Origin of the sequence: Bradyrhizobium vignae (assembly GCF_004114425.1) — a bacterium.
Lineage (GTDB): Bacteria > Pseudomonadota > Alphaproteobacteria > Rhizobiales > Xanthobacteraceae > Bradyrhizobium > Bradyrhizobium vignae.
In genome coordinates this window covers 53,191-107,805 of sequence record NZ_RDQF01000003.1, presented here as the reverse complement: position 1 = coordinate 107,805, position 54,615 = coordinate 53,191, and the positions used below count along the sequence as shown (strand labels likewise).

The 54,615-nt window shown below is 64.9% G+C and carries 57 protein-coding genes (2 of these 57 cut by a window edge); 24 read left to right on the top strand and 33 right to left on the bottom strand.

Annotation, left to right across the window (positions count from 1 at the left end):
* On the bottom strand, positions 1-173 hold the 5' end (the start) of the coding sequence (locus EAV90_RS03460; protein ID WP_164936759.1) for a protein phosphatase CheZ. 613 nt of this gene lie to the left of the window's left edge; the window shows 173 of its 786 coding nt (coding positions 1-173); the start codon lies at positions 171-173; the stop codon falls past the left edge of the window.
* Between the two features lie 315 nt (positions 174-488).
* Between EAV90_RS03460 and EAV90_RS03455 the strand changes: the two genes are divergently transcribed.
* Positions 489-1,298: a L,D-transpeptidase gene (locus EAV90_RS03455; RefSeq protein ID WP_122400939.1), complete on the top strand. Its 810-nt coding sequence runs from the start codon at positions 489-491 to the stop codon at positions 1,296-1,298.
* 640 nt (positions 1,299-1,938) lie between these two features.
* Here the strand turns inward: EAV90_RS03455 and EAV90_RS03450 are convergent.
* The 6 genes from EAV90_RS03450 to EAV90_RS03425 all read right to left on the bottom strand — a co-directional run bounded on the left by EAV90_RS03450 (position 1,939) and on the right by EAV90_RS03425 (position 7,904).
* Positions 1,939-2,766, bottom strand: a complete 828-nt coding sequence (locus tag EAV90_RS03450) for a DUF2076 domain-containing protein (protein WP_129142603.1) — start codon at positions 2,764-2,766, stop codon at positions 1,939-1,941.
* Positions 2,767-2,893: 127 nt separating this feature from the next.
* Positions 2,894-3,739, bottom strand: a complete 846-nt coding sequence (locus EAV90_RS03445) for a ChbG/HpnK family deacetylase (protein ID WP_129142602.1) — start codon at positions 3,737-3,739, stop codon at positions 2,894-2,896.
* Positions 3,736-4,797, bottom strand: coding sequence for a glycosyltransferase family 2 protein (locus EAV90_RS03440; RefSeq protein ID WP_129142601.1), 1,062 nt, complete (start codon positions 4,795-4,797; stop codon positions 3,736-3,738). Before EAV90_RS03440 ends, EAV90_RS03445 begins: the two co-directional genes overlap by 4 nt.
* Positions 4,798-4,883: 86 nt before the next feature.
* Positions 4,884-5,861 (bottom strand): ATP phosphoribosyltransferase, encoded by a 978-nt coding sequence (gene hisG / locus EAV90_RS03435; protein ID WP_129142600.1) that lies wholly within the window; start codon positions 5,859-5,861, stop codon positions 4,884-4,886.
* A gap of 3 nt (positions 5,862-5,864) precedes the next feature.
* Positions 5,865-7,016 carry an ATP phosphoribosyltransferase regulatory subunit gene (locus tag EAV90_RS03430; protein ID WP_122400943.1) on the bottom strand — a complete coding sequence of 384 codons (1,152 nt, stop codon included), beginning with the start codon at positions 7,014-7,016 and terminating at the stop codon, positions 5,865-5,867.
* A 132-nt stretch (positions 7,017-7,148) separates the two neighbouring features.
* The gene (locus EAV90_RS03425; RefSeq protein WP_122400944.1) at positions 7,149-7,904 is read right to left on the bottom strand and encodes a 16S rRNA (uracil(1498)-N(3))-methyltransferase; all 756 of its coding nucleotides are present in this window, start codon (positions 7,902-7,904) and stop codon (positions 7,149-7,151) included.
* A gap of 211 nt (positions 7,905-8,115) precedes the next feature.
* Between EAV90_RS03425 and EAV90_RS03420 the strand changes: the two genes are divergently transcribed.
* On the top strand, positions 8,116-8,778 hold the full coding sequence (locus EAV90_RS03420; RefSeq protein ID WP_129142599.1) for a hypothetical protein: 663 nt from the start codon (positions 8,116-8,118) through the stop codon (positions 8,776-8,778).
* Complete coding sequence (ubiA, locus tag EAV90_RS03415) at positions 8,775-9,707, top strand: 4-hydroxybenzoate octaprenyltransferase (protein ID WP_129142598.1); 933 nt, start codon at positions 8,775-8,777, stop codon at positions 9,705-9,707. Before EAV90_RS03420 ends, ubiA begins: the two co-directional genes overlap by 4 nt.
* A gap of 7 nt (positions 9,708-9,714) precedes the next feature.
* Here the strand turns inward: ubiA and EAV90_RS03410 are convergent, their stop codons facing one another.
* Positions 9,715-10,233, bottom strand: a complete 519-nt coding sequence (locus EAV90_RS03410) for a DUF6101 family protein (RefSeq protein ID WP_129142597.1) — start codon at positions 10,231-10,233, stop codon at positions 9,715-9,717.
* A gap of 263 nt (positions 10,234-10,496) precedes the next feature.
* Between EAV90_RS03410 and EAV90_RS03405 the strand changes: the two genes are divergently transcribed.
* From EAV90_RS03405 to lpxK, 6 genes are all read left to right on the top strand, one after another.
* A complete protein-coding gene (locus EAV90_RS03405) occupies positions 10,497-11,888 on the top strand; it encodes a TldD/PmbA family protein (RefSeq protein WP_164936758.1) in 1,392 nt (463 codons plus the stop codon).
* A 171-nt stretch (positions 11,889-12,059) separates the two neighbouring features.
* On the top strand, positions 12,060-12,866 hold the full coding sequence (locus tag EAV90_RS03400; RefSeq protein WP_129142595.1) for a 3'(2'),5'-bisphosphate nucleotidase CysQ: 807 nt from the start codon (positions 12,060-12,062) through the stop codon (positions 12,864-12,866).
* Positions 12,867-12,927: 61 nt separating this feature from the next.
* The gene (locus tag EAV90_RS03395; RefSeq protein WP_122400949.1) at positions 12,928-13,170 is read left to right on the top strand and encodes a DUF4170 domain-containing protein; all 243 of its coding nucleotides are present in this window, start codon (positions 12,928-12,930) and stop codon (positions 13,168-13,170) included.
* A complete protein-coding gene (locus EAV90_RS03390) occupies positions 13,167-13,880 on the top strand; it encodes a lysophospholipid acyltransferase family protein (protein ID WP_122400950.1) in 714 nt (237 codons plus the stop codon). Before EAV90_RS03395 ends, EAV90_RS03390 begins: the two co-directional genes overlap by 4 nt.
* Complete coding sequence (locus tag EAV90_RS03385; protein WP_122400951.1) at positions 13,843-15,177, top strand: 3-deoxy-D-manno-octulosonic acid transferase; 1,335 nt, start codon at positions 13,843-13,845, stop codon at positions 15,175-15,177. The genes EAV90_RS03390 and EAV90_RS03385 overlap by 38 nt, the downstream gene beginning before the upstream one ends.
* Positions 15,170-16,186 (top strand): tetraacyldisaccharide 4'-kinase, encoded by a 1,017-nt coding sequence (gene lpxK, locus EAV90_RS03380; protein WP_129142594.1) that lies wholly within the window; start codon positions 15,170-15,172, stop codon positions 16,184-16,186. The genes EAV90_RS03385 and lpxK overlap by 8 nt, the downstream gene beginning before the upstream one ends.
* 545 nt (positions 16,187-16,731) lie before the next feature.
* Here lpxK and EAV90_RS03375 read toward each other — a convergent pair.
* The 4 genes from EAV90_RS03375 to EAV90_RS03360 all read right to left on the bottom strand — a co-directional run bounded on the left by EAV90_RS03375 (position 16,732) and on the right by EAV90_RS03360 (position 19,469).
* Complete coding sequence (locus EAV90_RS03375) at positions 16,732-16,917, bottom strand: hypothetical protein (protein WP_244607859.1); 186 nt, start codon at positions 16,915-16,917, stop codon at positions 16,732-16,734.
* A gap of 337 nt (positions 16,918-17,254) precedes the next feature.
* Positions 17,255-17,632: a TadE/TadG family type IV pilus assembly protein gene (locus EAV90_RS03370; RefSeq protein ID WP_245509445.1), complete on the bottom strand. Its 378-nt coding sequence runs from the start codon at positions 17,630-17,632 to the stop codon at positions 17,255-17,257.
* A complete protein-coding gene (locus EAV90_RS03365; protein WP_129142593.1) occupies positions 17,629-18,069 on the bottom strand; it encodes a TadE/TadG family type IV pilus assembly protein in 441 nt (146 codons plus the stop codon). The genes EAV90_RS03370 and EAV90_RS03365 overlap by 4 nt, the downstream gene beginning before the upstream one ends.
* A 74-nt stretch (positions 18,070-18,143) precedes the next feature.
* Positions 18,144-19,469, bottom strand: a complete 1,326-nt coding sequence (locus EAV90_RS03360) for a pilus assembly protein TadG-related protein (RefSeq protein ID WP_283810424.1) — start codon at positions 19,467-19,469, stop codon at positions 18,144-18,146.
* 248 nt (positions 19,470-19,717) lie between these two features.
* On the opposite strand from EAV90_RS03360, the gene EAV90_RS03355 reads away from it, so the two are divergent.
* Positions 19,718-20,014 carry a hypothetical protein gene (locus EAV90_RS03355; protein WP_122400955.1) on the top strand — a complete coding sequence of 99 codons (297 nt, stop codon included), beginning with the start codon at positions 19,718-19,720 and terminating at the stop codon, positions 20,012-20,014.
* Between the two features lie 16 nt (positions 20,015-20,030).
* Here the strand turns inward: EAV90_RS03355 and EAV90_RS03350 are convergent, their stop codons facing one another.
* Positions 20,031-20,258: a DUF2093 domain-containing protein gene (locus tag EAV90_RS03350; RefSeq protein WP_014491939.1), complete on the bottom strand. Its 228-nt coding sequence runs from the start codon at positions 20,256-20,258 to the stop codon at positions 20,031-20,033.
* A 194-nt stretch (positions 20,259-20,452) separates the two neighbouring features.
* Between EAV90_RS03350 and EAV90_RS03345 the strand changes: the two genes are divergently transcribed.
* Entirely contained in the window at positions 20,453-21,274 is an 822-nt protein-coding gene (locus EAV90_RS03345) for a dienelactone hydrolase family protein (protein ID WP_162500117.1), read from the top strand.
* A 207-nt stretch (positions 21,275-21,481) separates the two neighbouring features.
* Positions 21,482-21,631 carry a hypothetical protein gene (locus EAV90_RS03340; protein ID WP_122400957.1) on the top strand — a complete coding sequence of 50 codons (150 nt, stop codon included), beginning with the start codon at positions 21,482-21,484 and terminating at the stop codon, positions 21,629-21,631.
* 202 nt (positions 21,632-21,833) lie between these two features.
* Here EAV90_RS03340 and xseA read toward each other — a convergent pair whose 3' ends face one another.
* Positions 21,834-23,456, bottom strand: a complete 1,623-nt coding sequence (gene xseA, locus EAV90_RS03335; protein WP_129142591.1) for an exodeoxyribonuclease VII large subunit — start codon at positions 23,454-23,456, stop codon at positions 21,834-21,836.
* Between the two features lie 137 nt (positions 23,457-23,593).
* Here xseA and EAV90_RS03330 point away from each other — a divergent pair, with 137 nt between their 5' ends.
* Genes EAV90_RS03330 through EAV90_RS03315 form a run of 4 tightly spaced genes read left to right on the top strand, consistent with a single transcriptional unit; the run spans position 23,594 to position 25,978 of the window.
* Positions 23,594-24,604 (top strand): alpha/beta hydrolase, encoded by a 1,011-nt coding sequence (locus tag EAV90_RS03330; RefSeq protein ID WP_164936757.1) that lies wholly within the window; start codon positions 23,594-23,596, stop codon positions 24,602-24,604.
* Positions 24,605-24,606: 2 nt separating this feature from the next.
* Positions 24,607-25,128: a DUF2306 domain-containing protein gene (locus EAV90_RS03325; RefSeq protein WP_129142590.1), complete on the top strand. Its 522-nt coding sequence runs from the start codon at positions 24,607-24,609 to the stop codon at positions 25,126-25,128.
* The gene (locus EAV90_RS03320) at positions 25,125-25,676 is read left to right on the top strand and encodes a hypothetical protein (protein WP_129142589.1); all 552 of its coding nucleotides are present in this window, start codon (positions 25,125-25,127) and stop codon (positions 25,674-25,676) included. Before EAV90_RS03325 ends, EAV90_RS03320 begins: the two co-directional genes overlap by 4 nt.
* 2 nt (positions 25,677-25,678) lie before the next feature.
* Complete coding sequence (locus tag EAV90_RS03315) at positions 25,679-25,978, top strand: winged helix-turn-helix domain-containing protein (RefSeq protein ID WP_129142588.1); 300 nt, start codon at positions 25,679-25,681, stop codon at positions 25,976-25,978.
* Between the two features lie 284 nt (positions 25,979-26,262).
* On the opposite strand, the gene EAV90_RS03310 is transcribed toward EAV90_RS03315, so the two are convergent.
* Complete coding sequence (locus tag EAV90_RS03310) at positions 26,263-26,838, bottom strand: GIY-YIG nuclease family protein (RefSeq protein WP_129142587.1); 576 nt, start codon at positions 26,836-26,838, stop codon at positions 26,263-26,265.
* 414 nt (positions 26,839-27,252) lie between these two features.
* On the opposite strand from EAV90_RS03310, the gene EAV90_RS03305 reads away from it, so the two are divergent.
* On the top strand, positions 27,253-27,552 hold the full coding sequence (locus EAV90_RS03305; protein WP_129142669.1) for a transcriptional regulator: 300 nt from the start codon (positions 27,253-27,255) through the stop codon (positions 27,550-27,552).
* A 323-nt stretch (positions 27,553-27,875) separates the two neighbouring features.
* Here EAV90_RS03305 and EAV90_RS03300 read toward each other — a convergent pair whose 3' ends face one another.
* A complete protein-coding gene (locus EAV90_RS03300) occupies positions 27,876-28,391 on the bottom strand; it encodes a hypothetical protein (RefSeq protein ID WP_129142586.1) in 516 nt (171 codons plus the stop codon).
* 569 nt (positions 28,392-28,960) lie between these two features.
* Between EAV90_RS03300 and purD the strand changes: the two genes are divergently transcribed.
* Together purD and EAV90_RS03290 are read left to right on the top strand one after the other, a co-directional pair.
* Positions 28,961-30,244 (top strand): phosphoribosylamine--glycine ligase, encoded by a 1,284-nt coding sequence (gene purD, locus EAV90_RS03295; protein WP_129142585.1) that lies wholly within the window; start codon positions 28,961-28,963, stop codon positions 30,242-30,244.
* A gap of 240 nt (positions 30,245-30,484) precedes the next feature.
* Positions 30,485-31,387 carry an alpha/beta fold hydrolase gene (locus EAV90_RS03290; protein WP_129142584.1) on the top strand — a complete coding sequence of 301 codons (903 nt, stop codon included), beginning with the start codon at positions 30,485-30,487 and terminating at the stop codon, positions 31,385-31,387.
* Positions 31,388-31,530: 143 nt separating this feature from the next.
* On the opposite strand, the gene EAV90_RS03285 is transcribed toward EAV90_RS03290, so the two are convergent.
* On the bottom strand, positions 31,531-31,989 hold the full coding sequence (locus EAV90_RS03285) for a nucleoside deaminase (RefSeq protein WP_129142583.1): 459 nt from the start codon (positions 31,987-31,989) through the stop codon (positions 31,531-31,533).
* A gap of 120 nt (positions 31,990-32,109) precedes the next feature.
* Here EAV90_RS03285 and EAV90_RS03280 point away from each other — a divergent pair, with 120 nt between their 5' ends.
* Positions 32,110-34,065, top strand: coding sequence for a pseudouridine synthase (locus EAV90_RS03280; RefSeq protein WP_164936756.1), 1,956 nt, complete (start codon positions 32,110-32,112; stop codon positions 34,063-34,065).
* Position 34,066: 1 nt separating this feature from the next.
* A complete protein-coding gene (gene rsmD, locus EAV90_RS03275) occupies positions 34,067-34,624 on the top strand; it encodes a 16S rRNA (guanine(966)-N(2))-methyltransferase RsmD (RefSeq protein WP_122400966.1) in 558 nt (185 codons plus the stop codon).
* Between the two features lies 1 nt (position 34,625).
* Here rsmD and mutL read toward each other — a convergent pair whose 3' ends face one another.
* Positions 34,626-36,437, bottom strand: coding sequence for a DNA mismatch repair endonuclease MutL (gene mutL / locus EAV90_RS03270; protein ID WP_129142581.1), 1,812 nt, complete (start codon positions 36,435-36,437; stop codon positions 34,626-34,628).
* A gap of 306 nt (positions 36,438-36,743) precedes the next feature.
* Between mutL and EAV90_RS03265 the strand changes: the two genes are divergently transcribed.
* The gene (locus tag EAV90_RS03265; RefSeq protein WP_129142580.1) at positions 36,744-37,061 is read left to right on the top strand and encodes a ribbon-helix-helix domain-containing protein; all 318 of its coding nucleotides are present in this window, start codon (positions 36,744-36,746) and stop codon (positions 37,059-37,061) included.
* Between the two features lie 216 nt (positions 37,062-37,277).
* On the opposite strand, the gene EAV90_RS03260 is transcribed toward EAV90_RS03265, so the two are convergent.
* Genes EAV90_RS03260 through EAV90_RS03245 form a run of 4 tightly spaced genes read right to left on the bottom strand, consistent with a single transcriptional unit; the run spans position 37,278 to position 40,249 of the window.
* Entirely contained in the window at positions 37,278-38,846 is a 1,569-nt protein-coding gene (locus EAV90_RS03260; RefSeq protein ID WP_129142579.1) for a GMC family oxidoreductase, read from the bottom strand.
* Between the two features lie 27 nt (positions 38,847-38,873).
* On the bottom strand, positions 38,874-39,422 hold the full coding sequence (locus tag EAV90_RS03255) for a gluconate 2-dehydrogenase subunit 3 family protein (RefSeq protein WP_122400970.1): 549 nt from the start codon (positions 39,420-39,422) through the stop codon (positions 38,874-38,876).
* 44 nt (positions 39,423-39,466) lie between these two features.
* Positions 39,467-39,862 carry a VOC family protein gene (locus tag EAV90_RS03250; RefSeq protein WP_122400971.1) on the bottom strand — a complete coding sequence of 132 codons (396 nt, stop codon included), beginning with the start codon at positions 39,860-39,862 and terminating at the stop codon, positions 39,467-39,469.
* Complete coding sequence (locus EAV90_RS03245) at positions 39,863-40,249, bottom strand: c-type cytochrome (RefSeq protein WP_164936755.1); 387 nt, start codon at positions 40,247-40,249, stop codon at positions 39,863-39,865.
* A 304-nt stretch (positions 40,250-40,553) separates the two neighbouring features.
* On the opposite strand from EAV90_RS03245, the gene EAV90_RS03240 reads away from it, so the two are divergent.
* Positions 40,554-40,859 carry a hypothetical protein gene (locus EAV90_RS03240; RefSeq protein WP_122400972.1) on the top strand — a complete coding sequence of 102 codons (306 nt, stop codon included), beginning with the start codon at positions 40,554-40,556 and terminating at the stop codon, positions 40,857-40,859.
* 163 nt (positions 40,860-41,022) lie between these two features.
* Here EAV90_RS03240 and arfB read toward each other — a convergent pair whose 3' ends face one another.
* The 7 genes from arfB to EAV90_RS03205 form a co-directional block, all read right to left on the bottom strand.
* Complete coding sequence (gene arfB / locus EAV90_RS03235; RefSeq protein ID WP_129142578.1) at positions 41,023-41,439, bottom strand: alternative ribosome rescue aminoacyl-tRNA hydrolase ArfB; 417 nt, start codon at positions 41,437-41,439, stop codon at positions 41,023-41,025.
* Positions 41,440-41,558: 119 nt separating this feature from the next.
* Positions 41,559-43,025 carry a M16 family metallopeptidase gene (locus tag EAV90_RS03230; RefSeq protein ID WP_129142577.1) on the bottom strand — a complete coding sequence of 489 codons (1,467 nt, stop codon included), beginning with the start codon at positions 43,023-43,025 and terminating at the stop codon, positions 41,559-41,561.
* Positions 42,944-44,338: a M16 family metallopeptidase gene (locus EAV90_RS03225; protein WP_407120270.1), complete on the bottom strand. Its 1,395-nt coding sequence runs from the start codon at positions 44,336-44,338 to the stop codon at positions 42,944-42,946. Before EAV90_RS03225 ends, EAV90_RS03230 begins: the two co-directional genes overlap by 82 nt.
* 203 nt (positions 44,339-44,541) lie before the next feature.
* Positions 44,542-45,264, bottom strand: a complete 723-nt coding sequence (locus EAV90_RS03220) for a hypothetical protein (RefSeq protein WP_162500545.1) — start codon at positions 45,262-45,264, stop codon at positions 44,542-44,544.
* Positions 45,265-45,360: 96 nt separating this feature from the next.
* Positions 45,361-45,855: a signal peptidase II gene (lspA, locus tag EAV90_RS03215; RefSeq protein ID WP_122400977.1), complete on the bottom strand. Its 495-nt coding sequence runs from the start codon at positions 45,853-45,855 to the stop codon at positions 45,361-45,363.
* Positions 45,856-45,865: 10 nt separating this feature from the next.
* Positions 45,866-48,910, bottom strand: a complete 3,045-nt coding sequence (ileS, locus tag EAV90_RS03210; RefSeq protein WP_129142575.1) for an isoleucine--tRNA ligase — start codon at positions 48,908-48,910, stop codon at positions 45,866-45,868.
* Positions 48,911-49,117: 207 nt separating this feature from the next.
* On the bottom strand, positions 49,118-50,089 hold the full coding sequence (locus EAV90_RS03205; protein WP_122400979.1) for a bifunctional riboflavin kinase/FAD synthetase: 972 nt from the start codon (positions 50,087-50,089) through the stop codon (positions 49,118-49,120).
* 229 nt (positions 50,090-50,318) lie between these two features.
* Here EAV90_RS03205 and EAV90_RS03200 point away from each other — a divergent pair, with 229 nt between their 5' ends.
* Entirely contained in the window at positions 50,319-50,714 is a 396-nt protein-coding gene (locus EAV90_RS03200; protein WP_122400980.1) for a response regulator, read from the top strand.
* Positions 50,715-50,832: 118 nt separating this feature from the next.
* Here EAV90_RS03200 and EAV90_RS03195 read toward each other — a convergent pair whose 3' ends face one another.
* From EAV90_RS03195 to EAV90_RS03180, 4 genes are all read right to left on the bottom strand, one after another.
* Complete coding sequence (locus tag EAV90_RS03195) at positions 50,833-51,687, bottom strand: TIGR01459 family HAD-type hydrolase (protein WP_122400981.1); 855 nt, start codon at positions 51,685-51,687, stop codon at positions 50,833-50,835.
* 15 nt (positions 51,688-51,702) lie between these two features.
* Positions 51,703-53,172: an EAL domain-containing protein gene (locus tag EAV90_RS03190; protein ID WP_129142574.1), complete on the bottom strand. Its 1,470-nt coding sequence runs from the start codon at positions 53,170-53,172 to the stop codon at positions 51,703-51,705.
* Positions 53,173-53,420: 248 nt separating this feature from the next.
* Positions 53,421-54,551 (bottom strand): YihY/virulence factor BrkB family protein, encoded by a 1,131-nt coding sequence (locus EAV90_RS03185; protein ID WP_122400983.1) that lies wholly within the window; start codon positions 54,549-54,551, stop codon positions 53,421-53,423.
* Positions 54,551-54,615 carry the final stretch of a phage holin family protein gene (locus EAV90_RS03180; protein ID WP_122400984.1) on the bottom strand. Its footprint extends 538 nt past the window's final position, so the window shows 65 of its 603 coding nt (coding positions 539-603); its start codon lies off the right edge, out of view; its stop codon occupies positions 54,551-54,553. Before EAV90_RS03180 ends, EAV90_RS03185 begins: the two co-directional genes overlap by 1 nt.

Genomic DNA, 54,615 nt, shown 5'->3' with positions numbered 1-54,615 from the left:
GCGCTGCCGGACAGCGGGGCCGCGACGACGCCCTTCGCCATCTGGGCGCGGATCGCGCGCAGCTCGGCCATGATCTCGCTATGCATCGGGATTGCCTCTTCGGTGTCGTCCAGAATCGGCATCTCGCCGCTGATGATATCCTCGACGCGAAAACGCTTGCGGTGAACAGCCATCAGGTTACTCCCCCACCTCACTCACGCGTCTTTGTAGGCAGAACCGATTTAACACGAAGTTCACAGGCGGAACTGCCGATCGGCCGCGCGCGACGCTGCGCAAAGAAGCGATTAACCATGGCCGCGCTGCGTTCATCGAAAATAAACGCTGATCGCGAAATTGCGCCGCCGCTCGCGACGTGGTGAATCCAAACGCCCGATACGTTTACCAAACAAAGCGGCTTTTGCTTTTTATTGACCACGTCGAGGAGCGCGGATCAGCCACCGGCTCGCCACGACGCATGTGATCTAGACGAAACAGTACAGAGTACGTCGATGTTCAAGAAAATGTCTGTTGCGCTGCTCGGCGGCGCTTGCACCTTCGTTGCCGGCGCGGACGCCGGCGCCTTCGACAATACCGTGCCGAACGATCCGCCCGCGGTGCTCTACGCGCCGCAGGTGCCGCCGGCGCCGGTGCGCGTCGCGTCGAATTCGAATCTGGGTGGCGGCTTCATCGAGTTTCTGTTCGGCGACGGTCCCGGCCGCGGTCCGGCCTATGCGCCGCAGCAGCCGATGTATCAGCAGCAGCCGGCTTACTACGAGCAGCGCCGCCTGCCGCCGATGGGCGAGCCGCAGATGCAAGGCGCAATTCAGCAAAGCGCGCTCCAGCAGGACGCGGTCGATCCGCGGCAGCGTCCATTCGATCCGAAATTCGAGAAGCAACTCGTCGACTATAGCGGCAAGGAAAGTCCGGGCACGATCGTGGTCGATACGCCGAACAAGTTCCTCTATCTCGTCGAGGGCAACGGCCGCGCGTTGCGCTACGGTATCGGTGTAGGCCGTCCCGGCTTCACCTGGTCCGGCGTGAAGTCGATCACGGCCAAACGCGAATGGCCGGACTGGACGCCGCCGGCCGAGATGCTCGCGCGCCGGCCCGATTTGCCGCGGCACATGGAAGGCGGTCCAGAAAATCCGCTCGGCGCTCGCGCGATGTATCTCGGCTCGACCCTCTACCGCATTCACGGCTCCAACGAGCCCTGGACCATCGGCACCAACGTCTCCTCCGGTTGCATCCGCATGCGCAACGAGGATGTCATCGATCTCTACGGCCGCGTCAACGTCGGCACCAAGGTCGTGGTGATGTGAAGCGTCATGCGCTCGATGGGGCGATCAACTCCGCATGCCGCGCCGGCTCGGGATGCGCGGCATCGAAGGGGGTGCGTGCCGCCGCCGAGCGCCTGCTTGGTTAGTCTATGTCTGCTGACGGTGTCCCCTCGACCCGAGACGGCGACGACAAGTTGATGAAGCCGAACGCGGTGCGCGAGCGAAGCGGCTTAGCCGCCGCACCGACAGCTCCGCCTTCCGGAGGCGTTCGTGCAGTCCCTCCAACTCGTACAATTCGGTGATGAGATGGGTTGTCACGTCGCTCAAGGTTGCAATGCGCTGCTGAAGTGGACTCATGTTCAAGACCCCCGACTATAGCCAAGAGAGGCAGCCACGACGTGTGGCGGAAGCAACGTGTTCTTCCAGTTGAACACCCATGTCCGTATTTGGAAATCCGGGAGTCTACGGCTGCACGCGTCAGAAGCGCGATTTTCAACTTCTATGGTGAAGTCATGCGCGCTGCTGACGTTCTGCTCGGTGCTATCCAGCAACGGTGTGCATTAGTCATATTATTTATATCGAACGGCTTCTCTGCGCGCGCTGGCGCAGAAGGCACTTCAACTCAGCCTCAAAAGAAACCGGCCGCCTGGAGGCGGCCGGTTTGCATCTGCAGCGCAAATGCTCACGCGTAATCGCTGCCGCCGTCATCGCCGCTGTCGAAATCGCTGTCGTCAGCCGTGTTGAAATTGTCGTCGCGATCGTCGTCGTAATTCTGGTCGTTGTTGTCGCGGTCGTTCGCCGCCTGGTCGAAGAAGCCCTGGCGGCTGTCCCGGTTGGAGCCGATGTCGTTCAGGCCCGCATCGCGTGCCAGCGAGCCGCCGGACTGATCGCTACCGCCCCAGGGGCTTCCACCTGCGCCGCCGCCACCGCGCTCCTCGATGATCGTGGTGTCGCCGAAAGCCTGCTGGTGCGGACCGCCCATCATGCCGCGGATGCTCGAGAGCAGGAGGGAGCCGCCGACGACGCCGGCCGCGGCCGCTGCGGCCGTGCCGAGGAACGAGCCGCCACCACCGACCGGCGGAGCGCCATAGCCCTGACCCGGACCCTGGCCATAGGCCTGCCCGTAGGGCGGCGCGCCGTAACCTGGCTGCGTCTGCTGCATCGCCTGTCCGCTGTTCCAGACCGGCCGCGAATCGCGCGGCGGCACGTTCGGAACCGAGCCGCGCGACGGGCTCGATCCGAACAGCGTCTCGCGCATGGTATCCAGGAAGCCGCCAGACTGCGCCTGCTCGGGCCCGTGTCCTGCCTCCAACTCCTGAATGCGGGCATTGGCGCGCTTGAGTGCTTCGTCCTGCACCAACACGGTCTGCACCAGCGCGTAGACCGCGCCGGGCGCCTTGCGCAGACCGTCGGAAATTGCCGCGGTCGCGTCGGGATCGCGCGGTGCATTCTCCAGTTTAGAAAGCCGGTCAAAAAGCTCGTCGACGAGCTGGCGTTCCTGCGGCGTCATGATCTGTCTCCTCTGCGCAGAACCAAGCGCGCAGGAGATGTAGGGTTCCATTATGGCCCCAACAGTGCCGGCCGGATTAAATTTCCGTAGGCGACAAGCTGTCGCCTGGTCCCGCTTTTCGCCCGTTTCATCCCAATGTCACGTTGCTGTCCGCCAGCAGGCGCGCGAAGGCGTCGCTCTTCAGATACGCGTGCTCGCGTTCACGCACGTCGGTCATGGGATCGAGTCCGGCGAGGACCTCATCGACGAAGCCGGGATGGCACATCACGAGGCCGCCATCGGGGAGACCTTCCAGGAATTGCCGCATCAGCGCGCCGAAATCGGCCGCGCGCGTGAAATCATAGGCGCCGGCGAAGGCGGGATTGAAGCTCAGTCCGGCACTGGCGGCACGGCGGCGGAATTGCGCGCTGAGGATATCGAGCACCATGGCTTTCGGTGAGGCGAGCCGCTGCGCCAGCGGCAGCTCGCGGCCGCCCTGGCGCACCCAGGCGTTTGGCGCAGCCTCAGCGACTGCATCGACGAAGCCGTCGCGCACCTGCGGATAGAGCTGCACATGCTGGTGGCCGTCGACAAAATCAGGAGCGCGTCCGAACGCTTCCATGAAGGCGGCCAGTTGCGCCTTCACCTCGTTGCGGATGAATTCACGGTCGAGCCGCCGCAAAAGTCCCGCGCGCAGCAGTTTTGGAAACGGCATGAACATGTCGCCGTCGAGCGGGCGGAAGTGCATGGTGAGCGGCCGGAACGGCGCCGACAGCGTCACATGCAATCCGATCGCGCAGCGCGGGCTCTGCTTTGCACAAGCCTGCAGCGCCTCGACTTCGCCGCGCGCGATCGCCGGACCCACCATCATCACCGAAGTGGCGTTGAGGCGGCCGCGTTCGATCAGGTCGCGGATGGCGCGGTTGACGCCCGGGCTGATGCCGTAATCGTCGGCGCAGAGCCAGATTCGCCGCGGGCTCGCGGCGGTGCTCATTCGGCTGCCGTCCTGCTCGCGGCGTCCTGGCTTGAATCGTCCTGGGCCTTGCCGGCCTCGAAATGCTTCGCGCTGTGCTCGGCGACGAAGTAGATCGGACGCGCCTTCAGCTCGGACAGGATTTTTCCGATATATTCGCCGACGATGCCGATCATGATGAGCTGCACGCCGCCGATCGTCATCAGGCCCACCACGAGCGAGGGATAGCCGGGGACCTGCTTGCCGGTCGTGAATACCTCCCAGAGGATCGACAGGCCGAAGAGGAAGGCACCTCCGGCGAGAATAACGCCGAGCAGGCTGGCGAAGCGCAGCGGCGCCACCGAGAACGAGGTCAGGCCCTCGATCGAGAGGCCGAGCAGGCTTACGGCGTTGAAGGAGGTGATGCCATGGGCGCGCGCCGCAGGCTCGTAGTCGACACGGATCTGGCGGAAGCCGATCCAGCTGGCGAGGCCCTTGAAGAAGCGGTTGCGCTCGGGCAGCTGCCTGAGTGCGGCGACCGCGCGCGGCGACAGCAGACGGAAGTCGCCGGCGTCCTCCGGGATCTTCTGGCGGGCGCCCCAATTGATCAGCGCGTAGAAGCCGTGCACGGCGATCCGGCGCAAGAAGGGCTCGTTGTCGCGATGCGCCTTGGCAGTGTAGACGACGTCATAGCCGTCATCGATCCAGTGCCGCACCAGCTCTTCGACGAGCGCCGGCGGATGCTGGCCGTCGCCATCCATGAACATGACGGCGCCGAGCCGGGCATGGTCGAGGCCCGCCATCAGCGCGGCCTCCTTGCCGAAATTGCGCGACAAGGACACCACCTGGACGTCGATTGCGTCGGCCGGCAGCGACCGGGCGATCGGCAGCGTCGCATCCGCGCTGCCGTCATCGACATAGACGACCTCGCAGGCCAGGCGATACCGCTGCCGCAAGGTCTTGGCGAGATCGCAGATGCGCTGATGCAGGGCGGCGAGGCCGGCCGCCTCGTTGTAGACGGGAATGACGATCGACAGCCCCTTCGCTGCGGCGCTAGCTGCGGTGGTCGTCATGCCGGAAACGTCAGAGCCCAGCGTCATCGATCAAGGTTCCAGAGGCGTTTAGGTCTTCTCAACCGCATATGGTAACTGCCGTTTGCTGTCGCTACGCTGAACGGACCCGAGGCTCACCGCCCCAGGAACGCCTCGAGCCTGGCGAATAGCGGGTTCTCCCGGTCGAACACGTAGTCGAGCGAGACCACCGAGACGGTCTCGGCGCCGTGCTCGCGCAGGTAGCTCGCCAGCGCATAGAGCTGCCCGGGCGGGCAGTGCAGCGTCAGCATGCCTGACGAAGTCGGACCGCCGAACGGGGCCTCGACTCCGTATCGGCTGTGAGCCTCGCTGAGCAGGGCGGCGTCGCATTGCCGGAAGCGGGTGCGGACCTCGCGGTACTTGTTGGCCCGGGCCCGCGCTGCGATGTGATCGAGGATGACACGCGCCGTCTCTCGCGCTTGCGGCGACCAGTCGGCCTCTTTGGATGCCACCAGATTGGCCTGGCTGCGCAGGATCACGCCGTCATCGAGCACCCGCAGGCCGTTGGCGGCGAGCGTCGCGCCGGTCGTGGTGATGTCGACGATCAGCTCGGCGCTGCCAGCGGCCGGCGCGCCTTCGGTCGCGCCCGCGCTTTCGACGATGCGATAATCGGTGATGCCCTGACTCTGGAAGAAGGCACGCGTGAGGTTGACGAACTTGGTTGCCACCCGCATCCGCATGTGATGCTGCTCGCGGAAGCCGGTGGTGACGTCGTCGAGGTCGGCCATGGTGCGGACGTCGATCCAGGCCTGCGGCACCGCGACGACGACATCGGCATAGCCGAAGCCGAGCCCTTCGATCAGCGACACGCGCTTGTCGGCATCGGCGATGGTCTCGCGCACCAGGTCTTCGCCGGTGACGCCGAGATGCGCAAAGCCGCGCGACAGCTGCGAGGCGATCTCGCTCGCCGAGAGATAGGCAATCTCGACATTGTCCAGCCCTGCGATGGTGCCGCGATAATCGCGGGCGCCGCCGGCCTTCGACAGCTTGAGCCCGGCGCGGGCGAAGAAGGCTTCAGTGTTTTCCTGCAGGCGGCCCTTGGAGGGAACGGCCAGAACGAACGGCGCGCTCATGTCTTAAGCTCCCACCTTGCGGCCGATCCGGTTCAGCGCATCCACCCAGACCGAGAAACCGACGGCGGGAATCGGCGCGGCCGAGCCGAGCTGGGTCATCAGCCTGTCATAGCGGCCACCGGCAACCAGCGGCTCGGCGCCGTTGCCCCTGTGATGCAGCTCGAATTCGAATCCGGTGTAATAATCGAGCCCGCGTCCGAATGCGGTCGAGAAGCGCGTCTGCTTCACGTCGATGCCGCGCGCGGCCATGAAGCCGACCCGGCTCTCGAATTGATCGATCGCCGAGGCGAGATCGAGCTTTGCATCAAGCGTGAGCGCGCGCAGCTCGGCGATGGCATCGTCGGGATTGCCTGATATCGACAGGAAGCGCTTGAGCACGGTGATCGCCTCGCGCGGCAGCGCGCCGCCCTTCAGCGTCGATTGCTCGAGGAAGCGGTCGGCGATCTCGGCCGTGGTGCGCCCGCCGACATGGGTGGTGCCGGCGATCGACATCAGATCAGTGACGAAGGCGAGCGCCGCCTTGCGGTCGGAGCCGGCGAGAGCGGCCAGCACGCCCTCATATTCGCTGCGCGTCGCGGTGGCTGCGGCTGCCAATCGCTCCAGATCCTTCTCCAGGCTGATCTTGCGGTTGAAATCCTTCACCAGGCGGCGGCGCCAGACCGGATAGAGGTTGAGGGCGTCCAGCAGAGCATTGAACAGCGCGACGTCGCCGGTGCGGATCTCGACATCGCGGACGCCGAAAGCGGCGGTCGCCTCCAGCGCCAGTGACAGCATCTCGGCATCGGCCGCGGCGCGGTCCTGACGGCCAAATGATTCGATGCCGGCCTGAAGGAACTCGCTGGCCTGACCGCTGCGGTAGCGGAAGACCGGACCGAGATAGCTGAATCCGGCCGGCTGGCCGGCGCGCCCCGAGGCCAGATAGTCGCGTGCCACCGGAATGGTCAGGTCCGGGCGCAGGCAGAGCTCATCGCCGGACAGGTCGGTGGTGAGGTACAGGCTCTTGCGGATGTCCTCGCCGGAGAGGTCCAGGAACGGCTCGGCCGGTTGCAGGATCGCGGGCTCGGCCCTGACATAGCCGGCCTGCGCGAACGACAAGAGCAGCGTATCCGCCCAGGCGGCGGAGCCGGCAGCATTTGAGGTGGCAGTCGCGGTCATCACAGGGGTCCATCGTCCCGGTGGAACCGGGTAGCCAAGGGAGAGACGGGAATTGGCGCAGCCCTTAGCATGGCCCGACAGCGGTTTCGACCTCCAAAGGATCAATCGCTTAATGGTCGGGCAAAGCCGGGATCAGGTGGGCTTGCCCCAATCACCCAGCACCGTCTGGACCAGCGCCAGGGCCGCCACAGCAGCCGTATCGGCCCGCATGATCCGCGGGCCGAGCGCCAGCCGCAGGGTCCTGGGCTGCCGCAGCAGCAGCGTACGCTCCTCCTCGGCGAAGCCGCCTTCGGGGCCGATCAGCACGTCGATACCTTGAGCGGCCTCGCCGCGGGCGTTTTGCAGGCTCCGAGCGGGGTCTTGGACCTCCGCCGCCTCGTCGCAGAAGATCAGCAACCGGCCCGCGACGCGCTGGCTCAAAAAGCGCTCCAGCGGCATCGGCTCGGCAACTGCGGCGATGCTGAGGATGCCGCATTGCTCGGCCGCCTCGACGACATTGGCGCGCATCCGCTCGGTGTTGACCCGCGAGGCCTGGGTGAACCGGGTCAGGACCGGCTGCAGGGCGGAGGCGCCCATTTCGATGGCCTTCTGCACCATGTAATCCAGCCGGGCATGCTTGAGCGGGGCGAACACGTAAGTGAGGTCGGGTAGTCGGTCCTGGGGCCGCGTCTGCTGGAGGATGACGAGGGCATCCGGCCGCTTGCGGCCTTCGATGGCGGCCTGCCACTCGCCATCGCGACCGTTGAAGGCCAGGACCTCGGCCCCGGCGGCCAGCCGCAGCACGTTGCCCAGATAATTGCTCTGGTCGCGGTCGAGCGGCACCCTGGCGTCCTGGGCGAGGGGGGCGTCAACGAACAGGCGAGGGGCGCGAAAATCGTGAGAGGGCATCGTTCAAGGGTCCGATTTGCCGCCGTTCTTAACCGAAACCAGTACTTTTGGGGGTAAATATCGCCGAATTGGTGCGTCTCCGCGCCGCGCTCTTGCCCTATTCGATGGGTTGTTAAGGGCCGGCGGGAATCGTAAAAACGCGAACACGCTGGTTGCGCTTCGATTGGGAAGACGCCGAACCCCGTAAGCTCCTGCCGGAGAGACTGCCTTGATGATCCGTCATCTGATGGTTCCGATCACTGCCGCCATGGTCGCCATGGGTGCCGCGGGCGCCTATGCGCAAAGCGCCTTCCCGGCACCGCTGCCGAACCAGGCCGCGAGCAGTTCGGCGTTTCCGCCCGTGAACGGCTCGGCGCCCGTCGCTTCCGTCGGCACGGCGCCGCAATCGTCCTTTCCCGTGAACGGCGCCGCGCCGATCGGCGGCGGTGGCGCTTTCAGCGCCGCTCCGCCGACGCAAGCCGGTCCCGGCGAGGACTGCATGAAGGCCTTCATTCCGCTGCGCGAAGAGGCCGAGAAGCGCGGCAAGCTGATCAAGGCGGCGAGCGACCGTCATGCACCGCCGGACGAAGCCTGTAAGCTGATCCGCAATTTCAGCCAGGCTGAGACCAAGATGATCAAGTACATCGAGACCCACGCCGCCAAATGCGGAATCCCGCCGCAGGTCGGCGCGCAAATGAAGGACGGCCACAAGAACACCGAGGCGATGGCGACGAAGGTCTGCAACGTTGCGCAGCAGATGCAGAACCAGCCGCGCGGTCCGGCAGGTCCCTCGCTGAGCGAGGTGCTGGGTTCGGGCTCGGCGCCTGAGGCCAATGCCGGCAAGAAGGGTGGCAGCACCTTCGATACGCTCAACGGCAACGTCCTGACCCGATGAGCGACTCATCCGCCCGCGTTGCCGATTCCACGGGCAACTGGGTCGATACGCTCGCGCCGCTCTGGGCGCGACCCTATTTGCGCCTGTCCCGCTTCGACCGTCCGATCGGCTCCTGGCTTCTCTTGATGCCATGTTGGTGGTCGGCGGCGCTCGCCGCCGGCATGGCGCACGATATCCGCGGTCTGCCGCTCACCATCGTCCTGTTTTTCATCGGCGCTTTCGTCATGCGCGGTGCGGGCTGCACCTGGAACGACATCACCGACCGCGATCTCGACGACAAGGTCGAGCGCACGCGCTCGCGGCCGCTGCCGTCGGGGCAGGTGACCACGAAGCAGGCGCTGGTCTTCATGGTTGCACAGGCGCTGATCGGTCTCGTGGTGCTCCTGCAATTCAACCGCTTCGCGATTGCGACCGGCATCGCCTCGCTCGTGATCGTCGCGATCTATCCCTTCATGAAGCGCATCACCTGGTGGCCGCAGACCGTGCTCGGGCTTGCCTTCTCCTGGGGCGCCTTGATGGGATTTGCCGTCACCTTCGGACGCATCGACGTCACCGCGCTCGTGCTCTATGCCGGCGCGATTACGTGGGTGATCGGCTATGACACGATCTACGCGCATCAGGACGCCGAGGACGACGCTCTGATCGGCATCAAGTCGACCGCGCGCCTGTTCGGCACGCATACGCGCCAGGCGCTGGTCCTTTTCTACGGGCTCGCGGTGATGCTGATCGGCATTGCACTGGCGTCCGGCGATGCGCGCTGGCCGGCCTGGCTCGGGCTGATCGCCTTCACCGCGCATCTGGCGTCACAGATCGTGCGCCTCAGGATTGACGATCCTGAACTCTGCCTGCGCCTGTTCAAGTCGAACCGCGATGCCGGCTTGCTGCTGTTTGCGGGATTGCTCGCGGACGCGGCGGTGAAGGCAGCGTAGTCGCCGCTTAGTTCCGCGCAATAATCTCGCGCTCGTCCCGATGAACGGGCAGCTCGCGCGCCATGCCGGTGCGGCGCCGCATCAAGAACTTCGGGCGGCGGGTGCGAATCGCGTTGGCGCGGCGGCGGCGCGGCGCGGGCTTGCGGGCACCCTCGTCGAGCTGCGGCAGCGCGAAGATCTCGCTCCAGATTGTCCAGGCTTGCGCGATCTCGTCGGCATCGGCGCCGACCAGCAGCGGAATGGATAGCGAGGGATCGCGATGCACGAGGACGAGCGTCTGCGCTTCGTCCTTGCCGCGCAACGCGACGCCGGTGAAGTCGGCAACGCGGACGTTGATCGCCATCTGCATGCCGCGGACGGCACGGCGCAGCACGACGCGCTCGCGATGAAGCTCGATCTGCCTGACATGTCCGTCGGCGCGCGGATCATGCGCATCGAAGCGGACCGGAAGGGAAAGAGGGTCGAGCCGCAAGGAGCGGCTCGACCCGGCGGGGTTGGCCCCGCATGTTGCTGTTTGACGCCTCACGGCTTCGTTCTCCCCGCCGGGATTATGTTCCCGGTCGATGCGAAGACCTTAGCGCGCGCCTGTCCGAAACCGCTTAAAAAGGCTGGTTAACCCACCGTCACTTGCTCCTCATGATTGACAAGACCTTGGCGCGCATGATTGACGAGACGTTGCGCGAGAGCTGCGAATTTGAGCTTTTGCGGGCTGAAAATGCTTGAAGTCCGCGCTATCAGGGCACATCTGTGGGTTCCGGTCCCGAACCCCGCCCCAATAGGATTTCGTTCGTGAACTCTTCACCAAGCTCGACGCTTTCGACTTCAGCCAATCGCGATTTGTTCGATCAGTCCGCGCTCTCCGATCTCGCGCAGCGGCTGGTCGAGGCGGCCAGGCGCGCCGGCGCGGATGCGGCCGACGCGGTCGCGGTGCGCGGCGTCTCGCAGGGTGTCGAGGTGCGCGACGGTCGTGTCGAGGAATCCGAGCGGTCCGAGGGCGACGATGTCGGCCTGCGCGTGCTGGTCGGCCGGCGCCAGGCGGTGGTCTCGACCAACGATGTCAGCGGCGATGCCGTCACCAAGCTCGCCGAACGCGCGGTGGCGATGGCGCGTGTCGCGCCCGACGACAAATATGTCGGCCTGGCCGATCCTGCGTTGCTCGCGCGCGACTTCCCCGATCTCGACCTGCTCGATCCCGATGTGCCCACGACGGCCGAGCTCGAGCGCCGCGCGCTCGCGGCCGAAGCTGCCGCGCTCGGCGTGAAGGGCGTGAGCAAGTCCGGCGGCGCTTCGGCGTCTGCCGGCATCGGCGGCATGGTGCTCGTCACCTCGACCGGTTTCCACGGCTCCTACCTCCGTTCCAGCCAGGGCATCTCCGCGACCGCCATATCGGGCGAAGGCACCAGCATGGAGCGCGACTACGACTTCACCTCGGCGCCACACGGCGCCGATCTGTTGTCGCCGGAAACCGTCGGCCGTTCCGCCGGCGAGCGCACCGTGGCGCGCTACAATCCGCGCAAGGTCGAGACCTGCAAGGTGCCGGTGGTGTTCGATCCGCGCGTCGCCGGCTCCCTGGTCGGCCATCTCGTCGGCGCCATAAACGGCGCCTCGATCGCGCGCAAGACCAGCTTCCTCAAGGACAAGCTCGGCCAGCAGCTCTTCGCCAAGAACATCCGCATCGTCGACGATCCGCTGCGCAAGCGCGGCCTGCGCTCGCAGACGTTCGACGCCGAAGGCGTCGCGGTGCAAAGACTCGCGCTGGTCGACGAGGGCGTGCTGACGACCTGGCTGCTCGACTGCGCCACCGCACGCGAGCTCGGCCTCACCACGACCGGCCACGCCCATCGCGGCGTTTCCTCTTCGCCCTCGCCGGGGCCGTACAACCTGCATCTCGAGCCCGGCACGCCAACGCCCGCCGAGCTGATCGCCGACATCAAGCAGGGCTTTTACGTCACCGATCTGATCGGCTCCGGCGTCAACGGCGTCACCGGTGATTACAGCCGGGGCGCCTCCGGCTTCTGGATCGAGAACGGCGAGATCACCTATCCCGTCAGCGAAGTGACGATCGCCGGGCATCTGTTCGAGATCTTCAAGTCGATGCAGCCGGCGAACAATCTCGAGTTCCGCTACGGCATCAATGCGCCGACGGTGCGCATCGAGGGTTTGACGCTTGGCGGACGCTGACCGAGCAGACGCTGCTTGGCTCACCTCTCCCATGGGGAGAGGTCGCGCCGAAGGCGCGGGTGAGGGGACCGCTCTCTCGCGGGACCTGCGCCCTCTCACCCGATTTGCTGCGCAAATCGACCTCTGCCCGATGGGGAGAGGTGGTCTTCGCATGCGGGCTCGGTTGACCCGATGACGCCTGTTCTCGACAAGTCCATCCTGACCCGCGATGCGGTGCTGCTGAAGGACACGGTGCGGGACGCGGGCGCGCTCGCGCAGTCGATGTTCCGCACCGAGCTGAGGAAGTGGATCAAGGGCGCGTCCTCGCCGGTGTCGGAAGCCGATATCGCGGTCAATGATCTGCTCGAAACGCGCCTGCGCGCTGCCACTCCCGACTATGGCTGGCTGTCCGAGGAGAGCGCTGACGACGCGGTGCGGCTGTCGCGGCGGCTGACTTGGATCGTCGATCCCATCGACGGCACCCGCAATTATCTCGGCGGGCACGACGAATGGTGCGTCAGCGTCGCGCTGGTGGAGGACGCCGCGCCGGTGCTGGCCGCGGTGTTCGCGCCGGCGACCGACGAGTTCTTCTTCGCGGTGCGCGGCCAGAGCACGACGCTGAACGACAAGCCGGTGCGGGCGACGGGCGGATCCGAGCTCGACTTCGCCCGCGTCGCCGGCCCGAAGCCCCTGGTCGAGCGGCTGAAGCCGTCACTCGGCGAGATCAAGCTGCACCGGCGAATCGGCTCGCTCGCGCTGCGGCTGTGCCGGGTCGCCCACGGCGCGCTGGATGCGGCTTTTGCGGGGGGCAACAGCCATGATTGGGATCTTGCCGCGGCCGATTTGATCGTGCAGGAAGCGGATGGTAGGATGAGCGACCTCTCCGGAGAACCCATCCTCTATAACCGCCGGGAAGTGGCGCACGGGGTGCTGGTGGCAGCGGGACGCGATCGTCATGCGGGCATTGTCGCGCATTTTCGCAACCGTCCCTTAGCCTAAAGCGCTTTCGTCGTGCTTCTCGAACACTGCTTTGCCGGGCAGCCCGTTAGGAACAGAACTCATGCCAGATAGTGCCCCGCAACAACTGCTTCACCTCGTCATCGGCGGCGAGCTCGTCGATCTCGACCACAACACCTTCAAGAATCTGGACGAGGTCGACATCGTCGGCCTCTATCCGAACTATGCCACCGCCCACGCTGCCTGGCGGGCCAAGGCGCAGAGCACGGTCGACAATGCGCAGATGCGCTATTTCATCGTGCACCTGCATCGGCTGCTCGATCCGAATCAAGAACCGGCACGTTGAAGAAACTGCTTCGCAATACGCTGCGAAGCAGCTTCGTTCAGCGTGCCGTCGGGGTCCTGGCGGCCGAATATCTGCGCTTTGTCTGGCGGACCAACAGGTTCACGTTCGATCCGCCGGATGTCTATGAACGCGTCGAACCGCAGATCCCGGCGATCTTCGCCTTCTGGCACGGCCAGCACTTCCTCACCCCGTTCATCAAGAACAAGGACCGCTACAAGGCCAGGGTCCTGATCTCCCGGCATCGCGACGGCGAGTTCAACGCCATCGCCGCCGAGCGGCTAGGCATCGGCACGATCAGGGGTTCCGGCGATCATGGCGGGGCTTTCCACCGCAAGGGCGGGGTCGGCGCTTTCAAGGAAATGGTGCGGACGCTCCAGGACGGTTGTAATGTCGCGCTGACCGCCGATGTCCCCAAGCGTTCGCGCGTGGCCGGGCTCGGCATCATCATGCTGGCACGGGAATCGGGACGGCCGATCATGCCTTTCGCGATGGCGACCAGCCGCTTCGTCCGGCTCAAGAACTGGGACCGCACCACCATCAATCTGCCATTCGGGCGGGGCGCATTGGTCGGCATCAAGGAAATCCACGTTCCCGCAGATGCCGACGCCGCCACGATGGAAGCGCTGCGGCAGGAGCTGGAAGACACGTTGAACGAGGCGACCCGCCGCGCCTATGCGCAGCTCGGCCGCCCGGGACCTGAAGATGCCTAGTTCGCTGCCGATGACGCTGCGGATGTATCGGCGCCTGGCTAGCGGCCTGGTGCCGCTCGCGCCTGCGCTGATCAAGCGGCGGCTGAAGCAGGGCAAGGAGGATCCCGCGCGGGTCGGCGAGCGGCGTGGCCTGTCCCGCGACGTGCGGCCGCATGGCCCGCTGGTCTGGATTCACGGCGCCAGCGTCGGCGAGGTGCTGGCCGCGGCGGCGCTGATCGAGCGCCTGCGCGATCTCAACCTGCGTATCCTGCTCACCTCGGGCACGGTCACCTCGGCGGCGGTGGTGGCAAAGCGCTTTCCGCCCGATGTCATCCATCAATACGTGCCGTATGACTCGCCGCGCTATGTCGCGCGCTTCCTCGATCACTGGAAGCCGTCGCTGGCGCTGTTCATCGAATCCGATCTGTGGCCGAACCTGATCCTCGCCGGCGCGGCGCGTCGGGTGCCGATGGTGCTGATCAACGGGCGGATGTCGCCGCGTTCTTTCCCGCGCTGGCGGCGCATGCACGGAACCATCTCGGCGCTGCTGTCGCGGTTCGACATTTGTCTTGCGCAGTCGAAGATCGATGCGGAGCGCTTCTCCGCGCTCGGCGGCCGCGACGTCGTCACCACGGGCAATCTCAAGCTCGACGTGCCGGCGCCGCCGGCCGATCAGGCCAAGCTCGAACGGCTGATGGCGATGACGCGCGGCAGGCCGATCATCGTCGCGGCCTCGACCCATCCGGGCGAGGACGAGATGCTGGTGGCGGCGCATCGCAGTCTCGTCGGTTTCTTCCCGCAGCTTCTCACCGTGATCGTGCCGCGGCATCCGGATCGCGGCTCCTCGATCGCAGGCCTGATCACGGCCTCGGGCCTGAAACCGGCATTGCGCTCGCGCGAGGAGCTGCCGACGGCGACGACCGACGTCTATGTCGCCGACACCATGGGCGAGCTCGGGCTGTTCTATCGGCTCTCGGGAATCGTGTTCATGGGCGGATCGCTGATCCACCATGGCGGCCAGAATCCGATCGAAGCGATCAAGCTTGGCGGCGCGATCGTCCATGGTCCGCACGTGTTCAACTTCGCCGATGTCTATGAGGCGCTCGATGCGAGCGGCGGGGCACGGCAGGCCGACACGCAGGAGGCGTTGGTCAAGCAGCTCGGACAGCTTCTGGCCGAGCCGACCGTGCGCGACAAGATGCAACGCGCAGCCTCGGGCGTGGTCGAGCAGCTTGGCGGTGCGCTCGATCGCACCATGGCCGCGCTCGAGCCGTATCTGTTGCAGTTGCGGATCGAGATGGGAGCCGCCAATGCGTGAGCCGGCCTTCTGGTACCGGCCGCGTTCCCCGCTTTCGCATGTCCTTTCTCCCCTGGGTGTGCTCTACGGCGCCATCACCGCACGGCGCATGCAGCGCACGGGCGTGGATGCCGGCATCCCCGTGATCTGCGTCGGCAACTACCATGTCGGCGGCGCCGGCAAGACGCCGACCGTGCTGGCGTTGACCAAGCTCTTGCGCGAGCTCGGCGAGACGCCGGTCGTGATCAGCCGCGGCTATGGCGGACGCCTGAAGGGCCCGGTCACGGTCGACCGCGCACGTCACACCGCAACCGACGTCGGCGACGAGCCCCTGATGATGGCGAGCGACGTCCCGGTCGCAGTCGCGCGCGACCGTCTCGACGGCGTCGCGCTCGCGAAGTCGCAGGGCGCCACCGTGATCCTGATGGATGATGGTTTCCAGAATCCTGGTCTGTTCAAGGACGCCTCCCTGATCGTGATCGACAGCGAGCGCGGCCTCGGCAACGGCAGGGTGTTTCCCGCAGGCCCCCTGCGCGCGCCGCTGCAGGCGCAGCTCGCGCGCACCGACGCGCTGGTGCTGATCGGCGATGGCCGTGCTGCCAACGATGTCGCGGCCGAGCTTGCCAAGCGCGACAAGCCCGAGCTGCGCGCGCGGCTGAAGCCGGTTACGGCATCGCTCACGCAGCTGCTCGGAAAGCGGGTCTTCGCCTTCGCCGGCATCGGTGATCCCGACCGCTTCTTCCGCACTCTGCGTGCGAGCGGCATCGAGGTCGCGCACGCGCGCGCTTTCGCCGACCACCACGTGTTTTCGCAAGACGAGATCGCGGCGCTCGTAGCGGAAGCGCGGCGCGAGCAGCTCACGCTGGTGACGACGGAGAAGGACCTTGCACGCCTGCGCGGCCGCGAAGGCGTGCCTGATGGCATCGTGCCGTTTGCCGTTCAGCTCGAATTCGATGAACCGGCAAAGCTGCGGGAATTGATCAGCTATCATCTGTACAAGGCGCGCGAGCGGCGGTTCAGCTCGCGTTGAGGTCTGTGCCTTAGCCCGAAACGCGAAACGTCGCGGCTGGCGAATCCTCTTCCGCACGTTCGGAAGTTGATGTAGCCTCGCATGAGAGCCGTCACCGGGACGTGCCGAACTCCCGGCAATCATCGGCGGCGTTAAATGCCCACGGCGGGCAACGTATCTTTCATCACATCAGGTGCAGCGGCCGTAACGACCCGTTCGGAACGGCATCGAGAGTCATTGCCAAAGTTCAGAGGAGAACATGCCAGAAGCGGCGAAGCTGCGTTCTTCGTATACCCCGCCTGGAGGCTGAGATCCGGATCCGAAGCGCAGCCGCCGCAGTCAGGCGACGTGGCGGCTGTGCTCATGTGAAAGTCAGAGCCACGTCTGCAGTGCGGCGAGGCGGCATGCTCACCACGCCCCGACTGCCATCATTCCGATAATGGTGAGGCACGAGACGCAGGCCACGATGACGGTATAGGACTCGGGTGTATTCATTGCTGCCTCCCAAACTGTTGCCAATCGCTTGGTCATTGCTGCGCGGGAGTGATCGCCGGTCTTGGGCCGCTTCAATTCGGCATGCTGTGACCAGCCTCGCGGTGTGCATCCGTTCTCTCATCGTCATCCCGCTTTGCAGGATGATGATCCGCTTCGAGAGTCTCAGAGCGTTCAGCTGCGATCAGAAGCTGATTGCGCATTTCAGCGAGACGGGCCCGGCAATATTCACGATAGAGCAGGTCGAAAATGGCGGGCATGATCACCCCCATCGATTGATTTTCGAATTACAGAAATTCCACCGCAAATTTTCGAGGTGATCGTAGCCCGTCGGATGGCTCTTCGTTATGAGCCCGTTCACAGACCGCGCCAATTCCAAAGCTCGATGGCTGTTTGGTTGACTTGATCGTCCGTGCGATAAAAAGAACAGGGCCAATTACCTAACGTGCATTGTAGCAGCCCTTTGTTTCACCAAGACTTCGTCAAACAACTTAAGGGCGCCGAACCGCAACAAAGAATCCAACCACAGCGCGAAATGACTCACCAAGGAGTGCACGCACTGCTCGATGCAACGCGGAGCGGCAAATCGCTGCGAGTTCAGCTCGGAAAGCACGCCTGAGCGGTCAGCATCACCGGCGAGAGATTGAGGATCTGCGGAAACTCGAATGCGTAGCTCGCGCTGACCTGGTTGCCGCATGTCAGCGCGGAATAGGTGAATGTCCCCGCCGGAAGCGTGAGGCCGAACGCCTGCTGGGCCGCGTAGTTGGTGATCGCGCTGCCGCTCGGGCACAGCGTGCTGTTGACCGTTGCGCAGCGCGCCGCCATTTCGGCCCCGTGCTGAAGCCCGAGCTGAGTCCAGAACAACAATCCGAATTCGATGATCCCAAAGATGAACAGGAAGAACGCGGGAGCGGTCAGGGCAAATTCCAGCGCCGACGCGCCCCGATCGTCGTGCCACAGCGCTGTGAGTTTCACTGTAGCCTCGCGGTGGACTGGGCGCTAAAGGAGTATGTCGTCGCCACGATCTGATAGTTGATGAGCGTATAGTACGTCGCGCGCGCCGAGACTGTCGTATATGTTCCGGCCTGCGCGCCACCGGTGCAGACCGTCCCGCAACTGACGGCGCTAATTCCCGCACTCGTTGGACATCCGCAGAATTGGGTCGGCGCAGGTGAAGCGGTAATGGCTGTGGAATTGGTGGCGTTTGTCACGGCATCGGAGATGCCGCTCGCATCGTAGCCGCGCACGATCGCATACTGCGCCCCCGCCTGTGCGGCCTCTTCAACCTGCATCTTGCGATAGAGCGCGAGTCCAATGTCGGTCAGCGAAACGACCATCAACGACAGCAACGGGATCATGATGCCGAATTCGACGGCCGCGACGCCGCGGCTGTCGGCGGCGGCAGCGCGCAAGTGCCCCCTGAGAGCGTTGAGCAGGCGATCACGGCTCGCGGATACGGACCTCTGGATTTGCATCGGACCCAATCTCATTCGACGAGTTGCGCGGTTTGCGACCCTATCGTCGCGGTGCCGAGCGAGGAACAATTGACCTGAAGGTTCGACGTGCCGGTAAACGTCAGCGTATCGGCGATGATCTTGGTGCAGGACGTGCTCGTGCCGTTGCCGCCGCTGAAGCTGAGGTTGGCCTTTGGCAGGTAGATGGCGCCGCCGAAGTTCTGGGTGCCGCCGCCCGTCAGATTGAAGGAGGTCCCGGCCGGCATATTGCGGTCACCGTACATGACGATGCCTTTCGTGGCGCCGCTGGTTGGCGCCGTCAAATCGATGATCGCATTGCTGCCGATTGAAGCGGTCCCCCAATCGCTTCCCGAACCCGTAAAAACCAGGGTCACGCCGCTGCCCGTGATCGTGGCGTTTCCCGCGACGCTCAGATTGGCCCCGTCGAGATAATAAATGCCCGGACTAAGATTCAGGGTTGCGCCGGCATTGACCGTAATGCTGCCTGTGTAACAGCCGGGAGCGAGGGAATTGGTTTTTCCGTTGGCGTTGACCGTGATCTTGGCGTTCGTGCAGCTCGGCTCTAGAGGGGGAGAAACATTCGCATAGGGGTCGGCGACCGGCATGATGTGCGTCTTGACGCCATTGGTCGCGGTGATGCTGCTGGCCCCGGAGACGTCGCCGACGACTCCGACCTGATTTGCGGAGACCGACGCACTGCCTGCAACATTGAGCGATGGGCTTGCGCCTGAGTTGCTGTAGAGGTTGCACTTGATCAGGTTGAGCTGGTTGCCGCCGCTCACGTTGACCGCGGGGCTGGCGCTCGAGTTGAGCGCAAGGACGCACCCTGTCCCCGAGTTGGGCAGGGCGACCGCGCGCGCGGTGATGAGGACAGGACCCGAGCCGAACAAGGACGAGAGCAGCCGTTGTTGCGGCTGACTCACGATGACTTCGATTGCCTGCAGATCTGACGTATGACTGCCTGTTTTCGGCGGCTGATTCAACGTAACCGTGACGTTGTTCGCCGCGTCTGCGTAACCGTAGTTTGCCGCAACTGCCTTCGCTTCGGACAAGGGGTCAGCGCCGGAAGCCGCCGCTGTTGCAGCGCTGACGGCGCCGGAATCGGCCGCGCTCTGCATGTTCTTATGTTTATAGTACCACCATCCCACTTCAGTCCCGAGACCTGCGGTGCCGACCAGGACCGGCATAAGCAGCGCCGAAATGACGACATAGCTGCCCGACTGGTCGCGGACGAATTGTTGAACCAGGCTGGCCCTCTGTTCGTGCTCACGAACGGAGCCACATGACCGGCTCCATGGTGCATTAGCCGAGCGGCTGCAAAGTCTCCGGCGCGCCATCTGCTTCCCCGCACATTGCCACTTTTTCCCGAGAACTGTGAGGCCAACGGATTAAACGTAGCCCAATCGGACAGCGACAATTTTAGGCATCGGTTGATTCTCGGGGGGTTGTGCGAAGGGCCGGTTTCGCGCGCGAGAGAGACCCACCTCGAAGTGGACGGTGGCACACCCTTCGCCGCGACATGCCTGACATTCAGGCCACATTCATCACGAGACTCCTATCCACTTCGGACGATCAGGAGAATTCGATGAAACTGCCGACCGCGGCCGCCGCCAGCCTTGTGTGTCTGATCATCGCGCCCGCGCTGGCACAAACGCCGTCCGCTGCTCCCACCACCGTGCCGGTTCCCGCGACCAAGCGCGTGACGTGTCTCGCCACGACGGCAAACCTGAAAGGACAGGACAAGCGCGACCAACTCCAGCTCTGCATGGCGCAGGCGCGGGTGGATTGCCTGAAGCAGGCGATTGATCAGAAGGTCGTCGGCGAGCCCAGGAAGGCCTTCATCAAGACCTGCGTCGGCACGGATGGCGCTGAACAACAATAGGCGCGCGGGCGCGGCCTCACGGCTGCGGCTTCAGTGCTCCGGGAAAGTGCCGCTGCAGCACCGCGGCGGGCGTGGCGTAGGCCTCCTGCAAATCCACGCTCCAGTACTTCAGCTCGTCGAGCGGGATTCGCGTGTCGGTGATCGCGCAGCGCACGAAGGTCCCCGGCGAGATCACGCGGAAATCGCCGTCGAGATACTGCACCTGCGCTTCGCCATGGCCCGAGGGGCCGAACTTGTTCAGCACGGTCGAAAGTCTCCACGGAACGCCTCTCCATGGAAGACCTTGGAGGGCACGATGTGTTGGATGAGATGTAGCATAGATGGGGTGGCTTGTCCGCCCGTTAAACCCACCGGTTTGTGATGTTTTGCCGCCGTTTCCGCGTGATAATGCTTGAACTGAAGGGTCGCTGGTTCCGGCACCTCCTGCGGCAGAGTCCGATGCGCCTTCGACTGACCGCCCTGTTCATGACGCTGCTGATATCGGCCGCGCCCGCCTCGCCCGCGCCGCAGCCGGTCGACATCCCGCTCGCGTCCGGGGTCCTTCATGCGCAGCTCTACAAGCCCGAGGGCGCGGGCCCGTTTCCGACCGTGATCGCGCTGCATGGCTGCGGTGGCCTGGGTGGCCATTCCGATCCCGTGCTGCCGCGCTATCGCGATTGGGCCGAGCGCCTGCTCGAGGCCGGCAATGCCGTGCTGCTGCCCGACAGCTACGGCTCGCGCGAGCTCGGGCCGCAATGCCGCGTCAAGGAGATGCATGTCAAGGCGCGGCGCGAGCGTGTCGCCGATATCGCGGCCTCGCGCGCCTGGCTGATGAAGCAGGCCTGGGTGGCGCGCGACCGCGTCAGCCTGATCGGCTGGGCAAATGGGGCGAGCGCGCTGCTCTGGGCCGTGCGCCCGCAGAGCGCGGGGCGCGATCTCGGTCCGGATTTCCGCGCCGCGATCGCGTTCTATCCGGATTGCCGGATCTCGGCGGGTTTGGGGTGGAGCACGCGGGTGCCGACGCTGGTGCTGATCGGCGCCGATGACGACGTGTCGTCGCCGCCGGCCTGCCGGCAGATGGTGGACGGCGCGCGCGGCCGCAGCGCGCTCGCGCGCATCGTGGTCTATCCCGGCGCCGACCATGATTTCGACCGCGCCAACATACCTCTGCACGGTGCTGCCGACAGCGACGCTGCCGCGCCCGAGCACGGCCATTTCGGCACGGACGCCGAGGCGCGCGCGGCCTCGCAGAAGGACGTCGCGCAATGGCTGGCGCGGTAACCGGATGAGCGGACTTGCCGCGCCGTAGCTCGTAGAGCGAAGGCGGAAGCGGGGCCATCCGGGAACAACATCAGGCGGACAGCCCCGCATCGACCACCGCCGTGCACGGAAAATGGCCGACCTGGAATCTACGGATCGCGCCTTGATGCGGTTTCAGCCTGTGGCGGCGCCATCATTCGACCATGATGTCGATTAAACGCATTTCACATGCGCAACCGCATCACGCTCTTCGCCTCCGCGCTGATCGTCTTCACCGTCGTGATCCTCCTGTTCGAGGCCCATGCCGGCGCCCCACAGCTTGCGCCGGAACATTGCGGCTTCTGGACCACGATCGACGCGGGATTGTCCTGCCGGTAGAGCTAGGCTGGTTCCACCTCGTCATTGCGAGTGCAGCGACTTGTCCGCCGAAGCCTTGGCGGAGCCGGGACCGCGCGATCCAGTACGCCGAGACGTCAGTGATTCACAGAGAAGCTGCGGCGTACTGGATTCCCCGCTCCAGTGCGCAATTGCGCACAAGGCGGGGAATGACGCCGAGGGCGGAGCGCTCGCTCCTCGCGCCTCAGAACAAGCTGCCCTGATCCACCGGCTTGACCACCCGCTTCGGTGCCGGCTTTGTGTCCTGCGTGGCCGGCTTTGCCTGCGATGGCGCGCGCTTTACCGCGGGGGGCGGGCGATCCGTATCCGCCGTTGCGCCGACGCGGCCATCCGCGAACTCGATCTCGACGCGTGCGCCGGGACCGATCGACTCGGCCGCATGCAGGGGATGGCCGGCCTCATCGCGCACCAGCGCAAAGCCACGCGCGAGCACGCTGCGATAGGACAGCGCGGAGAGCAGCTTGCCGCTGTTCTCGACACGGGCATCGAGCCGGTGCAGCAGCGTGACGAGCGCGCGGCCCGCGCGCTCGGCCAGTCGATGCGTGCGCTCGCGCTGGCGCGCAATCGCGTTGCGCTGCGCCTGCGCATTCGAAAGTCTTGAGGCACGCAGGCGCACCTCCAACCCGGCAAAGCGATCGCGCCGCTGCCGCAGCAGCGAGCGTGCGGACAGGCCGAGCCGCTCGCCGCACACGGTGAGGCGGTGATCGGCCTGCGCGATCTGGCCGTGCAGCACCCGCAGCGTCAGTTTTGAACTTGCGGCGGTGAATCTGCGGAAATGCGCGTGCGTGTTGGCCTTGAGGCAGCGGGGCAGGGAGGCGCCCGCCGCATCCAGCCGTTGCCGCGGGATCGCCAGGAGATCGCCGGCCGCCGGCAGCGCGCGCGCGGCGGCGCGCAGCTCGTTACGGCGATTCTCGTGGCCGCGCTGCCAGCAGGCACGGGTGCGCCGCGCGAGATCGGCGACCTCGACGAACAGGTCGCTGCGCACCGGCACCGCCATCTCCGCCGCCGCCGTCGGCGTCGGGGCGCGCTTGTCGGCGACGAAATCGATCAGCGTGATGTCGGTCTCATGCCCCACCGCCGAGATCAGCGGGATCATGCTGTCGCTGGCTGCGCGGACCACGATCTCCTCGTTGAACGACCAGAGATCCTCCAGCGAGCCGCCGCCGCGCGCGACGATGAGCACGTCGGGACGGGGAATCTTGCCGCCCTCAGGGATCGCGTTGAAGCCGCGGATCGCGGCCGCGACCTGCTCGGCCGAGCCGTCGCCCTGCACCTTGACCGGCCACACCAGCACGCGGCGGGGAAAGCGATCCTCCAGCCGGTGCAGGATGTCGCGAATGACGGCACCGGTCGGCGAGGTCACGACGCCGATCACCTCCGGCAGCCAGGGCAAGAGCTGCTTGCGCGCCTCGTCGAACAGGCCTTCGGCGGCGAGCTTCTTCTTCCGCTCCTCCATCAGCGCCATCAGCGCGCCGATCCCGGCCGGCTCCAGCGCCTCGATCACGATCTGGTACTTTGAGGAGCCGGGGTAAGTGGTCAACTTGCCGGTGGCGATGACCTCGAGGCCTTCCTGCGGCTTGAAGCGCATGCGGCCGTGCACGCCCTTCCAGATCACCGCCTCGATCTTGGCGCTCTCGTCCTTGAGCGCGAAATAGCAATGGCCGGAGGAATGCGGCCCGCGAAAGCCGGAGATCTCGCCGCGGACGCGGACATGGCCGAAGGCGTCCTCGACCGTCCGCTTCAGGGACAGGGACAACTCGGAGACGGTGAATTCGGGCGCGTTGAGCAGTTGTTCCGCAGGCGGCATCTCAAAAACGATTCGGCATTTTGGGGTCAGACCCGACGTTAAGGATTTTCGCCGCGCGGCGCCAATCCCCGGGTTGATCGAAAGAGTACTCTGTACTATAGAGTTCTCTGTTGATTAATGGGTTTGAGGGCGATGGCATGGCGATCCGGCTCCTGCGCGGCGTTTTGAACGGCCTGAAATGGGTCCTGTGTGCAATCGGCGGTGTGGCGTTGATTCTGGGCGCCATGATCGCAATGCCGCTGGAGCGGCCGCCCGAGATGCGATCGGTCTCGGATTCCGCCAAGGGCATCGACTGGTCCACACTGCCGCCGCTCGAGCGCTTTCAGGCCCGTGACGGCACCTGGATCGGCTATCGCCATTATGCGCCGACCGGCCCGGAGACAGGCCGCGGCGCGATCTTCATCCATGGCTCTTCCGGCTCCAGCGGCACCGTCAATCACGCGCTGACCCATGCGATCGCCGCGCACGGGGTGGAGACCTGGGCGCTGGACATCCGCGGCCATGGCGGCTCCGGCACGCGCGGCGACATCTTCTATGTCGGCCAGCTCGAGGATGACCTGATCGATTTCGTCGCTCATGTCCGCAAGAGCGCGCCCGATCTGCCGCTGACCCTGATCGGCCATTCCGCCGGCGCCGGCTTCTCGCTGCGCGTCGCCGCGACACCGATCATGCAGGACATGTTCGTCCGCACCGTGCTGCTCGCGCCCTATCTCGGCTATGACGCGCCGACCAACAGGCCGAAGGCCGGCGGCTGGGCCAACATCGATCTCCCGCGCTTCCTCGGCCTGACGGCATTGCGCAGGCTCGGCATCGACTGCTGTTCGCAGCTGCCGGTGCTCGCCTTGGCCGTGCCGCCGAGCTCGGCAAAGTACCTCGTCTCCACCTATTCGGACCGCCTGATGCGCAACTTCGGGACGCGCGGCTATCGCATCGATCTTCCGGCGACGACACGTCCAGTCACGATCTTCGGCGCCGCCGAGGACGAGATGATGATCTCGGACAAATATGCGGAAGTCGTGCGAGCGGTGAAGCCGTCGGTCGACGTCAAGATCATCGACGGCATCAACCACATGGGCATCGTCACCAATCCGAAAGCCGTCTCCGCGATCGCCGAGGACGTGGCGACGCGCGGTGCAGCGGGGAGCTGACCATGATGGCGCATTTGACCCTCGCAGGTACGATCCATCTGGTGCTGGCGCTGCTCTGCAGTACCGTCGGGCTCATCCAGTTCCTGCGTCCCAAGCGCGGTGCCGGCCACCGTGCGCGCGGTTACTTCTACGTCTATGCCATGCTGGTCTCTGACGGCACGACCTTGCTGATCCACCGGTTCACGGGGCATTTCAACGTCTTCCATGTCGCCGCGATCGTGAATTTCGCCTGCATCGTGCTGGCGGTCGTCCCGCTGTTGCGCATGCCGAGGCCGTCGAACTGGAGATCCATCCACTACCACTTCATCGCCTGGTCCTATGTAGCGCTGATGTCGGCCGCGGCAATCAACACGGCGTTGCGGCTGTTGCCGCTGACGATGCGGAACCAGTGCGGCTTGACCGCACTGATCGTGTCGGTCGCGACGATGACGATCGCCCATCTCGTGATCCGCAAGTACCGGCCTCCATCAGATGTGGCGGCGCCATCCACCGGATTGGCCGGGCAGGCTGGAGCGCCGTCATGATCGACAGCAAGCAAGCCGCGGACGCGATGGCGGATATCGACGACACCGTTCGCCGCGTGCGCCAGTCGCTGATCTATCAAGTTTCGAGCCTGGCTTTGTTGATGTGGGGCGTGCTGGCGTTCGTCGGCAACATCGCAGGCTGGCTCTGGCCGCGCTATGGACTCTATTTCTGGATCAGCATCTACACGGTTTCGATCGTCGGCTTCCTTGCCATCGGCGCCTATCACCGGTCCCGAAACCGCATTCGCGTGTTCGACATCCGCTATCTCTTGACATTTCTGCTGATCGTCGCCTTCGGCATCTTCGTCTGCTATTTCGGCCATTTCACCCCGCGCCAACAGACGGCGTTCTGGCCGATCTACATCATGCTGTTCTACATGATGGCGGGGGTGTGGTTCGGCTACGCTTTCCTCGTGATCGGCGCCACCATCATTGCACTGACGCTGATTGGTTATTTCTACATCCCGGGCATATCGCTGTTGCTGTGGATGGCAGTCGTCAACGGTGGCGGGCTGACCCTCGGCGGCCTCTGGATGCGGCGGAGCTAGCATTGGCCGAGCTCGACGACATCATCCATCAGCCGCTGCGCCTGAAGATCATGGCGGCGCTGAACGCCCTGCCTGCAGGGGTCGGGCTGGAATTCGCCCGCCTGAAGAAGCTCACCGGCGCCACCGACGGCAATCTCGGTGCGCATATCGAGACCCTGGCCAAGGCCGGCTATGTCCAGGTGGACAAGGCGTTTGTAGGCAAGAAGCCGCAGACCACGGTGACCGCCACCGCCGCCGGCCGCGGCGCGTTCGCGCGGCATGTGGCGACGTTGCAGGAGATTATTGCGGGGAAGCAGGGTTAGGCTCCGCCGTCTTCCGGGGCGCGCCCTCTTGGGCACGAACCCGGAATCCATTCCACCGCCGACGCTGCCGCTCAATGGATTCCGGGTTCGCGCTGCGCGCGCCCCGGAATAACGGTTCGTAGGATGGGTTGAGCCCTTGCGAAACCATCGCTTTCCTCTTCAGGCTCTCAGTTATGGCCGCTGTCATCCGAAGCGCGGATGGCGCCCGATCATTTAACTTTACAGGCGCTTCGGGCAACACGTGTGATGGCTTTCGCAAGGGCTCAACCCATCCTACGGGCTGATCAAATCACCTTGTCACGCGGCCACTGCATCTTTGGGAAGAGGCCACGATACCTGTCGCGCGCATCAATGGCGCGGGCAAGGTCGGAAAACCACATCGGCCTGCTTCCTCCAGGAAGCTCATCGCCGATCAATGGGCGAAGCCCCTCATCCCTGTCGGGAACGAGCACAAAATACATATCAAGGCTATGCCGATAATGGATGCCCTGTCTGCCTTCAAAGTTGAAGGTGTGGTTGCGCATGTATTCTGCAATGACGGCAATCCTGGGAGTCCGCGCACGGCATTGCGGAGCCTGCTGAGGGCGATAATACTTCCGCGTATTCAGGAGATTGTCGAAGAGATTAATCCAGTATGTTTCACGATCGCTGACCTGACTTATGTCGCACCATTCGAGCAATGCGGTCCGAACCGGAAAGGCGTCATTCCACTCGTCACGCATCCAGCCTCGCACGACACCTATCCCGTCATAAGGACCCCGCCGGTGCTGCACAAAACGGCGATCGATGGTGCCGGTCGTCATCCCGACGTATCGTACCCGCCCGTCGCGGCAGGAATAGAGAGCGTAGATGGATGCCATCGAGGCTCCTAGGTGGTTTCCGGCTCAGCAAATGAAGTGATAGGCTCGAGGTTTGTCAACCTCCGGCCGGCACATCTCAAACTGCTGGGTGACGGGGTTGGCCCGGAACGTGTAGCTCGTAGGATGAGTTGAGCTCATGAGAAACCCATTGCTTTCCTATTCCTGCTCCGTCATCGCGGCTGTCATCCGTGCAAGTGACGACAAACCGCGGGTGGCGCCCGGTCGATTAGCTTTACGGATGCTTCGAGGAACACGTGTGATGGGTTTCGCTAGGCTGCCTTCCTGGCAATCGGCCTCGGCATCGCCGCGCTGACCCTGATTGGGTTCTTGTACATCGGCGACGCCTTCCCGCTCTGGATGGCCTTCGTCAACGGCGGCGACCTGGTCCTCGGCGGCCTCTGGATGCGGCGTCTGATGGCCGAGCTCGACGACATCATCCACCAGCCGCTGCGGCTCAAGATCATGGCGGCGCTGAACGCACTGCTCGTGTCGGCCGGTTTGGAGTTCGCGCGCCTGAAAAAGCTCACCGGCGCCACCGACGGCAATTTCCGCGCGCATATAGAGACGCTAGCGAAGGCGGGCTATGCGTCCGTGGAGGAGGCGTTCGTCGGCAAGAAGCCGCAGACCACGGTGGCAGCCACGGCGGCGGGGCGCGGGGCGTTCGCGCGGCATGTGGCGACGTCGCAGGAGATCATTGCGGGGAAGCAGGTTTAGCCAGCCTCGCTATTCCGTGGCGTTTCCTCTCGTCATTCCGGGGCGCGCCCCTTGGGCGCGAGCCCCGGAACGACGGGCGAATTGAATGTGGAGAGTTCGGACCGTTTCCCCTGAGGGATTTCGGAATTGCAGTGACAATGCTCTCAATGATCGACTGCTATCGAGCATCCAAGCCTTATGTATTGTGTGCACTGTCACCGTAATTCCACGATGATTTCTCGCACGTCAGTTTCGTTCATCGCATCGAAGTCGGGAGTCATTGGTCCGTCAATTCGCTGCCACCGAAGGTGACTTCCATGAGTGCCGTTCTCCCGCGCGTGCGACTAGATGAAACCAAGTTTCCCTTTGGTCACCGCAGTTGCGACTTTGACGGGGCTCTCCAATACCGCTCTTATGTACTCGTGAATCTCCTCACAGACCCGTTCGACGTCCTGTTCGCCGAAATCGAGGGGAATGCCTCGCAGCGCTCGCGGGCTATCGCCAATTCTGATTGTTATGGCATCGCCTATCATCTCAAATTCTAGCACCACGCGCGGCCAGAACTTACCGTTACCGCTTGTACGCGGAATGCCCACTGCAACACCCATCTGGATAGGAGCTAACGTCAAGGTCCCTTTGACGTGGGTACTGAACTTTGCACCTCGGTAGTCGCCCGCCTCCTCTTGAAACTCGCCTTCAGGCGGCACGCCCCGTGCTTCAGACCCTTCACCTAGATAGATTGGCAAGTGCTGCACGATTGCATCTCCAAGCGCTTCGATGGTCCGGAAGCTCTTAACCGTCATGTCGCTGTATTCGGACATTGCGTCTTGCAGGATCTTCATTCGTTCACTCAGAGCCATCAGTCGTCCTCCTTCAAGTCCGCATACCAGTTGCCGCAACGTGTGTGCAGCGCAACTTCAAGCTTCGCACCTTTCCCCAAACAGCAATGACGCCAGTCGTACATCGTTGAGCGAATTGCCCTTATCCCTCCATAAGGGAGCAAAGCAGCCGCAGAAGATGCCATATTCTTCGGGTGGAGGTACGTCATCCAGCCACGTGCTCTTTTGAGCTGTGGGAAGACCTCGATGATAATACAGGGAAATATAGGAGACCCCGTCATCATCGGGTCCGAAGATAATCCCGTCTCCAGTGGCTGTCGGCATTCCTACATTCCGTCCCTCTTAAGAGCCCGGCAAGACCTCTTGCATTCTTCCCGACTATCTATCGATGAGTGCTCCTGAAAGCGCAATCATAAAGCGCGCTCGACTTGTACAAAATTGACCTAACGTTCGTTACGGCGTCGAGCTTTCAGCAATGTCCGTTACTCAGCCGAAAGCGGAGATCGAATCCGGAGCGCCTCCCCCCTTCACACCCGCCCCGATTCGTGCGACCTCCGCCCCCAGCAAAACCCCTCATTTCTGAGCCTTCGATGCACATTCTCCTGCTCGGTTCCGGCGGCCGCGAACATGCTCTGGCGTGGAAGATCGCGGCCTCTCCCCTGGTGACCAAATTCTGGTGCGCGCCCGGCAATGCCGGCATCGCGCGCGAGGCGGAATGCGTGGCGCTCGATGTCGCCGACCATGCCGCCGTGATCGACTTCTGCAAGAAGAACGCGGTCGAACTCGTCGTGGTCGGGCCGGAGACGCCGCTGGCGGCCGGCATCGTCGACGATCTCACTGCGGCCGGCATCAAGGCGTTCGGCCCGAGCAAGGCGGCGGCGCAGCTCGAGAGCTCCAAGGGCTTTACCAAGGCGCTTTGCACCGAGTTCGGCATTCCGACCGGTGCCTATGAGCGATTCACCAACGCACAGGACGCGCGCGCCTATGTGCAGAGCCAGGGCGCGCCGATCGTGATCAAGGCCGACGGCCTTGCCGCCGGCAAGGGCGTCGTCGTCGCCAAGACCTTGCGCGAGGCCGAGGATGCCATCGCCATGATGTTCGAGGGCGCCTTTGGCGAGGCCGGCACCGAGGTCGTGATCGAGGAGTTTCTGCCGGGCCGCGAGATCAGCTTCTTCGCGCTCTGCGACGGCGAGACTGCCATCCCGCTGGCCTCTGCCCAGGACCACAAGCGCGTGTTCGACCATGACGTCGGCCCCAACACCGGCGGCATGGGCGCCTATTCGCCGACGCCGCTGGTGACGCCAGGGATCCACGACGCGATCATGGCCAAGATCATCCTGCCGACGGTATCAGGCATGAAGCAGCGCGGCACGCCGTTCCGCGGCGTGCTCTATGCCGGGATCATGCTGACGACGCAGGGCCCGAAACTGTTCGAGTTCAACGTCCGCTTCGGCGATCCCGAGTGCCAGGTCTTGATGCTGCGCATGATGAGCGACATCGTGCCGGCGCTGCTCGCCGCCTGCGACGGCGAGTTGAAGCATTTCGATCTGCGCTGGTATCCGGAATCCGCGCTCACGGTGGTGATGGCCGCCAAGGGCTATCCCGGCGACTACCAGAAGGGCACGCGCATCCAGGGGCTGGAGGAGGCCGCCAAGGTCGAGAGCGTCGAGATCTTCCACGCCGGCACGGTTGCCAAGGACGGCGCGATCCTCGCCAATGGCGGCCGCGTGCTCAATGTCTGCGCGCTCGGTGCGACCGTGACGGAAGCGCAGGCCCGCGCCTACCAGGCCGTCGACCGCATCGACTGGCCGGAAGGCTTCTGCCGCCGCGACATCGGCTGGCAGGCGGTCGATGCGGAGAAGGCCAAGACTTGAGAAGGCCAAGACTTGAGAAGGCCAAGACTTGAGGTGTCATTCCGGACGGCGTGCCGAACGCGCCGATCCGGAATCTCGACATTTTCGCCACCGCGCCGCCACATCGACACGCCAGAAATATCCAATTGCCTGTTGGGGTTAGCAGCCCCGCATATAATACCGCTACTGTGCATGGGGTCGTTTTCGACATTTTTGTTTGTCGGGCCGGCTCCGCGACTGACCAGATAAGGATGCAAGAAGATGTCCGATCTCGCCGACCTTTATCCGGGCTTTGCCGCCGAATGGATCGACACCTCCTTCGGCCGCATCTTCGCCCGCGTCGGCGGCAGCGGGCCGCCCCTCCTGCTCCTGCACGGCTTCTCCGAAACGCATGTGATGTGGCACCGCGTGGCACCGGAGCTTGCCGACAATTTCACGCTGATCATCGCCGATCTGCCGGGCTACGGCTGGTCCGACATGCCCGAAAGCGATGCGCTGCACATCCCGTACAGCAAGCGCGCGATGGCGAAAGCCATGGTCGAGGCGATGGAGCGTCTCGGTCACGTGCACTTCGCGCTCGCCGGCCACGACCGCGGCGGCCGCGTCTCCTATCGCCTTGCGCTCGACCATCCCGGCCGGCTCTCGAAGCTCGCCGTGCTCGATATCCTGCCGACCTATAATTACTGGGAGCGGATGAACCGCGCCTATGCCTTGAAGATCTATCACTGGACCTTCCTGGCCCAGCCCTATCCGCTGCCGGAGACGCTGATCTCTGGCAATGGCGAGTTCTTCCTGCGCTTCAAGATGGCGAGCCAGACCAAGTCGAAGACGCTGGACGCGATCGACCCGCGCGCGCTCGAACACTACATCGCCCCGTTCCGTGATCCCGCCCGGGTGCACGCGATGTGCGAGGACTACCGCGCCGGCGCCTATTTCGACTACGACCTCGACAAGGCCGATTTCGATTCCGGCAAGAAGATCACGGTCCCGATGCTGACGCTGTGGGGCAATGCCGGCGTCGCGCAAGCCGCCGCCACGCCGCTGGAGACGTGGAAGCAATGGGCGACCAACGTGGACGGCATGCCGGTGGACTCGGGGCACTTCCTCACCGAGGAGAACCCGGACGTCACCGCGAAGGCGTTGCGCGAGTTTTTCTCGGCTTGAGCCACACCGTCATTGCGAGGAGCCCTTGCGACGAAGCAATCCAGTCCGTCTCCGCGGAAAGACCCTGGATTTGCTTCGCTGAGCCTGTCATCGGGCCGCGCTTCGCACGGACCCGGTGGCTCGCAATGGCGGGGAGAGACCCCTTACCTTCGCTCCCGGAAAAACTCCTTGAGCAGCCGCGCCGCCTCGCTCTCGCCGACGCCGGAGTAGACGTCCGGCGCGTGGTGGCAGGTCGGCGAGGCAAAGAACCGCACGCCCGACTCCACCGCGCCGCCCTTGGGATCGGCGGCGCCGTAATAGAGCCGGCGGACCCTTGCAAAGGAGATCGCGCCCGCACACATGGTGCAGGGCTCCAGCGTCACGTAGAGGTCGCAGTCGACGAGGCGCTCGCTCCCGATCTTGCTCGCTGCCTCGCGCAGCGCGATGATCTCGGCATGGGCGGTGGGGTCGTGGTCGGTCAGCGTCCGGTTGGCTGCGGTGGCGACGACCTCGGACTTGCGGACCACCACGCATCCGATCGGAACTTCGCCCGATTTTCCGGCATTTTCGGCCGCCAGAAGCGCCAAATCCATGAAAGAAGGGGCTTTCATGCCTCGTATCATCGCCAGAAACCTGCTACTAGCTCCGCCTTCAGCAAGAGTGGATACCGGTTTTGCCTGAGCATGCGGCTCCGAACGAGCGCGCGCAATGCTCCTCGCGCGACCCCCTAAGTGAGATCATTCATGCCTCGCGACAGCGACAAAGACAACGATTCCCGCGGCCGGCGAGGCCCGGCCAAAGGCCGCAGCGGCAAGCCGCGCGGCCCCGAGAAGAAATTCGCCAAGCGCGGGTTCGAAGGCAAGGGCGCTCGCGACAGCCGCCCGTCCCGCGGCGACCGCGACAGCCGCCCGTTCCGTCGTCGCGATGAGGGCGATGCCCCGCGTCGCGAGTTCAGTGATCGTCCCCGCTTCAAGCGCGAGGACCGCGGCGGCGAGGAGCGCAGCTTCAAGCCGCGTGGCGACCGGCCGTTCAAGCCGCGCGGCGATCGTCCGAATTTCGACCGTGACGAGCGCGCGCCACGTGGCGAGCGAAGCGAGCGGCGTGTCGAGGATCGCAAGTTCTCGCGTGGCGGTTCGGATCGGCCGCGCAAGGATTTTGGCCGCGGCCGCGACTTCCGGGATCGCAAGGGCGACCCGGGAGATCGCAAGCGCGACTTCGAGGGCGGCGACCGCAAGCGCAGCTTTGGCGATCGTCCGCGCGAGCGCGGCGATTCCAAGCCGTGGCAGAAGCGCGAGGCGGGCCCGGGTGGTGACCGTCCGCGCAAGTCCTTCGACAAGGATTTCGGCGGCCGCGATCGCAGCGACGAGAAGCCCTGGCGTCAGCGCGACGATCGGCGTGAAGGTAGCCATGGCGATGAGCGTCCGCGTTTCTCCCGGCGCCGGGAAGAGGGTGATGATCGCCCGCGTTTCTCGCGCCCGCGCGAGGAGCGGTCCGGTGACGATCGTCCGCGCTTCAATCGCTCGCGCGAGAAGCGGCCGGAAGGCCGCATGGACTGGCAGGAGCATCCGCGCAGCGAGGGCCGTTTCCGCGATCGTCCGCGCCGCGACAATGAGGACGACAGCAGGATTTTCGAGAAGCGCCCGGCCTTCGGCGGCCGCGGCGCCTATCGCGAGCGCGATCGTGATTTCGAGGGCCGGCCACGCCGCGATGACGCGCCGAAGCCGAAGAAGGCCGGCGAGCGCATCGCCAAGGTATTGGCGCGCGCGGGCCTTGCCTCGCGCCGCGACGCCGAGGAAATGGTCACGCAGGGCCGCGTCACCGTCAACGGAAGGGTGATCAACTCGCCGGCGCTCGACGTCACCCGGAACGACGTCGTCATGGTCGACGGCAAGCCGTTGCCGGAGCGCGAGCGCACGCGGTTGTTCCTCTACCACAAGCCGCGCGGGTTGATGACGACGCATGACGACCCCGAGGGGCGCCCGACCGTATTCGACAATCTGCCCGAAGGCCTGCCGCGGCTGATCAGCGTCGGCCGGCTCGACTTCAACACCGAAGGCCTGCTCCTGCTCACAAATGACGGCGGCCTCGCGCGCACGCTCGAGCTGCCGGACACCGGCTGGCTGCGCCGCTACCGTGTCCGCGCCCATGGCGACGTCACCCAGGCGCAGCTCGACGCGCTCAAGAACGGCATCGAGGTCGAGGGCGTCAAATACGGTCCGATCGAGGCGACGCTTGAACGCGACCAGGGCGCCAATGTCTGGCTGGTGTTCGCGATCCGCGAAGGCAAGAACCGCGAGGTGCGCAATGTCTGCGCCCATCTCGGCCTCGAGGTGAACCGGCTGATCCGCGTCTCCTATGGCCCGTTCCAGCTCGGGGAGATTCCGGAAGGCCAGGTCGAGGAGATCCGCTCGCGCGTGCTGCGCGAGCAGCTCGGCGAGAAGGTGATCGAGAAGTCGGGCGCGCAGTTCGACGTACCGCAAAAATCCTCTGCGGGCGGCGGCGATGCGCCTCGCGAGAACAAGCCCGCCAGCAAGCGCGCGGTCATCAGCGACCGCAAGGGCCGCCGCGTGCTGGTGCAGCGCACCGGCAGCGAGGAGGCGCGCGAGCGCAACGAGATGGAAGCGAGCGGCTATGGCCCGCCGCGCCGTCCCAAGCGCGGCTATCACGGCAAGCGCGACCTGACGCCGCGGGATGAATAGCATGCGCGTGGTCGGCGGTCGCCTGAAGGGGCGCAATCTCGCCTCACCGTCTTCGCGCGACATCCGTCCCACGGCGGATCGGCTGCGAGAATCCGTGTTCAACATCCTCGTGCACGCCTATGACGATCCGATTGCGGATGCGCGCGTGCTCGATCTCTTCGCCGGCACCGGCGCGCTCGGCATCGAGGCGGCCTCGCGCGGTGCCAAGTTCACGCTGTTCGTCGACAATGGCGCCGAGGCGCGCGCGCTGTTGCGCAACAATGTCGAGTCGCTGGGCCTTGGCGGCGTCACCAAGGTCTATCGTCGCGACGCGACCGATCTCGGTCCCGCGCATCCCGTCGAGCCGTTCTCGCTGGTGTTCCTCGATCCGCCCTATGGCAAGGGCTTTGCGGAGAAGGCGCTTGCGTCCTTGCGCGACGGCGGCTGGCTCACCCCGGGCGCGTTGCTCGTGGTGGAGGAGGCCAAGGCCGCGCAATTCGTGACGCCGGAGGGTTTTGAGGAATTGGAGCGGCGCGCGTACGACGATACGGAGTTCGTGTTTTTGAAGCGAGACGCTTAACTCACCTCCGTCCGAACAGCTTCTCCACGTCGCTCAGCTTCAGCTCGACATAAGTCGGGCGGCCGTGATTGCACTGGCCGGAGTTCGGCGTCTCCTCCATCTCGCGAAGCAGGGCATTCATCTCCTCGGGCCGCAGCCTGCGGCCGGCGCGCACCGAGCCGTGGCAGGCCATGGTGGCGGCGACGTGCATCAGGCGGCGTTCGAGAGGAAGAGCCTCGTCCCATTCGGCCATGTGCTCGGAGAGATCGCGAAGCAGCCCGACGGCATTGGTCTTGCCGAGCAGCGACGGCGTCTCGCGGACCGCAACCGCGCCGGGGCCGAAGGATTCGATGGCAAGGCCGAACGAGGCCAGCTCCTCGCTGCGTTCGAGCAGGCGCTCGACAGTCGCCTCGTCCATCTCGACGATCTCGGGGATCAACAGGATCTGCCGCTGCACGCCGTTTGCGGCGAGCGAGGCCTTGAGCCGTTCGTAGACGATGCGCTCATGCGCAGCGTGCTGGTCGACGATGATCAGGCCGTCCCGGGTCTGCGAGACGATGTAGGTCTCGTGGATCTGGGTGCGCGCCGCGCCGAGCGGGCGGTCGACGAGGTCGGCCACCGGCTGCGCCTCGATCCGCACGTCCGCGCTGGGTGCACCGACATCGAACGCCGCCTGCGCGCGCTCCGCGAAAGCCGGCGCAGCCGAGCCTTCGAAAGGCATCGGCGCGACCGGGGCGGATGGCGAGGTCCGCCAGTCCCAACTCGCCGGGCGCGGCGGCGTGAACGCGGGCCGGAATGAGGACAGTGCGCTCTCGCCGCTGTTGGCGGCGGTGCGGCGGCCCTCGCGCGCGAGTGCTTCCTTCAGCCCGTGCACGATCAGCGCGCGGACGAGGCCGGCGTTGCGGAAACGCACCTCGGTCTTGGCCGGATGCACGTTGGCGTCGACCTCGCGCGGATCGAGCGTGACGAACAGCGCCAGCACCGGATGGCGGTCGCGCGGCAGATAGTCGGAATAGGCGGCGCGCACGGCGCCCAGGATCAGCTTGTCGCGCACCGGTCGGCCGTTGACGAAGAGATATTGGCCGAGCGCGTTGGCCTTGGTCAGCGCGGGAGCCGCGGCATAGCCGGCAACCACGATGCCCTCGCGCTCGGCATGGACCTCGATGGCGTGGCTGCGGAATTCAGCGCCGAGAATATCGCCGAGCCGCGTCAGCCGCCCGGCGGCGCCGGGCAGGGCGGCCGCCCAGGCCACCGGCGCGCGCTCCTCGCCCGCGAGCGTGAAGGCGATGTCGGGCCGCGCCATGGCAAGGCGCCGCACCACCTCGCGGATCGCTTCCGCCTCGGTGCGGTCGGTCTTCAAGAATTTCAGCCGTGCCGGTGTTGCATAGAAGAGGTCGCCAACCTCGACGCGGGTGCCATGCGCCAGCGCCGCCGGCATGATCTCGGACTTCTCGCCGCCCTCGACCGACAGCGCCCAGGCATGCGGCTCGGTGGCATGGCGTGTCGTGATCGACAGCCGCGCCACCGAGCCGATCGAAGGCAGGGCCTCGCCACGGAAGCCGAGGGTGCGAATCTGCAGCAAGTCCTCGTCATCGAGCTTGGACGTCGCGTGGCGCTCCACGGCGAGTGCGAGGTCCTTCGCGGTCATGCCGCTGCCATCGTCGGTGATGCCGATCCGCCGCCGCCCGCCGCCATCGGTGAAGACGTCGATCCGGCTCGCGCCGGCATCGATGGCATTCTCGACGAGTTCCTTCACCACGCTCGCCGGACGCTCCACCACCTCGCCGGCGGCGATGCGGTTGACGAGCTGTTCTGGCAATTGGCGGACGGGCATGGAATCTGACTTGGGGGCTCTGACTTGGGGGCTCTGACTTGGGGGCTCTGACTTGGGGCTCTGACTTGGGCTCTGACTTGGATTCGCTGTCGGCGCCATTCTAGGCCGTGTTGCGTCAAAAGCATGCGTTGGGCAACAGCCGCGTGGCGGCCTGGGGAAGAGGGATGCCTATCACATTGAAGACATTGGGCGTTCGAGAAAATCGCGCAGTCCGGATGAAGCCACTTGCGGGCTACTGTCGTGATTGTGGGGTGCCGGGCCGCGGTGTAGCATCGTGAAAAAATGGCAACAGGACGGGAGGACGCCATGTGCCATCTCTTCGCGCACCAGCCTCAACGCGACTACGAATCCCAGACCCGCTCGCTTAGAATCGGTGGGCACTGCACGTCGATTCGGCTGGAGATGGCGTTCTGGGACACTCTGGAGGAGATCGCAGCCAAGGAGGGCATGAGCCTCGGCAAGTTCCTGACCACGCTCTACAACGAGGTGCTCGACCATCACGGCGAGGTCAATAATTTCGCATCGCTGCTGCGGTGCTCCTGCCTGATCTACCGCTCCCGGAGCATCACACCAGTCCAGGATTTCAAGGCAACCGTTGCGCCCATCCTCGACGCGGCCGAATAGCTATCCCAACAAAGGCGCGTATCCCGGATGGAGCGCAGCGCAATCCGGGATTCGTGCCACCAGCGGCGGTGGTCCCGGATTGCTGCGCTCCATCCGGGCTTCTCCCTCCACATCGTCATTGCGAGGAGCAATTGCGACGAAGCAATCCAGAATCTTTCCGCTGGATTGCTTCGCTTCGCTCGCAATGACGGAGGAGAGCGGTTCGTCTATCAGGCCTCAAATTTCCTTCTTCTGCATCGCCCCGGCAATGTAATCCGCCTGCCGGATCGCCAGCGCGACGATGGTCAGCGTCGGATTGCAGGCCGCGCCGCTGGTGAACTGGCTGCCGTCGGAGACGAACAAGTTCTTGATATCGTGGCTCTGCCCGAACTTGTTGACGACGCCGTCGCGCGGCTTCTCGCTCATCCTGTTGGTGCCGAGATTGTGCGTGCTTGGATAGGGCGGCGTCGGATAGGTCACGGTGGCGCCGACGGCGTCGTAGACCGCAGCGCCCTGCTTGTAGGCATGCGCGCGCATCGCGACGTCGTTGGGATGATCGTCGAAATGCACGCTCGCGACCGGCTGGCCGAACTTGTCCTTGACGACAGGGTCGAGCGTGATGCGGTTGGTCTCCTGCGGCATGTCCTCGCCGACCAGCCACATGCCGGCCATCCTGGGATAACCGTCGAGCGCTGACGTGAACGAACGTCCCCAGGCGCCGGGATTGAGGAACGCCGCCATGAAGGGCAGGCCGATCGACAGCGTCTCCATCTCGTAGCCGCCGACGAAGCCGGGTTTCGGGTTGTTGGCCGCTTCATCGCGGATGATGCCGGCCATGGTGGTGCCGCGATACATGTGCACCGACTTCTCGAACACGGCATAGACACTGCCGGTCATATGGCGCATGTAGTTGCGGCCGACCTGTCCCGATGAATTGGCGAGACCGTCCGGGAACATTGTCGAGGCACTGTTGAGCAGCAGCCGCGGGCTCTCGATCGAATTGCCGGCGACTGCGACGATGCGCGCCTTCTGGCGCTGCATGGCGCCGCTCTCGTCAGCGTAGACGACGCCGGTCACCTTACCGCTGGAATCATGCTCGATCTTGACCGCCATGCTGCTCGGCCGCACTTCGAGATTGCCGGTCGCCTCGCCCTTGGGGATCTCGGTGTAGAGCGTCGACCATTTCGCGCCGGACTTGCAGCCCTGGAAGCAGAAGCCGATCTGCTGGCAGGAGCCGCGTCCGTCGCGCGGTTGGCTGTTGATCGCCATGTTGCCGGTGTGCACGGTCTTGTAGCCGAGCTTCTTTGCGCCGGCCTCCAGCACCTTGAAGTTATTGTTGCCGGGAAGTCCGGGAATGCCGTTGGTGCGGGTCACGCCCATCTTGTTCTCGGCCTTGGCGTACCATGGCTCCATCTCGGCAAGCGTGATCGGCCAGTCCAGGAGGTTCGCGCTAGGAATGTTGCCGTAGGTGCTCTTGACCCTGAACTCGTGCTCATCGAAGCGCAGCGAGGCGCCGGCCCAATGCACCGTGGAGCCGCCGACCGCCTTGACGATCCAGGCAGGAAGATTGGGAAAGTCCTTGGCGACGCGCCACGTCCCCGACGTGGTGCGCGCGTCCGACCAGGCGAGCTGGGAAAAGCTCTCCCACTCGTCGTTGACGAAATCCTGGTTCTCGATGCGCGGACCTGCTTCCAGGATGACAACCTTGACGCCCTTTTGCGCGAGCTCGTTGCCCAGCGTGCCGCCGCCGGCTCCGGAACCGACGATCACCACAACGCTGGAGTCGTTCAGATCGAATTTGGCCATATGCGTTCTCCTGAACCGTTGGGTGCGTTAAGCCTTCGGCAGCCAATCGATGTCGGCGAAGCCACGATTGATGTAGCCGCCGTGCTCGGCGGAGGAGCCCTCGTAGCCGAAGCGCGGCCAGACCTCCTTCTGGTTGTAGAGCGAGACGACGAGATCGCCGCGCACCTTCTGGAAGAAGTCGCTCTGCTCGATCTCCTTCAGCAGCACCACGCGGTCGGCCTCCCAGGGCACTTCGACATAAGGCACCTTGTGGCGGTCGCGCGCGTTCTGATCGAGCCGCGCAATGCCGTCGCTGATCAGCGATTTGACGGCGGGATCCTTCGCCGCCTTGCCGTCCCAGGGCTTGATTGCGGTGATGTAATAGCTGTCGCCGAGCACATCGTGCGGATAGATGTCGCGCGCGACCTTCAGCAGCGTCTTCATCGTCGCGGGCGAGAGCGTGGTGGCATCATCGGCCCAGGCATCCCCGATGCTGGTGGCGATACTGGTCGCGACAGCGACGACCGGCACAGCGGTCGCCGCGCCCTTGAGAAAGACGCGGCGGCTTTGCTTGCTTCGACGATCGATTTCTCTCATGGCATTCCTCCGTGGATTTTTGTGATTTGGTTCTTGTGATTTGATCAGCCGAAGCGTCCGCCTCGCTGGATCACCTCTATCTTGTAGCCATCGGGATCGCTGACGAAGAAGAAGCGCGCCAGCGTCTTGCCGCCGTGCTTGAAGTCGCGCAGCGGCCCCGGTGCGAGGCTCTCGCGCTCGAAGCGAGCATGCTCGGCATCGAGATCCTCGACCACCACGGCGAGATGGCCGTAGCCATCGCCGAGCACGTACGGCTCCTTGCGATCGAAATTCACCGTCAGCTCCACCTCGAAAGGTGAGGAGGGGTGACGCAGATAGATCAGGGCGAAATCCGCGAATTTCAGGTGGTCGGCGACCTCCAGGCCGAAGGCGCGCCTGTAGAAGTCGAGTGAGCGCGCCTCGTCGCGCACGCGGATCATGGAATGGATCGGCTTTGCCATTCAGTTCTGCTCCTTGAGAAAGGCGATGATGGCGGCGCGCGTCTCGGGCTTGGCCTGCCGGTAGACCATCACCACGCCGGGAATGACGGCTTGCGGATTGGCCAGCCACGCATCGAGCCGGGTCTCGTCCCAGGTGAAATCAGCCTTGGCGAGGCCGTCCGAATAATGGAAGCCCTCGACCTTGCCGGCGGGACGGCCCAGGACCTTGACCAAAGGGGGGCCTTGCCGCATCGGCTCCGACAGGCTCAAGGTGTGACACACCGCGCATTGCTGCTTGAACAGTGTGGCACCGTCCGGCGGCCTTGTGGCCGGCAACGGCATCTGCGCGTCGGCAACCCTGACCAACAGCACCATCGCGGTGCACAATCCCAGCACGACCACGCGCATCGTCAAGAATCCGCCCAACTGCATCGACGTGCGCAAACACTAGGCGCGGCCAAACATGCGGTGGTAGTAGCGGGCTGTGTCGCTACGCGCGTCGATGCTTGTGGCGTGTGGTGCTCCGCGCTGCCTTATATGCGGAGCACAATTCCGCGAAAGCGCCGTCAAATCCCTAAACGTTCACCACATGATGCGCATTGCATGACGGTCGCGCCGCTTGAACTCTCTACGCGATGCAATGGTCCGGTGCAGACGAGGCGGCGCAGGGAGCCGCCGAGCCATTCATTGCGAAAAAATCCAGGAGAAATGGATGAAGTTGGTGAAGACCTCGATGATCGCATGCGCTCTGTCGGCTCTCGTTGCGACGCCTGTTCTCGCGCAAGGCGCGCCACCCGCCAAGACAGGCGGCACGGTGCAAAGCAAACCCATGCAAGGCGGCACCATGGGCAGCGGTGACGAGGAGATGAACGCTCAGCCGGGCGCAGCGGGCGAGAAGACCGGCATGAAATCAACCAAGGGCACCAGGGGCACGGTCGGCACCACGGGGAGCGCTGCGCACAAGGGAACAGCCGACGATTCCACCACAGGCGGCGCAGCCCCGTCGAAGCGTTACTAAAGCATGATCCGGAAAAGTGCGAAGCGGTTTTCCGGAAGATCATGCGCAAAACAACAGCCTGAAGCGCGATGACGATTCGTCCAAATCTCATCGCGCTTTGGGCTCGCCGGCGCAACCGGCACAACTCCGGTCGCGTTGCGGCCGGAGTTTCCTGCCGCGCCGGTTAGTCGTCGAAGCGGCCGCCGCGTCCGGCCTTGATGTCGCTGCGGCGCTTCTTGCCTTCGAGCCGGCGTTGCTTGGAGGCGTAGGTCGGCCGCGTCGCGCGGCGCGGCGTCGGCCGCACCATGGCCTCCTTGAGGATCTCGACGAGGCGGTCGATGGCGTCCTGGCGGTTGCGCTCCTGGGTACGGAAGCGCTGGGCGTGGATCACGATGATGCCGTCCTTGGTCATGCGCTGGCCGGCGATGCGGGCGAGGCGCAGCGCGGCATCCTCGGGCAAGGTCAGCTTGCGGGTGTCGAAGCGCAGTTGCGCGGAGGTCGCGACCTTGTTGACGTTCTGCCCACCCGGGCCGGAGGCGCGGACAAAGCCGATCTCGATGTCGTCCTCGTCGATGACGAGATCGCGGGATATCCGCAGCATGATGGCACCATTCGTGATGTCCGGACATACCGCGGACGCCGGCCCTCAGCAATGGCGCTGCCGCGAAACGCAAATGGCCGGGCGAGCCCGGCCATTTCAGGAAGCGTATGGAGAGGAGGTCAGTTCGATTTCGGCGCCGTGGCTGCCGGCTGTGCGGCGGCCTGCGGGGTGCGGCCGACGACGACGGTCAGCAGCCCCTGGCCCCAGAGCCGCTTGGCGGCCGCCTTGGCATCGTCCAGCGTCACCGCATCGACGATGGCATTGCGCTTCTCGATGTAGTCGATCGGCAGTTTGTCCTGCTGATATTGCAGCAGTGCCTGGGCGAGCTTGGACGAGGTGTCGAGCGCCAGCATCTGCGAGCCCTTGAGGTAGGACTTGGCCTCGTCCAGCTCCTTCTGCGTCGGGCCCTCCTCGGCAATGCGGCGCACCTCCTTCTCGATGGCATCGATGGTGTCGCCGGCGCGGTCGGCGCGGGTGCCGGTGTTGCCGATAAAGACCGCCGAATGCTCCATCCAGAGCAGCGATTCGAACACGGAATAGGCGAGGCCGCGCTTCTCGCGCACCTCGCGATAGAGCCGCGAGGACAAGCCGCCGCCGCCGAGGATGTGGTTGACGACATAGGCGGCCATGAAGTTCGGGTCGCTGCGCTTCACGCCGGGGCCGCCGAAGGTGATCACGGTCTGCGGCACGTCGAGCGGCACGAAAGCGCGTTGCGGCGGCTTTGCAGCCTCGACGTCCGGGACTGGCGTCAGATTAGCCTTTGCGGGCAGGCCACCGAAGGTGTGGTCGAGCAGCTTGCCCAAGGTCGCCGGATCGACGTCGCCGACGACCGCGATCTTGAGCCCATCCTTGGCGAGAACGCGGCCGACATAATCCTTCAAGTCGGCGACCGTGATGGTCGGCACGCTGTCGAGATTGCCGTTGCTTTGCCGGCTGTAGGGATGATCGCCGAAGGCGACCTCGAGGAACTTGCGGCTCGCCAGCGAGGTCGGATTGGTGGTCTCGCGGCGCAGGCCCGAGATGACTTGCGAACGGATACGCTCGACGTCGGCACTGTCGAAATGTGGCGAGGTCAGCGCCATCCTGAGCAGGTCGAAGGCCTCGTCCTTGTTGTCGCGGAGCATGCGCAGGCTGCCGCGGAAGGTGTCGCGCGTGGCGCTGAAGGAGAGCTCGATGGCGCGGCGGTCGAGCCGTTCATGGAACATCTTGGAATCGAGATCACCGGAGCCTTCGTCGAGGAGGTCGCCGACCAGATTGGCGACGCCCGGCTTGTCCTTGGGATCCTGCGCCGAGCCGCCCGCGAAGGAATATTCCATCGCGATCAGCGGCACCGTCGCGTCCTGCACGAACCAGGCTTCGATGCCGCCCGGCGAGATCAGGTGCTGGATCTTTGCGGCCGCCTGCGAAGGCGAGACCGCCGCCAGCGCAAGCGCGGCGCCGGTGACGAAGGACAGCGCGAAATGTCTCGTGCGCGGGAAGTGTGATGCGCGAAGGAAGGAATAGGTCACGAACGCTTCTCCTCGCGCTTGGCGGTGGCGGTGTCCTTGATCAGATAGCCCGTCACGGAACGCTTCTTCTCGAGCCATTTCTGCGCAGCGGCGCGCACCTGCTCGGCGGTGACGGCGCGGATGCGATCGGGCCAGCTCCTGATGTCCTCGATCGACAGGCCCGTGCTCAGCGCGCCGCCGTACCAGCGTGCCAGTACGGCCTGGTTGTCCTGGGCATAGATCGCCTCGGCAATCAGCTGGGTCTTGACCCGTTCCAGATCCTCGGCGCGGATCGGGTTCTGCGCGACGTCGGCGATGACGCCGTCGACCGCCTGTTCCACGTCTGCGAAGCTGACGCCGGGTTTCGGCGCAGCCGAGATCGCGAATTGAGTCGGGTCGAGCGAGATGCTCGAATAACTGGCGCTGGCGGAGACCGCGAGCGACTTGTCGACGACGAGGGCGCGGTAGAGATAGGAATTGCTGCCGCTGCCCATCAGCTGCGCCAGCACGTCGAGGGCCGCGCTCTCGCCGGCCGCGGCCGTGGTGGCCGATGGCACCAGATAGTAGCGCCGCATGTTCGGCTGCTCGACGCGCGGATCGGCCAGCGTGACGGTGCGTGGGGCGGCGGGCTCCGGCTCCTGCGGACGGATACGTCGCGCCGGGATTGCGGGCTGGGCGGGAATGGCGCCGAAATTGCGCTCGACCAGCGTGCGGATTTCGGCGGCGTCGACGTCGCCGGCGATCACCAGGATCGCGTTGTTCGGCGCATAGAAGCGACGATAGAAGGCGAGCGCATCCTCGCGATCGAGCTTCTCGATCTCCTGGTGCCAGCCGATCACCGGCCGGCCATAGGGATGATTGAGGTAGAGCGCCGCCATGATCTGCTCGTTGAGCCGCGCGTCCGGATTGTTGGCGACGCGCATGTTGTACTCTTCGAGCACGACGTCTCGCTCGGGCAGCACGTTCTCGTCCTTGAGGACGAGGCCTGTCATGCGGTCGGCCTCGAACTCCATCATGGTCGGCAGCTGCTCTTTCGGCACGCGCTGGTAATAATTGGTGTAGTCGACCGAGGTGGAGGCGTTCTCGTTGCCGCCGACACGGAGCACGGTCTGGGAGAATTCGCCGACTGGATGATTCGAGGTGCCCTTGAACATCAGGTGCTCGAGGAAATGGGCGAGGCCGGACTTGCCTGGGGTCTCGTCGGCCGAGCCGACCTTGTACCAGATCATCTCGGTGACCACGGGGGTGCGGTGATCCGGGATCACCACGACCTGCATGCCGTTATCGAGCGTGAAGCTGGCGGGTGGGGCCGATGTGACCGTGGTCTGGGCAAGGGCGGCGCCGGCCGAAAGGACACTGGTCGAAAGCAGCGCGGCAAGAAGGCAGGCAGCCGATCGGTAAGAGGACATCATGAACCCTGGTGAAAGGTCGAGCCCGGATCTTCCGGCTCGGAAGGCACGGCATGGTACACCGTGCGGCTGAGGCTTCGCGTCACGAAGCAGAGAACTCAACGCGTAGGCAAGTTACTGATAGGCAATCTTGGATGGCGTCGGGCGGACATGAGCCGCCGACGCTCGATTCGCGTCGCTCAGAATGCAGCGACGGGACAGGAACGCTATTGTTCCTTCTCCTTGCCGGACATGATGTCGTAGTACATCCGCCGCGACTTGTCCGGCCCGGCGCCATAGGCATAGTTCGGCGAGGGCGTCTGGTAGCCCGGCGGCGGCTCGACCAGCGACTGGCGCGGCGGCTCGCTGACGAATTTCTTCTCTTCGGTGGCGTTGCCACCCTTCATCATGTTCCACAGGCCGCCAGAGTAGCCGAGTTCGGCGGGGCTGAGTGACGGATTGCCATTGGTACCCGGCTGGATCGGGTCATTGCTTGTCCGGGGCGCTGCCGCGACCTGGCCGGCCTTCATCTCGGCGGGCGTGAGGGGCTGGGCGGCTTGCCAGTTCTCCGTTGCTTTGGTGGCCTTCTTGCGCGCGGCGATGGCCTCCTTGCGGCGCTTCTCGTCGGGATCCTTCGGCCAGTTCGGCGCAGCCTTGGCTTCAGTCGCAGGCGGCGGCAGATCGAGGTTGGGCGGCACGACCAGCGGCGAGCGCTCGCGGTATTCGATGCCCTTCTTCTCCATGCTCTTGGCGCCGAGGCCGGACATCAGATTGTCGATAAGCCTCTCTTCGAAGGTCATATCGTCTTCCTCGTCGTCGTCACCGGCGCGGGCCGCGCCGGTCGACATGACGAGACCGATGCCGAGTGCGACAGCAGACAATTTCAATGCCCGCCAAAGCCCCCACCGGGGGTCTCGCACCATCGAACCGCTGGTCATCGCGCTGCGCATCACTTTACCTGTTCCATATTGTGGCAGATTGCCGCTCGCGCGCGGCTCCAACCTCGCAAAAGCGGGGTTCCACCGGCCGGTCCGTATCGGCCGGGATCAGGGCGCTTTTGCGGCGGGTACCCCCAGGATGGAATCATACAATAGCGCCGCCACCCCAGCAACGATGGCCACATCCGCGAGGTTAAACACATACCAATTATAGGTATTTCCGGCGATCTCGATGTGGAACAGAGCGAAATCGATCACTGCCCCGTGGACGAAGCGGTCTATGCCATTGCCGACGGCACCGCCGATGATCAACCCCAGGGCGACGGTCGCAAGCCGGGTGTGCGATCGGACCATCCAGATCGTCAGGGCGACCACAGCGATGACCTTCACAGCCATCAGCGCGAGCTGCGCCGCCTGATCGTCGTTCTGGAGCCAACCGAAGCTGATCCCGACGTTCTTGGCCAGCACCAGGTCGAAGAACGGCGTCACCCGCACTGCGCCGCGACGGGCGAGGTCGAACACGTTCAGGAGCCAGAGTTTCGAGGCCTGGTCGGCCACGAGCGTGACCACGGCCGAGAGGATGCCGGCGCGGAGCGGGGTCATGGCCGATCGATCAGACGCTCACCCCCAGCGCCTTCCATTCGCGCAGCGCCTTCGCGTCGCGCGGGGTGACGTCGGGGTATTCAGGGTCCTCGCCGACCGTCGGCGAAATCTTCCAGGAGCGGGCGCATTTGGTGCCGACCGCCTTCTCCACCACGACCGCGACGCCGGGGACAGCATCGAGACGGAATACACCTGCCGGCGCCTCGTCCTCTCGCACCTCGTAGTTCGAGGTGATGCAGACTTCAGCGAGATCGACGTCGAACAAGGTCGCCAGCATGGCGCGATCGGCGACATAGATCACCGGCGAAGCCTCCAGCGAGGAGCCGATGTTCTTGGCGGCCCGTTCCAACTCGAGCGCGCCGGTGACGACGCGACGGACGTTGCGGATCATCTCCCATTTCGCGGCGAGTTTGTCGTCGCGAAAGGCTTCGAGATCGGTCGGGAACAGCGTCAGATGCACGGACGGCTCCGCGTCGGGCCGGTACATGCGCCAGGCTTCCTCCGCGGTGAAGCTGAGGATCGGGGCCAGCCATTTCAGGATCGAGGCGCACAGCAGGTCGATGGTCGTCAGCGCCGCTTTGCGCGTCAGTGACGACGGCGGATCGCAATAAAGCGTGTCCTTGCGGATGTCGAAGTAGAACGCGGAGAGCTCGCTGTTGAGGAAGGCGGACAGGATCGCGACCACGGTCTTGTAGTCGAACTCCCGATAGGCCTTGCCGATCGCGGCGGCGCGCACCGCGAGCTCGTGCAGCATGAAGCGCTCGAGCTCGGGCATGTCGGCGGGCGCGACCGCGTCGGCAGGCTTGTAGTGATGCAGCGTGCCCAGCATCCAGCGCACGGTGTTGCGCAGCTTGCGATAGGTCTCGACGGTGTTCTTCAGGATCTCGGGCCCGATGCGCTGATCGTCGGTGTAGTCGCAGGACGCGACCCAGAGTCTCAAGATGTCGGCACCGGATTCCTTGATGACGGCCTGCGGCTCGATGGTGTTGCCGAGCGACTTCGACATCTTGCGGCCGTCCTCGGCCTGCGTGAAGCCGTGAGTCAGAACGATGTCGTAAGGCGCGCGGCCGCGCGTGCCGCAGCTCTCCAGCAGCGAGGAGTGGAACCAGCCGCGGTGCTGGTCCGAGCCTTCCAGATACATCACCGTGTCGGTGCCGCCGTCGACCTTGCGCTTGATGCCTGACAGCCCCGGGAAATGCACGGGGTCTTCCAGCACGAAGGCGTGGGTCGAGCCTGAATCGAACCAGACGTCGAGAATGTCGTCGACCTTCTGCCAGTCCTCGCTCGCGCGGGGCCCGAGGAAGCGCTCGCGCGCGCCCGTCGCATACCAGGCGTCGGCGCCTTCCTTCTCGAAGGCTTCGCCGATGCGCGCGTTCACCGCCTCGTCCTGGAGGATCTCGGCGGAGCCGTCGCCCTTCTCGCGCACGAACACGGCGATCGGCACGCCCCAGGCGCGCTGGCGCGAGATCACCCAGTCCGGGCGCGCCTCGATCATGCCATTGATGCGGTTCTCGCCCGATGGCGGCACCCATTGCGTTACCGAGATCGCGTGCAGCGCGCGGGCGCGCAGCGTGTCGCCGCTCTTCGCCTTGCCGCCCTGCGCCACGTCCATAGCGCCGGGCTTGCCCGGTGCGTCCACAACAGGTTTGTCCATCGCGATGAACCATTGCGGCGTGTTGCGGAAGATCACCGGCTTCTTGGAGCGCCAGGAGTGCGGATATTGATGCTTGAGCCGGCCGCGCGCGAGCAGCATGCCTCTGTCGACGAGCGCCTTGATCACGGCCTCGTTGGCATCGCCCTTCTCGCCCCTGTCGTTGATGACACGCTTGCCGGTAAAGCCGGGCGCATGATCGGTGTAGGCGCCGTTCTCATCGACAGTGTAGGGGATCGCGGTGTTGATGCCGCGCGCATCGAGATCGCGCGCCTGCGCCATCCAGGCGTCAAAATCCTCCCGGCCATGGCCCGGCGCCGTGTGCACGAAGCCGGTGCCAGTATCGTCGGTGACGTGATCGCCGGGCAGCAGCGGCACGGTGAATTCGTAGCCGCCGGCAAGGCCCTTGAGCGGATGAGCGCATTCGATCGCGTCCATGGTGTCGCCGGGGACGTCGCGCACCTTCTCATAGGCGGTCACACGCGCTTGCTTGAACACCTCTTCAGCGAGTGCGTCAGCGAGGATCAGAAGGTCGCCGGTCTTGGCCCAATTGTCCGCGGGCGCGTCCGAGACCTTGTAGAGGCCATAAGCGATCTTCGGCGAGAACGAGATGGCGCGGTTGCCGGGGAGGGTCCAAGGCGTGGTGGTCCAGATGACGACGCTCGCGGAGGCAAGCGCACCGTGCGCTGGCGAGGTCACCGGGAATTTCACCCAGACCATGTCGGAGGTGTAGTCCTCGTACTCCACTTCGGCTTCGGCCAGCGCGGTCTTCTCGACCACGCTCCACATCACCGGCTTGGAGCCGCGATAAAGCGTGCCGTTGGCGGCGAACTTCATCAGCTCGCGCGCGATCTGGGCTTCGGCGGGATAGCTCATGGTGGCGTAGGGATGGTCCCAGTCGCCGATCACCCCCAGGCGCTTGAATTCCTCGCGCTGCACGCCGAGCCAGTGCGTGGCATAGGCGCGGCACTCTCTCCGGAAATCGATCATGGCGGCACTGTCGCGGAAGTCGGGCTTCTGCTTGCCCTTCTTGCGATAGTGCTCCTCCTCGACCTTCCACTCGATCGGCAGGCCGTGGCAATCCCAGCCCGGCACGTAGTTGGAATCGAAGCCGAGCATCTGCTGGCTCTTGGTGACGAGATCCTTCAGGATCTTGTTCAGCGCCGTGCCGATATGGATGTTGCCGTTGGCGTAGGGCGGCCCATCGTGCAGCACGAACTTGGCGCGGCCCTTCGCACTCTCGCGCAGCTTTTCGTAAAGGCCGATCTCGTACCAGCGCTTGAGGATCTCCGGCTCGCGCTGCGGCAGGCCGGCGCGCATCGGGAATTCGGTCTGCGGCAGGAACAGGGTTTTCGAATAGTCTTTGGCTTCAGACTTTTGCGACTTTTGCGGCTTTTCGGACATGAGGCTGACTGGCTCGGAGGTGGCGCGGGGAACGGCTGGGCGATGCGGAATCGCGGGGTGAAACGACGAAATCCCGGTCTTGCGCCGAGCCTTGAGGCTCAGGCGGAAGCCGGGCCGCTAATCCCTATGATGCGCCGCGCAAACATGGGCTCTCCATAGCAGGGGGGCGGAGGAAGCGCAAAGGTTCGGCTGGCCCGGTTTCGGCCCTTAATCGATCACGCCCAGCCTCGGAAACGCGTCCGGGGCAGCGGCCAGGATGGCGCGGGCGCGGCCGGAATCGTCGTCCATCTGGCGGATCAGGGCCTCCAGGCTGTCGAATTTCAGCTCCTCGCGGATGAAGCCGATGAAGGCGCAGTCGAGCGCCTGCCCGTAAAGGTCGCCCTTGAAGTCGAACAGGAAGATTTCCAGCAGCGGGGCGCCGTTGTCGAAGGTCGGGCGGCGGCCGAAGCTCGCCACCCCATCCAGGCGCTCGGTCCCCCGGCCGACCCGCACCGCGTAGATGCCGTGCTTGAGGCCGCAATTGGCATCCAGGCGGATGTTGGCGGTGGGATAACCGAGGTCGCGGCCGCGCTTCTCGCCATGGATGACTTCGCCGGTGATGAACCAGGGCGCGCCCAGCATGGTGGTGGCTTGGTCGAGCTGGCCCTCGGCGAGGGCGATCCGGATGGCACTGGAGGAAACCGGCCGTTCGTCGATATCGACATGCGGTTGCACGTCGACCTCGATGCCGAGCCGGGGCGCTTCGTTGACGAGAAGGCTCGGCGAGCCGACCCGTCCCTTGCCGAAATGGAAGTCGTAGCCGACCGCGATGCCGCTGACCCCGAGACGCCCGATCAGGTCATGGCGAATGAAATCTTGCGCGCTGGTTCCGGCACGCGCCTTGTCGAAGGTCATGACAACGGCGCCGGCGAGCCCGGTACCGGCCAAAAGCCGCAGCTTGGCCCGCTCGTCCGTCAGGCGGAATTGCGGGGTGTTGGGGCTGAAAAACCGCCGCGGATGCGGCTCGAAGGTCAATGCCAGCGCAGGGCGGCCATGCGCTCGGCCCATCTCCAGGGCAGCCGCAATCACGGCGCGATGGCCGAGATGAACGCCATCGAAATTGCCCATGGCGACCACGGCGCCCCTCGGAATGGCGGAATCCGGCGTTGTGTCGCGGATAACGGTAAAAGGCGGAGCCATCAGGGGAATTCTCGAACCGGGCAGGACCGGCCCGGACCGTGGCGCGACCGGCCCTGCGAAGTCAAGCGGCGGGGCGGGCAGACATTGAACACGATTTCAATCCTTCGGAGCGGCCCCCAGTTAACGGGCTGTTTAAGGCCTCGATGCTAGTGCTTGAGGCGTGGAACTGCCGGGCGCCGGCCTGGCAGTCCGATCGTAATATTCCTGGGTTTGCGTTGGGGGAGTCGAGATGGCGGTTGATTTGACGATGCCGGTTCTGGTGGTGGATGACTACAGCACCATGATCCGTATCATCCGGAATCTGCTGAAGCAGCTTGGCTTCGAGAATATCGATGATGCCAGCGACGGTTCGGCGGCGCTGAACAAGATGCGCGGCAAGAAGTACGGGCTCGTGATCTCCGATTGGAACATGGAGCCGATGACGGGTTACGACCTCCTGCGCGAAGTTCGCGCGGATCCGAACCTCGCCACTACGCCGTTCATCATGATCACGGCCGAATCCAAGACCGAGAACGTGATCGCGGCGAAGAAGGCCGGCGTGAACAACTACATCGTGAAGCCGTTCAACGCGGCGACGCTGAAGACGAAGATCGAGGCGGTCTTCCCGGACATGGCGAGCGCGTAAGGCGCTTTCGTGTCCCGGACGCGGCGCTGCGCCGGGACCCCGTCCATTCACGACATCGGTTGCGGCTTCTGGCCCCGGCTCTGCAGCGCTTCGAGCTGCGTCCGGGGCACGATATTTTCTACCACTTCAATTCGCGCATCAGCGCCTTCGGCGGGTGGCCGAACAATTCCATCACCGAATTCGGGTCGAGCTGGTCGAGACCCTCGAACTCCTCGGCATGGATGCCGCGGGTCACGAACAGGCAGTCGATGCCGAATTCGCGCGCGCCGGTGAGATCGGTGCGGACGGAATCGCCGATCGCCAGCACCTTTTTGCGATCGATCTGATGGCCCTGCCGCTCGCCGGCGAGCGCCATGGCGCGCTCGTAGATCGGGCGGTGCGGCTTGCCGTAGAAGATCACCTCGCCGCCGAGCTCGCGGTAGAGCTCCGCGATGGCGCCGGCGCAATAGATCAGCCGGTCGCCGCGTTCCACCACGATGTCGGGGTTGGCGCAGACCAGCGTCAGCTTGCGCTCGCGCGCCTTCAGCATCATGCCGCGATAGTCTTCCGCCGTTTCGGTCTCGTCGTCATAGAGACCGGTGCAGACGATGTAATCGGCTTCCTCGAGCGGCGCGGTCATCGCATCGAGGCCGCGATAGATCGAATTGTCGCGCTCGGGACCGAGCCAGAACATCTTGCGGCCGGGATGCTCGGCCACATAGAGCCGGGTCAGGTCGCCTGAAGATACGATCGCGTCATAGGTCTCATCCGGGACGCCGAGCTTGCGCAATTGCCGCTGCACGGAATCGGCCGGGCGCGGCGCGTTGGTGATCAGGATCACCGTACCGCCGCGGCTGCGACAGGTGTGCAGCGCCTCGCAGGCTTCGGGGAAGGATTCCAGCCCGTTATGGACCACGCCCCAGATGTCGCTGAGCACAACGTCAACGCCGCCCACGAGCTCGCGCAGGCCTTCGGCAAAATGCAGCGTGGTCATGATGCGCGCGGCCGATCAGATGCGGCGCGCGAGCGCCGCGTTGCCGGTGATGCGTTGTGGTGGAGGCGCAGAAGACGTTGCGCCTGAGCTTTGTGTGCCGGAGCCATGAGGTCCCTGAATGTCTTTCGCCTGGTTCGGCGGCGCCCCGGCGGTAGCAGATGCCCCCTCCGGCCGCAATGGCCGGGGCGGCGCGAACAGGAAGCCCTGGCCGAACCGCACGTCGTAGTCGAGCAGATCGACCACGGCGCGCTCGCCCTCGATCCGCTCGGCGATCAGGTCGATGCCGAAGCGGCCGAGCAGGTCCGAGAGGTCGGACGGATGGATGTCGGAGGTCGAGGCCTGCCTGGGATCGAGCAGCAGCGCGGCCGGCACCTTGATGAAGCGTACCCCGCGATCGGCCAGCTCGCGCGGCTCGATCCTGAGATCCGTGACATGGTCGATCGAGAAGCGGAAGCCGCGCTGAGCGAGCGCGGCGAGGTTCTCGGTCTCGGCCGGGCCGAGATGGCGGAACGTCGACTGCTTGAACTCCAGCACCAGTGAGGGCGCGAGCGCGCGGTTGGCTTCGAGGAAGTCGAGGCATTGCGTGAAGGTGGTGGAATTGCCGAGCGTGGAGGCCGCCACGTTACAGAACACGCCGACGTCCTTGTTGCGCACCATCAGGCGCCGCAGCACCTGCACGCAGCGCAGCATCACCATGTTGTCGATGCGCCCGATCAGCCCGGAGGCTTCGGCGATGCTGATGAACTCCTCGGCGGCGATCAGCTGGTCGCGCTCGTCGCGCAGGCGCGTCACCGCCTCGTAGAACCGCACCTTGCGCTGCGGCAGCGTTACCATCGGCTGCAGGAAGATGTCGATGCGGTTCTCGTCGATCGCATTGCGCAGCGTCGCCAACAACTGGGTCTGATTGCGTCCATTGCCGCTCTGAACCGGGTTGGCGGTTTGGGCCTGAATCGCCGGCGCCGGCCGCGGCGGCACGGAAAGCGGAGGAGGGGCGACCGGCTTCTCCTCCTCGTGGGGAGCGGCCAAATCGACCGGCATCTCCGGCTCGGGCCTCGTGACCGGGGCGGGAGCCGGCGCGTTGCCGGCCAGCAGATCCTCATGGGCAGCCACGGTGGTGGCGAGCTGCCTGACCAATCCGCCCAGTTCGTTGATCTCGCCGATGACCGACTGGACGCGGTCGGAATTGGTCGAATTGGACGAGGCGATGCGGCCCTCGAGCGCTGCAAGCCGGCGGCCGAACTCGGCCACCTGCCGGGCGAGGTCGGCAGTGCCCCGCGAGAGGTCGGCAATCTGGCCGCCGACGTCGCTGCGGTCGCGCAGCCGCATCGACACCGCGTTGTAGAGGATCAGGAAGGTCAGCGCGGTCAGCGCCACGATCGCCGATTCCGTTCCGCTGATGCCGGCGACCGAATAGAGCACGAGCCCGAGCGAGGCCGCGACCAGGACCATGCAGATGGCGATGAAGATCGTCGAAATGCGAATCATGCCGCGCGTTCGCCTCAAGAGCTGACTGCTTCACCCGGGAAAACACGGGCCGCGTCCGAACCCGTCACGCCTCATGCTCCCCGAAGCACGCATGAAGCTAACATCATTGTTGATTCGAGGGGATAGCGACCGTCTCACAGTCCGGTCGGTCCGCCGCCGAAAGGCTTCTATCGGTATATCTGGACCCGCGATCACGCTCATCGCGCCCGAGACGCGGTCGGGCCAAGCTCCGGGCTGATCGCCCCCGCTCAAAATGGCGCGGGGGCGCCGACCGTGTCGGCCGAGACGGCTTCGCGGCTGCCGAGCGGCTTCGGCCGTCCGGTGGTGGTGTCGCGCAGCGTCTGCCGTTCGATCTCCGAGTTCAACTCGGCGCCGAACATGATGACGATCGCCGACATCCACATCCACATCATCAGGCCGATCGCAGCGCCCAGAGAGCCGTAGGTCGCATTGTAATTGGCGAATTCCGAGAGGTACCAGGAGAGCAGGGCCGAGCCGGCGATCCAGAGGATGGCCGCCGTCACCGCCCCAAGGCTGAGCCATTGCCATCGCGGGGCGTCGCGGCTCGGGGCGAAGCGGTAGAGGATGGCGAGCGCCACGAGCAGGATCAGGAACAGCAGCGGCCATCGGGCCAACGCCACGATCAATTTGCTTTCGGGCGCCATGCCGAGATGATTGAGCGCTAGCGGGAAGGCGACGACGGCCCCCACCATCAGCAGCAGTGCCACGATGCCGCCGACGGTGAAGGCCAGCGAGACCATGTTCAGGCGGATGAAGCTGCGCTTCTCGCGTTCCTCATAGGCGACATTGAGGGCGTCGAAGATCGCCTTGACCCCGGCATTGGCGCTCCAGATCGCAAGCACAAAGCCGAACAGGAATGTGGCCCCCAGCGCCGTGTTGCCCTTCGAGACCACGCGCCCGACCTGCTCCTCGACGATCTCGAACGTGCCCTGGGGCAGCATCATCGCCAGCTTCTGGAGGTTGGCGCTGATCGTGGCGGGATCGGCGAACAGGCCATAGGAAGAGACGACCGCCGTGACTGCGGGGAAGATCGCGAGCAGCCCGAAGAAGACGACGCCGCCCGCCGTCGCGAGCAGGCGATCCTCGTCGATACGCTGATAGGTCCGCCAGAAAATGTCCTTCCAGCCCGACCAAGGGATGTCGAATGGACTTTTCGCCCGGCGGCCACGGCCGGGCTGCACGGCGGCGCTCGCCGGGCTCGTTTCCGGTGAGTTCGCTTCGGCTTTGCGGTGGTCCTGCGGAGGCCCCAACCGGATCAGGCCAGAATCCTGAAAGTAGCGCTCCGCCGTCAGCACGAAGACCGCCGTCGCCGCCACCAGCAGCCAGGAGTCGATCGGTTCGGAGCGCCGCGCCAGCATCATGCCCCCAGACTGTGCCTGTGGCGCCGCCTCCGGGCGGCCGTCAGTCCGACCAGACCGACGG

What these genes read in the sequence shown, in the direction of transcription:
- EAV90_RS03455 (WP_122400939.1), top strand. Translation starts at nt 489, where the DNA reads ATGTTCAAGAAAATGTCTGTTGCGCTGCTCGGCGGCGCTTGCACCTTC.
- EAV90_RS03450 (WP_129142603.1), bottom strand. Translation starts at nt 2,766, where the DNA reads ATGACGCCGCAGGAACGCCAGCTCGTCGACGAGCTTTTTGACCGGCTT.
- EAV90_RS03445 (WP_129142602.1), bottom strand. Translation starts at nt 3,739, where the DNA reads ATGAGCACCGCCGCGAGCCCGCGGCGAATCTGGCTCTGCGCCGACGAT.
- EAV90_RS03440 (WP_129142601.1), bottom strand. Translation starts at nt 4,797, where the DNA reads ATGACGCTGGGCTCTGACGTTTCCGGCATGACGACCACCGCAGCTAGC.
- hisG (WP_129142600.1), bottom strand. Translation starts at nt 5,861, where the DNA reads ATGAGCGCGCCGTTCGTTCTGGCCGTTCCCTCCAAGGGCCGCCTGCAG.
- EAV90_RS03430 (WP_122400943.1), bottom strand. Translation starts at nt 7,016, where the DNA reads ATGACCGCGACTGCCACCTCAAATGCTGCCGGCTCCGCCGCCTGGGCG.
- EAV90_RS03425 (WP_122400944.1), bottom strand. Translation starts at nt 7,904, where the DNA reads ATGCCCTCTCACGATTTTCGCGCCCCTCGCCTGTTCGTTGACGCCCCC.
- EAV90_RS03420 (WP_129142599.1), top strand. Translation starts at nt 8,116, where the DNA reads ATGATCCGTCATCTGATGGTTCCGATCACTGCCGCCATGGTCGCCATG.
- ubiA (WP_129142598.1), top strand. Translation starts at nt 8,775, where the DNA reads ATGAGCGACTCATCCGCCCGCGTTGCCGATTCCACGGGCAACTGGGTC.
- EAV90_RS03400 (WP_129142595.1), top strand. Translation starts at nt 12,060, where the DNA reads ATGACGCCTGTTCTCGACAAGTCCATCCTGACCCGCGATGCGGTGCTG.
- EAV90_RS03395 (WP_122400949.1), top strand. Translation starts at nt 12,928, where the DNA reads ATGCCAGATAGTGCCCCGCAACAACTGCTTCACCTCGTCATCGGCGGC.
- EAV90_RS03385 (WP_122400951.1), top strand. Translation starts at nt 13,843, where the DNA reads ATGCGCAGCTCGGCCGCCCGGGACCTGAAGATGCCTAGTTCGCTGCCG.
- lpxK (WP_129142594.1), top strand. Translation starts at nt 15,170, where the DNA reads ATGCGTGAGCCGGCCTTCTGGTACCGGCCGCGTTCCCCGCTTTCGCAT.
- EAV90_RS03375 (WP_244607859.1), bottom strand. Translation starts at nt 16,917, where the DNA reads ATGCCCGCCATTTTCGACCTGCTCTATCGTGAATATTGCCGGGCCCGT.
- EAV90_RS03360 (WP_283810424.1), bottom strand. Translation starts at nt 19,469, where the DNA reads ATGGCGCGCCGGAGACTTTGCAGCCGCTCGGCTAATGCACCATGGAGC.
- EAV90_RS03355 (WP_122400955.1), top strand. Translation starts at nt 19,718, where the DNA reads ATGAAACTGCCGACCGCGGCCGCCGCCAGCCTTGTGTGTCTGATCATC.
- EAV90_RS03345 (WP_162500117.1), top strand. Translation starts at nt 20,453, where the DNA reads ATGCGCCTTCGACTGACCGCCCTGTTCATGACGCTGCTGATATCGGCC.
- EAV90_RS03340 (WP_122400957.1), top strand. Translation starts at nt 21,482, where the DNA reads ATGCGCAACCGCATCACGCTCTTCGCCTCCGCGCTGATCGTCTTCACC.
- xseA (WP_129142591.1), bottom strand. Translation starts at nt 23,456, where the DNA reads ATGCCGCCTGCGGAACAACTGCTCAACGCGCCCGAATTCACCGTCTCC.
- EAV90_RS03330 (WP_164936757.1), top strand. Translation starts at nt 23,594, where the DNA reads ATGGCGATCCGGCTCCTGCGCGGCGTTTTGAACGGCCTGAAATGGGTC.
- EAV90_RS03325 (WP_129142590.1), top strand. Translation starts at nt 24,607, where the DNA reads ATGATGGCGCATTTGACCCTCGCAGGTACGATCCATCTGGTGCTGGCG.
- EAV90_RS03320 (WP_129142589.1), top strand. Translation starts at nt 25,125, where the DNA reads ATGATCGACAGCAAGCAAGCCGCGGACGCGATGGCGGATATCGACGAC.
- EAV90_RS03310 (WP_129142587.1), bottom strand. Translation starts at nt 26,838, where the DNA reads ATGGCATCCATCTACGCTCTCTATTCCTGCCGCGACGGGCGGGTACGA.
- EAV90_RS03305 (WP_129142669.1), top strand. Translation starts at nt 27,253, where the DNA reads ATGGCCGAGCTCGACGACATCATCCACCAGCCGCTGCGGCTCAAGATC.
- EAV90_RS03300 (WP_129142586.1), bottom strand. Translation starts at nt 28,391, where the DNA reads ATGGCTCTGAGTGAACGAATGAAGATCCTGCAAGACGCAATGTCCGAA.
- purD (WP_129142585.1), top strand. Translation starts at nt 28,961, where the DNA reads ATGCACATTCTCCTGCTCGGTTCCGGCGGCCGCGAACATGCTCTGGCG.
- EAV90_RS03290 (WP_129142584.1), top strand. Translation starts at nt 30,485, where the DNA reads ATGTCCGATCTCGCCGACCTTTATCCGGGCTTTGCCGCCGAATGGATC.
- EAV90_RS03285 (WP_129142583.1), bottom strand. Translation starts at nt 31,989, where the DNA reads ATGATACGAGGCATGAAAGCCCCTTCTTTCATGGATTTGGCGCTTCTG.
- EAV90_RS03280 (WP_164936756.1), top strand. Translation starts at nt 32,110, where the DNA reads ATGCCTCGCGACAGCGACAAAGACAACGATTCCCGCGGCCGGCGAGGC.
- rsmD (WP_122400966.1), top strand. Translation starts at nt 34,067, where the DNA reads ATGCGCGTGGTCGGCGGTCGCCTGAAGGGGCGCAATCTCGCCTCACCG.
- mutL (WP_129142581.1), bottom strand. Translation starts at nt 36,437, where the DNA reads ATGCCCGTCCGCCAATTGCCAGAACAGCTCGTCAACCGCATCGCCGCC.
- EAV90_RS03265 (WP_129142580.1), top strand. Translation starts at nt 36,744, where the DNA reads ATGTGCCATCTCTTCGCGCACCAGCCTCAACGCGACTACGAATCCCAG.
- EAV90_RS03260 (WP_129142579.1), bottom strand. Translation starts at nt 38,846, where the DNA reads ATGGCCAAATTCGATCTGAACGACTCCAGCGTTGTGGTGATCGTCGGT.
- EAV90_RS03255 (WP_122400970.1), bottom strand. Translation starts at nt 39,422, where the DNA reads ATGAGAGAAATCGATCGTCGAAGCAAGCAAAGCCGCCGCGTCTTTCTC.
- EAV90_RS03250 (WP_122400971.1), bottom strand. Translation starts at nt 39,862, where the DNA reads ATGGCAAAGCCGATCCATTCCATGATCCGCGTGCGCGACGAGGCGCGC.
- EAV90_RS03245 (WP_164936755.1), bottom strand. Translation starts at nt 40,249, where the DNA reads ATGCGCGTGGTCGTGCTGGGATTGTGCACCGCGATGGTGCTGTTGGTC.
- EAV90_RS03240 (WP_122400972.1), top strand. Translation starts at nt 40,554, where the DNA reads ATGAAGTTGGTGAAGACCTCGATGATCGCATGCGCTCTGTCGGCTCTC.
- arfB (WP_129142578.1), bottom strand. Translation starts at nt 41,439, where the DNA reads ATGCTGCGGATATCCCGCGATCTCGTCATCGACGAGGACGACATCGAG.
- EAV90_RS03230 (WP_129142577.1), bottom strand. Translation starts at nt 43,025, where the DNA reads ATGGCTCGAGAAGAAGCGTTCCGTGACGGGCTATCTGATCAAGGACAC.
- EAV90_RS03225 (WP_407120270.1), bottom strand. Translation starts at nt 44,338, where the DNA reads ATGATGTCCTCTTACCGATCGGCTGCCTGCCTTCTTGCCGCGCTGCTT.
- EAV90_RS03220 (WP_162500545.1), bottom strand. Translation starts at nt 45,264, where the DNA reads ATGCGCAGCGCGATGACCAGCGGTTCGATGGTGCGAGACCCCCGGTGG.
- lspA (WP_122400977.1), bottom strand. Translation starts at nt 45,855, where the DNA reads ATGACCCCGCTCCGCGCCGGCATCCTCTCGGCCGTGGTCACGCTCGTG.
- ileS (WP_129142575.1), bottom strand. Translation starts at nt 48,910, where the DNA reads ATGTCCGAAAAGCCGCAAAAGTCGCAAAAGTCTGAAGCCAAAGACTAT.
- EAV90_RS03205 (WP_122400979.1), bottom strand. Translation starts at nt 50,089, where the DNA reads ATGGCTCCGCCTTTTACCGTTATCCGCGACACAACGCCGGATTCCGCC.
- EAV90_RS03200 (WP_122400980.1), top strand. Translation starts at nt 50,319, where the DNA reads ATGGCGGTTGATTTGACGATGCCGGTTCTGGTGGTGGATGACTACAGC.
- EAV90_RS03195 (WP_122400981.1), bottom strand. Translation starts at nt 51,687, where the DNA reads ATGACCACGCTGCATTTTGCCGAAGGCCTGCGCGAGCTCGTGGGCGGC.
- EAV90_RS03190 (WP_129142574.1), bottom strand. Translation starts at nt 53,172, where the DNA reads ATGATTCGCATTTCGACGATCTTCATCGCCATCTGCATGGTCCTGGTC.
- EAV90_RS03185 (WP_122400983.1), bottom strand. Translation starts at nt 54,551, where the DNA reads ATGCTGGCGCGGCGCTCCGAACCGATCGACTCCTGGCTGCTGGTGGCG.